This window comes from Pseudochrobactrum kiredjianiae (assembly GCF_030362795.1).
GTDB classification, from domain to species: domain Bacteria; phylum Pseudomonadota; class Alphaproteobacteria; order Rhizobiales; family Rhizobiaceae; genus Pseudochrobactrum; species Pseudochrobactrum kiredjianiae.
The window spans coordinates 230,685-288,038 of sequence record NZ_JAUCBM010000004.1 but is presented as its reverse complement, the minus strand read 5'-3'; the positions used below and the strand labels follow the sequence as shown (position 1 = coordinate 288,038).

Below are 57,354 nucleotides of genomic sequence, written 5' to 3'. Positions count from 1 at the left end.
CGTTGGTGGCGTGTTCCTGTTGGATAATGCAAAAAGCGGGCCGTTGAGCCCGCTTTTTATCGCTTCTTATGCAGCTCTTTAGGGCACGTCGTCATAACCGACTATGCCGCCTTCTGCTTCGAGAGCAGAGATACGCTTGGCTTCCGAACGGGTGAATTTCAACCGGACGCCGATACCGCCGCCATTCTCAGGAATGAAAACTGCTCCGGCATCTTCAAGCGCTTTTTGCAATGCCTCCAGCACAGCATTGTCCGGGGTATCAAGCTTACGCTCAAACAACTCGATCACACCAATTTCAATGCCTGAAAATGAGGATAGTCTTTCACGGCTAAGTTCAATTAAGGTGCGGGCAGCTTTACATTGCGGGCCGGTAATCATCACAAGTCTGTCCTTTTGGCTGGGATATGTCTTGGGTAGGCTCAAAACGTGCCTTAGAGCGCCGTGCGTCCTCTTGAGCGCACAAAGGTCGCTCTAACACTTTATGCTGTAAGGTTTTGAGAAACAAAGCCTTATTTCTTGTATCATAACGTAGTTTCAGTCGGTTGAAACAAGACTTTTTGAAGCGGCACAATAGGAGTAAAGCTGCTCTTTATCCAAAAACTTGCCTTTAATGTCATAATTTGGTCTGAAGACGGATGCTTGGTATTATACAGTGTCTTCGAACTAAAAATTCATAAATTCATGTAATGATTGGTTTTTTATGAATTATATTATTAATTTTATTGTTCTAAATTTATGCGGCTTATGCACGGATCGTAAATTATCTAAAAACACATGATTTCTTGACGGATATATAAGATGTAGTTTTTTTATTTTGAACAGGTGACATATGAAATTCAAAAGAATTTCTGTAGCAAGTAACTTATTATGCTTTATTTCAGCTATTTATATCGCGATTTTTTTTAACAGAACCGTTTTTGCATTTATGTCAGACTATCTGAATGGAGATTATCTGATTGTCGGAATAATCATTTCAGCGATATTTTTGCTGATTTATTGCCTTCTCATATTGTTTTCAGCGCCCTATCTCATCAAGCCTGCACTGATTTTCTTTATAGTCGTCTCGGCATCGTCAGCTTATTTTATCGACCATTTCGGTGTTTTTATTACGCCAAATATGATTGAAAATGCTGCCACCACGACGCGAGCAGAATCCGGACATCTGATTAACGGGCATTTTATTCTCAACATGCTGCTCTATGCCGGCCTGCCGACAGCCCTGATACTCTGGGTTAAGATTAAACACCGGCCTTTTGTGCAGAAATTATGGGTCAATACAGCGTTGATCTCAACGTGTCTGATTGCTGCTTTAGCTTTGATTATGAGCAATTTTGGTACAATTTCATCGATGTTTCGTGACAAAAAAGAAGAGATTGTTGCAAGGATAAATCCTCTGGCACCTGTCAGCAGCAGCATTCGATATCTGGTTAAAGCGAATAATGAGCGCACTTATATTGCAGAGCCGCTGGGAGCAGATGCAGAGCAGCTTAAACCTTATAAAGGTGATGGTGATAAAAAACGTCTGACGGTGATTGTGGTTGGAGAAACAGCGCGTGCGCAGAATTTCAACTTCAACGGCTATGCGCATGATACTAATCCGCAATTACGCGCGCGGGATATTTTGAATTTCAGCAATACGACCAGTTGCGGCACAGAGACGGCCGTGTCCGTGCCTTGCATGTTCTCGCCATTTCCGCGGACAGACTATAGCAGTAAAAAGTTCAGGCAGTCAGAAAACCTGATGGATGTACTGAACCATGCAGGTCTGAAACCTCTATGGATAGAAAACAATACCGGCACCAAACGTGTTGCGGATCGTATTGAAACAATTGATCTCAGTCAGATGCAGGCAGACAATCCCAATTGTGAGGGCGGCGAATGCTACGATCAGGTGCTGGTTGATCAGCTTGCAGCACGGATTGACAGCTTTGAGTCCAATTCGGTGGTTGTTCTGCACATGCTTGGCAGTCATGGCCCTGCTTATTACCGGCGCTATCCCGCGAACGAAGAAGTTTTTAAACCTGCCTGCCACACATCCAATTTCTCTGAATGCACGCAGCAGGAGATCATCAATGCCTATGATAACTCTATCCTTTATACGGATAAAATTCTGGCAGAGATCATTGATCTTCTGAAAGCGAAAGAAGGGGAGTTTGCATCCTCAATGATCTATATGTCCGATCACGGGGAATCTTTGGGCGAGAAGGGGCTTTACCTCCACGGGATGCCTTATTTTATAGCACCGCGCGAGCAGACTTCTATTCCGTTCTTCAGCTGGTTTTCTCCGGAGTTTCTGAAACAGAATAATCTGGATATGGCTTGCCTGAGACAGCAAACGGATAAACCGGCTTCTCATGACGATCTGTTTCATCTGGCACTGGGATTAATGGATGTGAAGACCAGTGTTTATGACGAGAAACTAGATATATTCAATATTTGCCGGAGTGTTGAAACCGCAAACTAGTTCATACAACAAAGCTCCGGAAAATTTCCGGAGCTTTGTTCAACTTGGCAATTTTACCAGCGTGTATCGTTACGGCAGCTGGCAACGAGAAAACCCAGAACAAAACCGGCAATACCAGCCGTGCTAAGAATAGTCGTTGCTGTGCCCGGATTTTCACGGATTGCAGATACCGTTGCCTGCCCCTGTTCCTTGATGGTTGAGGCGGCACGATTGAGACGGGTGCCGGCTTCTTCAGCCGCTTCCTCGCTGCGCTGCTTGAGCGACTTGCTCATTGTATCGATCTGCTGACGTAGTTCTGCGATTTGTTCTTCCATCGCCTGACGGGCATTGTCTGCATTATCAGCCATTTATATTCTCCGTATTCACTATTAAATCTTGTGAGAAAAATCAGAGCATTGGTTCTGTCATATAAGCGCATGCTTCGCTTTAGCGCTATGCGCTTACATGTTCATTGCTACAGGTGTAATCAGAAGAAGAAATACCAGATCAGCACCACAACAAAAAACGGTACGCCCATCATCCATAAAATACCGGCTCTCAGCATCTTTGTTCTCCTTGTTTTTATAAAGGAGTAACGCGATGACCGTTTGTTTAGTTCCCTAAAATCTTTTGCGGAATGACTATACGTGGTGATTGTGAGCGCAATTCTTGCTGATAGCGGTGTTCCAGTCCGGTACACCCCCAGATAATACCAATAAGCAGATAAAAATGCCGCCAATGGTCTATATCAATCACATTGCCGATGAGAATATGAGCGATAAAGGCAACGTAACTACATAGAAGATAGGGCTGCCATGGCCGGTCGCGCAGCATCAGCCTAAAGCCAAAAGCGAGCGTCAGTATTGTCAAAATGATAAAGGCGATGAAGCCCAGCCAGCCATAGTCGAGCAGTGCTTTCAACCAGATGTTATGTGTATCTTCGCCGAACATCGGACCAAATTCCAACGGGCCGATACCAAATGGTTCTTCCATTGATAGCAGAAGTCCCAGCCAATGCCGTGCAAATCGCCCTGTGCGCGCATTGTCGTAATCCTGATCAAGACGGGCACGTTGATAGAAAATATCGCTGATCTGCGGGATTTGTAACGCAATCAGCAGAGCCAGTGCCAGCAGAATAATCACTGTGACGCTGATGAGAATGATTTTGCCGCGCAAGCGTTGGTCGGAGCTGCGTATGAACAATATGGACGGGATGACCAGCAAAGATATGGCAAACATGCCCCATGCCGCACGGGAAAAAGATAGTAGTACGGCCAGTGTTAATATCAGAAACAGCGCCCAATAAAGCAGGCTTTTGCTGAATGGACGGGTCAGAACCTGATAAATGCACCAATTAATCGGCAGAATAAGAAAAGGGCCGAAGACATTCGGATCCTGAAAAGCGCCTTTAGCGCGGCCATAAAGCGTAAACAAATCCGCTGCCGGTATCAGATTGAGATAGCCGCCGATACCCAGCAGACCGGTGATGGTGGCGGCAGTCAGATAGCCGGTGAAAAGCGGCTGCAATCTTCGCCAATTGCTTTCAGTCACGGCTGCAAAGAATACCGCAGTCAGTGCAAGGAAATAAGAAACTGCGATATAAAGCGGGGCTTTTTTCAGATCATCCATCTGAAAAATCGAAAGAACGCCGCCAATATTAAACAGTGTAAACAGCAGTAGCAATGTGAGTGCATGGATGCTGAGCCTGAGGCCGGAAATCAACCACAGCCCCATCAGTGCCAGCATCAGAATTTCATAAGGACCCGGCTCAAACAGAACAAAACCGCTGAAAAACACGCCTGTACCCAGAGACAATCGCGCAAGCCATGGGAGTACGGCTTGCTGATTGTTGTGGGCAGGCGGTTTAAAACCTCCGGAAACCGGATATTGCGCCTTCGCGGTCAATAGGCATTTTCCGTGTTCAACAGACGCACAGGGGTTAGGAACAGAATTTTCAGATCAAACCACAGCGACCAGTTTTCAATATAATTCAGGTCATATTCTGTACGCATGACGATTTTTTCCGGCTTGTCGATCTCACCGCGCCAGCCATTGATTTGCGCCCAGCCGGTTACACCCGGTTTCACCTTGTGACGTGCGAAATAACCGTCAACCACATCATTATAAAGCATGTTGTTTGAATTGGCGCTGACGGCATGAGGGCGTGGCCCTACCAATGAGAGACTGCCGGTGAGGGAGTTGAAAAACTGCGGTAACTCATCAATAGAAGTCTTGCGAATGATGCGGCCGACACGGGTGACGCGGCTGTCATTTTTAGTCACAGCCAATTTTGCGGTCGGGTCACACTGATCCACATACATGGAACGGAATTTCCAGACATTGATCACTTCATTATTAAAGCCGTGACGCTTTTGTTTGAAAATAACCGGCCCTTTGCTGTCGAGTTTAATGGCGATCGCGGTCGCCAGCATAATCGGGGAAAACAGCACAATCCCGAACAGGCTAAACACGATATCGAACATACGCTTGGCGATAGCATCCCAATCGTTGATCGGCTTGTCGAGAATATCCAGCATCGGTACCGAGCCGATATAGGAGTAAGCACGCGGACGCAGGCGCATATTGGCAGCATGTGCGGAAAGACGAATATCAACCGGCAGTACCCAGAGCTTTTGCATCAACGTCAGAACACGCTCTTCTGCCGAAATCGGCAGGGAGACAATCAGCATATCAATGCGGGCAACGCGGGCGAATTCAATCAGTTCGGAAATATTGCCGAGTTTTGGATAGCCCGCCACCACAGGCGGTGAGCGACGGTCGCCGCGATCATCAAAAATACCGCAAATGCGAATATCATTATCCGGCTGCTGGTTGAGCGCCAGAATAAGATCTTCCGCATTCTGACCACCGCCAACAATCACAGCACGGCGTTCCATACGTCCGCTACGCGCCAATATACGCATCAATTTGGCAGCAAGAATACGAGACAGCGCAAGAATGACAAAGCCGGAAACTGCAAATCCGGCAAACCAGACTCGGGAATAAACAGCAGAAATTTTCAGCAAAAAGGCCAGAATAGCCATGGTCGCAAAAACACCTGCCCAGCTGATAATCAAACGGCCAAGATAGCGAAACGGTTTACGCAAAACTGACGGGCGATAGCCTGAACTAAACTGCGCAAAGATAACATAGAGCGAGGCGGCCAGTGTATTTGCCATGAAATATTCAAGGAGATGCGCTTCCTGAATGCCGACATAGGCAAAATACACGCCAATGCCACAGAGAAAAACAATCAGAAATTCCCATATGCGCATCAATCCGGTGAAAAGCGCCGGAGAGATACTCTCATTGCGATATTTAGCAGCAACTTTGATAGCAAGGGGGCTGAGCTCAACCTTTTCAGCGGGCACGAGCGGCTGATCGGAGTTGGACTGCTTCAGCAGCGCCTTCCTGTCAAAATTTCCGTTGGTTTTTTTCTCACGCATAGGATCTACCGGCATATCTGGGATTTCTCTCACAAGAAAATATATGCAATTTATCGGCTATGAGAGTTGTTATTTTCTTATTTTTGCGAGGCAATTCGTATTATCGCGCCATATACAGGCTTTTTCATAGATCGTGGTTGCCGGATAGTAAATGTATCCGCAATGTTAGTTTAATAGCTGAAAGCCGATTATTTTGATTTTTATTTGGATGGAAACGACAGCTTTGCTTGCTGCAACATAATTTTAATTATGAGAGCAGGGGTAATTTAGTAGCTTCTGTAGAATTGTTCAACTGCCGCAGCCATATTTTCACGGCTGAATAAGGAGCGCAGCAGGAGCGGATCAGGCATACTCTCGTAGAAACCGCACGGATCGGTCAATGCTTCATGCATTTTGGCTGCGATGGCGGTTGCATCGGGTTTACTTAATGCATTGCTGTCTTCGCCGAAGATTTCTGCCAAACCACCAACACGGGTCGCAATAACACTGCGTTCTGCTGCCAGAACTTCGAGTGCAATATAGGGCAAGGATTCAGCGCGCGATGGCAATACAAATATCCGGCCAAGCGCCAGCGCTTCACGAACGGGCATCGCCGGATAAAAACGGATATGCTGCGATAAGCCCAATTGTTCAGCCAAGGCTTGGTATTGCTGTTTTTGCGGGCCATCACCGACCATAGTGCCGGTAACCGGCGGGCGGTTGCCGGCTTTTGCTGCGAGATTCAGCTCTGCCAATGCGCGGATGAACAAGTCCGGCCCTTTTAAATCGCGCATCATACCGGTGAATAAAAAATCTGCGGCATCAGCAGCCAAATCCACCGGTTCAAACTCGTCTTTGCTAATACCGTTGCGGATCACCGCATAGGTGCAGCGCGGATTACCGACTTTGGCGCGATAGGTATTTTCTTCATAGGCCGATACGAAAATCAGGCCGTCCGTCATATTTTCCAGCCAACGCTCGGCGGTGAACATGACTTTGCCTGCAAGGGATGTGGCATCAAAATGCAGGCTGCCGCCATGCGGAGAGTAAAACCGTAGCGGGCGGGAAATCTGATTGCGCTTTTCACGCGCTAAGAAACAGCCAAGGCGGGCATATGTGCCGCCTTTAGCGCCGTGACCATGCATAATATCCGGCTCTAGCTGTTTGAGTAATTTATGCGTTGCGAGGATAGCGCCAATATCGCTGAGGCCTATTTTGCGACTGATAGGGATGCGGTGCAGCCCCAGTGCCAGATCAGGCAGCAGTGATGCGAATTGTGCCTGTTCCAGTGCGCCGTCTTCGCATAATTCGCAGATGGCCCCGACTTGATGACCGGCAGCCTTTTGCATTGCTGCCAGATCGCGAATGTGCCGGAACACGCCGCCAACAGGCGAGCGGAAGCAATGGATAATCCGCAAAGATTGCTGCTTCACAACACCCTCAACTTAGCTTGTGGGTATTAGAGCGTCGTGCGTCCTCTTGGATGCACAAAGGTCGCTCTAACTCTTTATATATACAGCATAATTTTTCCTGAAACGGATTCAGGTTTAAAGAATTATGCTGTAATCTCACCCATTTTCTTATCAGAATAGCCGTTCACGGACATAAATGGTATCGCCTGGCAGAATAGGGTCGGTAATACGCACACGTCCGGTAAAGATCTTACCGTTAATCTGGCGGGTAATGTCAACGCTTTCCTGATTGGCACGTGGCGTGAAACCGCCAGAAGCCGCAATTGCGGTCTGAGCCGTCATGCCCGGTACATAGGAATATTGTCCGGCGCCGCCGACTTCACCCATAATGAAGACAGGGCGATAACGGTCGATTTCCACGCTGACATCAGGATTGCGGATATAGCCGCCGCGCAATTTCGCGGCGATTGCCGTTTCAAGCTGCTTTGCAGTTTTGCCACGGGCAGGAATGCTGCCAACCAGCGGAAAAGCAATATAGCCGGACTGGTCAACCGAATAAGTATTGCTGAGACCTGTCTGTTCAAACACTGTAATACGCAGGCGATCACCGGAGCCTAGAATATAAGGCTGGTTGAGAGCTTCATGAAAAGCGGGCGGAGCAGGCTGATAGCTGGAGCAACCTGAAAGGATCAGGCCGGTTATCCCCAAAGCTGCCATAAAAACTTGTGTTTTCATTCTGCTCTTATCCTCATACCGCTTTCAGCATTTTTCGGCTGCATAAAGCTAGTTGTCGCGCATAACTTCAATAATCGGCGCGCCAGTTGGAACGGAGCAGCCTTAGACTGAGTGCGATTATTGAATTATTAGGGTTAATATGGCGTAAAGGCGGTTATAATAATTCAAGCTACGGAACAAAATTGTCATAAAATACAATCTTCTAAAGTAAAGATTTGAATCTACGCGGCAGAAGAGGGTGGCTGATTTTTGGTAATTTAACGCTATAGTTACCTTGACGATTTACCATGTCAGCTCTGTTCAGGAGTATTGGGGTCGGTTCAGTTATGCGCGAGACAGCGGAAAATGCGGATATTGATATCGGAGCGCTCTTTGCAGCTCTGAAACGCAACTGGCTGTTTATAGTGCTGGGGGCGATCTTATTTGCCGTGCTGACATGGGGTGTGGCGCAATTTCTGACGCCTTATTATCGCTCTGAAGCGCGTATTCTGATTGAAACGCGTGAATCGGTTTTCACGCGCCCGAATGCTGTATCAGATAATGATCGCCCGCTGCTGGATTCTGAGGCTGTAAAGTCGCAGGTCGAATTGATTGGCTCCGCGCAGGTGCTGGCGAAAGTTGCAACTGATCTGAAACTAGCTGATTACGCAGAATTCTATCCGAAAACCGCGTCGCCGATAAAGCAGGTGCTGGTGATGCTGGGGCTGCGCCCTGATCCGCGCACTATTCCGGTGTCGGAGCAGGTACTCACCCGCATGCGTGAGAATTTGCAGGTCTATACTGTGACCGGTTCACGGGTGATTGTCGTTGAATTTTCTGCGAAAAATCCGCAGATTGCTGCCGATGTGGCCAATAAAATCGCGGATGAATATATTGCCACACAGGTTGCAGCCAAGCGTCAGCTGACGGGTGATGCAACAGGCTGGCTGGCACCGGAAATCGATCAGCTGACCAAAAAGGTTCGTGAAGCGGAAAGCAAAATTGCGGATTTCCGTGCGGCTACGGACTTGCTCAATACCAGTAATAATACCTCTCTTGCGACACAGCAGATGTCCGATATCTCGTCGGAACTTTCGCGTTTAAAAGCGCAGCGTGCCGCGAGTGAGGCCAAAGCTGAAAGCATTCGCGCTGCACTCAAAAAGGGTGTTTCGGTCAATAGTTTGCCGGAGGTAATGTCCTCAGGCATCATGCAGCAGCTCAATGAGCGCCGCGGTGCTTTGATGGCTGAGATTGCCAATCTGTCGACCACATTGCTCGACGGGCATCCGCGCCTTCAGGGCTTGCGTGCGCAGCTGGCTGATCTCGACCGGCAGATTCGGCAAGAAGGGAATACGATTCTCAAGAGCCTCGATAATGAGGTGAATACTGCCCGCAGTCTTGAGCAGGAGCAGACGCGCGAGTTGAACCGCTTAAAAGCACAAGCGGCAGAAGCTGGCAGTAAGGAAGTTGAACTACGGGCATTGGAGCGTGAAGCCGCTGCCCAGCGTGACCTGTTACAAACGTATCTGGCACGTTTCCGTGAGGCTTCTAGCCGTGCGGATCGTGTTGATCAGCCTGCTGATGCGCGTATTTTCTCTGAAGCAACAGTTGCAGGCGCGCCGTATTTTCCTAAAGTTCTGCCAATGGTCGGCATGAGCTTTGTTGCTGCTCTGTTACTGCTGTCGGTTTTTGTGCTGTTGCGTGAGCTTTTCAGTGGTCGCGCTTTGACGGCAAGTCCTGACAGAACTGTCAGGGGACAAAATATCTGGGGTGATGAAGATAGTCGCACCACACAAAATTTTGCCCCCGCACATAATAGAATCGCACAGATTGATGATAAACTGATTGCGCAGCCGGTATCTGAGCCTGTTGTAGCGAATGATGAGATGATTGAGCGTCCGATGGCCCGTCCTGAAATTGATGTCGAAACAATTCAGCGTATTTATGACAGCTACACAGTATCTGAGAACGTGGCAGCTGAGGTCGTTGCTGAAACCGATGATATTTATGCGCCAAATGGTGTTGCTGCGATTGCCAGCCGTTTAATGCTGCAAGAGCGCCGTCGCATTATCCTGATTTCGCCGGAGGGTGATGCCGGTTCAGCGGGGAGTGTGCATTTGCTGCGTGAGTTGGCAGATCGCAGTCTGCGGGTGCTGCTGATGGATATGACTGGTAGCGGAGCCATTGGTCAGGCCATGCTCGACGGTGGTAAACCTGCAGGCATTACTGACCTGCTGCTCAATGTGAAGCAGTTCACTGATATTATTCACGGCGATCTTTATTCTGACGCGGATGTTATTCCGACGGGTCTTTCTGACCCGAAAGCAGCAATGGCAGAGGCCGAACGGCTGCCCGTGATTTTTGAAGCACTGGAAACAGCCTATGATTTTGTGCTGGTGGAAATCGGTGCATCAACAGCTGAGCAGGCACTTAATCTCGATAGTGACGCATCGCTTTTCGTGATGAATGTGTTTGACAGTGAAGATCAGATTGTAGCGCAAACCGCGCTGGCTTTCCATGAGGCAGGTCAGGAAGATGTGACCATTCTGATGGTTCCGCACGCGTAAGGGCTGACTTATAGCATTTCCAGCAAAAGTGCGAAGCGGTTTTGCGTTGGATAATGCGTAAAAACAAACAGTTACAGCGGTTCCAACGATTCAGTCTTAACTGGAGCCGCTGTAAAGCGTTTAGCGAAGCTTCTGCCGTAGTTTTTTAACCAGTGGCCAGAGATGGCGATTGGTTTTAATACGATAGACAAGACCGGAGCGCAGTTGATTGGCAGTTGCGCTCAAGCGCCCGCCAAATGTCAGCGCAATATGGCTGTCATAAAGTGCTTGCTCAATGTCACACCAGTCGCGCTTGTATTTTTCCTCGCCAATGCCAAAGCTGAAATAATCCAGCCCTTCATTGATAGCCGTAAGAATGGCTTCGTAGAACAGGAAATCACCGGGACTGGCTGTTACCAGTTCATCATCAGCAAAAGCGCCAAACTCAACAGTCAGTCCACGTTTTACCGGTACTGACGTGGTTTCAGGACTTTGCCAGTAAGAACAGCCGATCACCGCGCGCGGTTTGTCTGCCACTTCCAGTACATGCAGACGATATTGTCTTGCTCCGTCATTTTCAGCGGCTGCGAAAAGATTGCGGAAGAAGCCTGTCAGAGCATCACCGGCAAAACTATTGGCAATACCCTGATTGGCAAAGCGCTGGCTTTTCATGGTGAAAAAAGCATCGTAAGCGGCTATGTTTTCCTCTGGCGTATCGGCTGTATATATGCGCCATGCACCTGTTTCATCATAACGACGGCTATGTTGGCGATGTTTTTTGCGTTTGCGCGATGCATTGCTGCGCTCAAGTACGCTATCGAAATTATCCGGCAGAGATGCGGTTAATGCGGGATTCGGATTAAGCTGGTGGCGCAGGCTCAGCAACGGATTGCTGAAACCCAGCCAGTTTTCCATCTGACGTGTCAGTGAGAGCAGGACGATATCAGGCCGAGCCTCTTTAAGGCAGGCAATCAGCGCGGTGATATGCTCGGGGGCGATCTTGTTTGCAAGAGCCGGAAACAGCACCGGAAAATTACAATTGGCATGAGAGCCACCGGCAAAGCGTGCAATGACCTGTTGTTTCTGCTTAATGACCTCAAGCGGCAGCAGCAGAGCAGGGTTGTCATCAATATACAGAGTCAGCACTAAACAGTCAGAATTGACGTGTTGTTGCCAGAGCTTTGTCCAGAGTGCTGATTGAGCAATGCCATGCACAGTCGCATCATTGCTGTTCCAGAGCGGCAAAGCATCAGCAATATTGGTGAAGCAGACCGTTTGAAACATGGTTTAGCGAGTTTTGGGTGGCTGAACCATCCACCATAGCAGATACATCGCAGGCAGAATCCAAAGAAAGCCAGTGAAGAAGAAATAGGCAAGCTGCACCCAGACGGACGATTGGCCAAGATGTGCAACCGCAATAATGGTTGCCAGCAGTGCATAAACTGCAATCAGCACAACAAGCAGAAAAGTTCCGATTAGTTTTTTCAGGCGTACAGGCATATTTCTCACTCCGTCTGTTCTCTCATACACCAGACAGATTTAAATCTGAAATGTTTTAATCCATTGTTGATAACCGGCAGGTCACCGTAAATTGACGTGGTAAATAAAAACAGCGTCTGCGTGTCGCGTGCTGTTGTCTTGTATTCACTGGGTGTATGCGGCATGTAAATGCGGGGCGGAATTCAGGCGGAGCAGAATTGATGATTACAGATTATGCCGCATTACCGGCAAAACAACAGCCGGTTAGTGCCAACCACGATAAAAACCGTAAACTGGTGCGGTGGTGGCTCTATGCGGTGTTTGTGGTGCTGATTGCCATTGTTATGGTGGGCGGCGCAACGCGTATGACCGGTTCCGGCTTGTCGATTACGGAATGGAAGCCGATCCACGGTGTTATTCCGCCGCTTAATCATGCGGAGTGGCTTGAAGAATTCGATAAATACCGTCAGATCCCGCAATATCAGCAGATCAATAAAGGTATGGCGCTGGAAGAGTTCCAGTTCATTTTCTGGTGGGAATGGGCGCATCGTATGCTGGCGCGTTTTGTTGGCTTTCTGGTGGCAATTCCGCTGATTTTCTTCTGGGTGACAGGTCGTTTGCAGGATGGTCTGAAAGCGCGGATGCTCGGCATTCTGGCACTTGGCGGTTTGCAGGGCGCAATCGGCTGGTGGATGGTGGCATCGGGTCTGAGCGTGCTGACATCTGTGAGCCAATATCGGCTGGCTGTGCATCTCACAATGGCCTGTATCATCATTGTTGCAGTGTTTTATGTGGCGCGGGGGCTGGCTGAATATACGGAAAAACCAGCGCAGAAAAATGTGCAACGCTTTGCCGGATGGCTGGTTTTCGCGGTTTTAGTGCAGATTTATCTCGGCGGTCTGGTTGCGGGACTTCATGCCGGCCTGACCTATAATACATGGCCGCTGATGGATGGTGCGATTATCCCGTCTGATCTGTTTACCAACCAGCCTTATTGGCGCAACCTGTTTGAGAACCCGAAGACTGTACAGTTCATTCACCGCATGTTCGCCTATACGGTGCTGGTGCTGACAGTGTTGCATGTTGTGCAGACCCACCGCCATGCCGCAGGCACAACGCATGCACGACGTTCTTTACTGCTGCTTGGTCTGATTTTGATGCAAGCAGCGATCGGCATTATCGCCTTGCTGACCATGGTGCCGATTGAGTGGGGGCTGGCGCATCAAGGCTTTGCGCTGGTGGTGCTGAGCTTTGCAGTTGCGCATTGGCGCGCCTGTAAAGGCGCCTATGCCGTGCGTCATACCTAAAACAAAAGCCCGCAAGATGCGGGCTTTTTTTTATGGGTAAGTTTCAATGCGTAGTTTGCGCAATGCAAATGCTATTTTCAGCTCCCGCGCTTCGTCCGCATCATTGCCGTCCTCGCGGTGCCATGCAGCCGAGAGGCAACCATAGCAAAAGGCATAGTCGAGAATATACGAGGCAGGCTTGCCAATAACCTCTGAAAAAGTCTCAGCCATAGTCAAAGCTCTATGCTCATCAAGGCAAAGATCATCACGGCCAAGCGGGTTGTAAAAAAGATTGGCGCAGTCAAAAGCTGCATCACCGCACAACCCGTGCGGATCAATGGCCAGCCAGCCACGCGAACTCTGAATAATATTCTCATGATGCAGGTCACCATGAAGGGCGATAATCTCATGCGGCTGATCGAGCAAATGCAACGCTAATTTTGCGGCATCGGCATAAATATCCTGTGCGGTCCCGGCCAGATCAAACAGGCTTTTGAAATGCTTGCGCAGAGGCTGCAATTCATTCGGCAGAGCCTGACCGGAAGGACTGTGCAAAGCGCGGATCAAATCCGCAGCGATGCGGATTGTTTCCGCATCATGTCCGGCATCCAGATGCGCTTTAAGATCATAGTCGCCAGCATATTCGAGCAGCATCATGGTTGGATCAAGCTGGAGATCGAGAAGCCGGATAGAACCGTGACCATCGCGCTCACGCATATAATAAGCGCCCCGTAGCTCTTCATGACCAGCGGGTTTCAGTATTTTTACAATCACCGGAGAGTTCTCCTCTCCGGCGATTGCTTTCCAGATATGACTGGAATTGGTGTCAGCCAGCAGTGTTGCAGAGGTAATCTGCCATTGTGCCGGAAAATCCGGTCGCATCACATGCCGTTGCTTCATAATGGCTTAGCTCAGACCCAGCATCAGGTTCATATTCTGCACGGCTGCACCCGATGCACCCTTGCCGAGATTATCCAGCACAGCCACCAGATTGACCTGCTTGCCGCCTTCAGTGCCGAAGACATAGAGGTTCATGCCGTCAGTATCAGCCAGCATTTCCGCATCTACACGCGCCAATGCAGCGCTTTCCTCCAGAGGCACAACACGCACAATCTTCTGGCCGGAATAATGAGCGGTGAGCTCTTTATGTACATCTGCCAGTGTCGGCTTGCCTTTGAGCAGGTCGAGGTAGACCGGAACCTGCACAATCATGCCCTGCGGGAAACGGCCGACGCTTGGTGCAAAAATCGGTGCCTGATCCAGCTTGCCATATACCTGCATTTCCGGCTGATGCTTGTGCTTGAGTGTCAGGCCATAGAGGAAGTTGTTTTCCTTCATATGTTCCGGATGGTTCACCTCTTCCATCTGGGCAATCATTTGCTTGCCGCCGCCGGTATAACCGGACACTGCATTAACAGTTACCGGATAATCACCGCCCATCAGCCCTGCATCACGCAAAGGGCGGATGAGAGAAATTGCGCCCGTCGGATAGCAACCAGGATTGGCCACCAGACGTGCTTCACGGATGCGCTGTGCCTGCAAAGCTTCCAGCTCTGCAAAACCATAGACCCAGTTGGAGTGGGTGCGGTGTGCAGTGGACGTGTCGATAATCCGGGTGGCATGACCTTCAAGCAGAATAACGGCCTCACGCGAAGCATCATCAGGCAGGCAGAGAATTGCAATGTCAGCCGAGCGCAGCAGATCAGCGCGCAGGTCTTTATTACGTCGCTCTTCTTCCGGAATAGACAGGATTTCCAGATCAGTGCGACCGGCAAGACGTGTGCGGATCTGTAGACCCGTTGTGCCATGTTCGCCGTCAATAAAGATTTTCGGTTTCATTTGAATTTTGCCTTATAGGTAGAGAATTCATGCGGTTAGAGATTTTTGATGAATCAACCTGTAAAGCAGTTGATTCATTCTGTCAGGTACTATCTTTTCCAGCCAGACATCCTGCCGGATATATAGGATAATGCATGGCAACTGCTGTCTCCGCAATGCTTGTTATATCGGCATAATAACAAGCCGATTGCTTTATAAGTTCTGCATATTATCGGGCGCAGAGTTGTGATTGTGCAACGTGTTGCTTTGCTCGCAGATAGTGCTTTTTGGATTTGTCTGAGGGGATGACATGAAAAGCACTGCATTGCGAGTTGTCGTATTATCAGGAATGGCCACCGTTGTAGCCGGGTGCGTAACCGATCAGAACGCAGCACAAGTGAAGCTGGAACAGCAAGCGGTTCTCGCAGTAAACTGGGTGCAGCAATCCGGTGAATATCAGGCGCTGGCCTATCAGGCTTTTAATACAGCGCGCCGTGCATTTGATACGGCAAAGGCGCAAGCTGGTCGTAAGAAAGCAGTTATCGTTGATCTGGACGAAACAATGATCGACAATTCTGCCTATGCCGCTTGGCGGATAGAGCACGGCGTGCCTTATACCAAGCCGACATGGGCGCGTTGGATGGAGGCGAAGCAAGCAGTTGCGATTGACGGCGCAGTCTCTTTCGCCCGTTATGTCAATTCACACGGCGGACGGATGTTTTATGTCTCCAATCGCGACGACACATCTTACGTGGCTACAGTTGAAAACCTGCAAAAGCTTGGCTTTCCCGGTGTGTCGCGCGAAACGGTTCTTCTGCGCACAACACAGTCCAACAAGCAGGCGCGCTTTGATCTGGTTAAATCAAAGGGCTATGATGTGGTGGTTTATATCGGCGACAATCTCAATGATTTTGGCACTGAATATTATGGCAAGAATAATCGTGAGCGCCGTTTGCAGGTTGCAGCGCAGCAGAAGCAATTCGGTTCGAAATTCATAATGCTGCCCAATCCCGCTTACGGCGACTGGATCAGCGGTATGGCTGTTGATTATTACAAGCAAACTCCGGCAAGGCAGCTGGAAATCAACCGTGAGAATTTGCGGGTCTGGAAAGACTGAGAGATAACAACTTTCAGAAGCCGGATTTTCGCCATTCAAAAAGAATATCCGGTTCCTTTTCTTCATTGTCACGACCATCAGTCTCGCGGATTGCGATGAAGCCGTGATTTTCGTAGAATTTCTGCGCCTGAATATTGCGCTGGAATGTCCATAATTGCAGATGCGGGAATGTTTGCTGTGCTTGTTTGAGCAGGGCGCTGCCTATGCCATATCCTTGAAACTCCGGCAGAATATAAAGCTGTTCGACCCAATCTGCCTTAAAGGCGATAATGCCAGCCATTTCAGGCGCGCAGACTGCCCAGACCTCACATTGCGGAAAGATGCAGTTTTCATAGAACCAATGATCTTCTTGCGGTGTGTGCAGTCCTTTAAGCCATGGCAGGCGTTCATTGAAGGACGCTCTATGAATACGGGAGGCGAGTTCCATATCTTGCAAGTCTAGGCGCCGTAATGCGTGGTTGTTGATTGTCATTTGCTTTTATGGCTTTCAGTATGAAAACCATAGGCGCGTTCAACACGGGCAATCCTTAAAGCGTAGGTTTCATACCACATCGCACGGCCTTGCTTCTGCGCGGCAAGATGATCGACATTGCGCTTCCAGTTACGAATGCTTTCTTCATCGCGCCAGTAAGAATTGGTAATGCCGAAGCCGCTGCTATCGCGCACGCTTTCGACGCCAAGAAAACCGTCCTGTTTTTCAGCTAGTTCAACCATTTGATCGGCCATCTCACCATAGCCTGCATCATCATTCGCAGTGCGCTGGGATGAAAAGGCGACAACATAATAAGGGGCATCGGGAAGATTGGCGAACGGAGAGCGATTGTGCATGAGACAGAATCCTGAGGCTTGGTGATGTGAAAGCATAAAGACCAAGCGTTGCAGGTGACAGCCGCTACTCTGTCGCATGAAATAAAAAAAAGCGGATCCGAAGACCCGCTTTCTTAATATCGGAAGTGCTAAAGATATTAGCGCTTGGAGAACTGGAAAGAACGACGGGCTTTCGCCTTACCGTATTTCTTACGTTCTACAACACGGCTATCGCGTGTCAGGAAGCCGCCCTTCTTGAGGACTGCGCGCAGAGCTGGTTCGTAGTAGGTCAGGGCTTTTGATATGCCGTGACGAACTGCACCGGCCTGACCGGATAGACCACCGCCAGCAACAGTCGCAACGATGTCAAACTGACCCGCGCGGTTTGCTGCAACGATTGGCTGCTGCAGAACCATCTGCAGAACCGGACGAGCAAAATATGCATTGAACTCTTTGCCGTTGACGACGATTTTGCCTGTGCCTGGCTTTACCCAAACGCGTGCAATCGCATCTTTACGCTTGCCGGTCGCATAAGAACGTCCGAGAGCGTCGACTTTTTTAACGTGAACCGGAGCTTCAGGCGCAGCAGCTGCTGCAACTGTGCCAAGTTCTTCGAGCGAGTTGAGCTGCTCAGCCATTATGCGTTCCTCTTATTTTTGCTGTTCAAAGCGCCGATGTCGAGGACTTCTGGCTGCTGTGCTTCGTGCTGGTGGTCAGCGCCTGCATAAACGCGCAGGTTTTTCATCTGACGACGGCCGAGCGGACCGCGCGGAACCATACGTTCAATCGCCTTCTCAACGACGCGTTCCGGGAAACGGCCTTCGAGGATCTGACGAGCTGTACGTTCTTTAATACCGCCTGGGTGGCCAGTGTGCCAGTAGTAAACCTTATCGGTAAACTTTTTGCCGGTCAGAACAATTTTGTCCGCATTGATGATGATGACATTGTCACCGTCGTCAACATGTGGAGTAAAAGTTGGTTTGTTCTTACCGCGCAGAATGTTGGCGACCTGAGAAGCGAGACGACCAAGAACAACGCCTTCAGCGTCGATCAGGATCCACTTCTTCACCACTTCTGCTGGCTTCTGAGAAAAAGTTGCCATTGAAGTTATCCTTGAATAATCCTTGCGACTGAGACTGATGACCAGAAACGGGTGCAAGGCTTTTTTTGTTGCTTGTGTTCCGGCGGAAATCCGCACGTAACAAATAAAAAACACTCATCTTTGAAGGATGCATGCTTTCTGGCTGTCCAATACAGTGCAGATGATAGACCGTCAAGTGTAGTAAATTGGAGTGTTTTTGAAATTATTAAGCAAAATCAATGATTTGAAAGCGGGGTAATATGTTACCCTATTAATTATCGCTGGTTTTAACACTTATAGAGCGCCGCAGGGCGTGTCTCTTTAATTATCACAGATATGAACCTAGATTAGGATTTATATAAACAAGTATGAAAACGGAGAGCGTCATGAATGATGAACAAGTGAAATCCATCCTGCAAACCAAGCATGTGATTGCACTGGTCGGGGCTTCTCCGAATGAAGATCGCCCGAGCTTTGGCGTGATGAAATATCTGCTGGAGCATGGTTACAAGGTTTTTCCGGTTAATCCGGGGCAGGCGGGGAAACAAATACTCGGCCAGACAGTTTATGCTTCACTGGCAGATATACCTGAGAAGATCGATATTGTTGATGTTTTCCGCGCTTCTAACGCAGTGCCTGCCATTGTTGATGAGGTTCTGGCGCTGAAAACACAACCGGATGTTTTGTGGTTACAGCTCGAAATTAGCCATGAAGAGGCCGAAGCCAAAGCGCGTGCTGCCGGAATAAAGGTGGTGACCAATATGTGCACCAAACAGCAGCATCAGCGCCTGATCGGAGCATAAACACATTTATGAGTAACCGGTGTCTGCGTGAAACGGAAAAAGATAATAGTTTGCGTGAATTATAGGGTTAAGCGGAATCTTTTTCTTTGCTTGTGGGAAAGTAAAATTCTAACCTGTCCCAAATTTTTTATCTTGGGAGTAGAGAATGTCTAAGCGCAGCCCCGGTTTTGATACCCTTGCCATTCATGCAGGCGCAAAGCCGGATCCGACAACCGGTGCCCGCACCACGCCGATTTATCAGACAGCATCTTATGTTTTTGACGATGTTGACCATGCCGCCGCTCTGTTCGGCCTGCAGGCATTCGGTAATATCTATACCCGTCTGACCAACCCGACGACAGCCGTTCTCGAGGAACGCGTTGCAGCGCTTGAAGGTGGTACAGCTGCGGTTGCCACCGCATCCGGCCATGCTGCACAGCTGTTGGTTTTCCATAATCTGCTGCGCACCGGTGACAACTTTGTTGCTGCGAACAAGCTTTATGGCGGTTCGATTAATCAGTTTGGAAATGCCTTCAAGTCTTTCGGCTGGGAAGTGCGCTGGGGTGACGTAGATGATGTTTCCAGCTTTGAGAAACAGATCGACGACAAGACCCGTGCGATTTTCATTGAAAGTCTGGCTAATCCGGGTGGTATCGTTGTTGATATCGCTGCTATTGCAGAAATCGCACATAAGCATGGTCTGCCGCTGATCGTTGATAATACAATGGCATCGCCATATCTGATCCGCCCGATTGAACATGGTGCAGATATCGTTGTGCACTCGCTGACCAAATTTATTGGCGGTCATGGCAATTCCATGGGCGGTATTCTGGTTGATGGCGGTACTTTCGACTGGTCGAAATCCGGCAATTACCCGATGCTGAGCGAGCCACGTCCTGAATATGCCGGTGCGGAACTGCACAAAACTTTCGGCAATATTGCTTTTGCCATTGCAGCACGCACACTTGGTTTGCGCGATTTTGGTCCGGCGATTTCTCCGTTCAACTCGTTCCAGATACTGGCCGGTATTGAAACTCTGCCACTACGTATGCAGCGCCATTGCGACAATGCACTGAAAGTAGCTCAGTGGCTGGAAAAGCACGAGAAAGTTTCATGGGTGCGTTATGCCGGTCTGCCAACCGACAAATATCACACTCTGCAGCAGAAATATTCGCCAAAGGGCGGTGGCGCGGTTTTCACTTTCGGTCTGAAGGGTGGGTATGAAGCCGGTAAGACTTTCGCTAACTCGCTGGAACTGTTCTCGCTGCTGGCCAATATTGGCGATACTCGCTCGCTGGTTATCCATCCGGCTTCGACAACCCATCGTCAGTTGACTGATGAGCAGAAAGTTGCTGCCGGTGCAGGGCCTGAAGTGGTGCGTCTGTCGATCGGTATTGAAGATGCTGACGATATTATCGCTGATCTTGAACAGGCTTTGGCGAAGATCGCCTGATGTCGTTGTTGCTGCCTGTAAACACAGAGTCTGAACCGGAACTTGGTGCGCCCGCTGAAGGGCGCATCATTTCCGGCGATCCGCAGTTCAAAACATGGAATGTGGAAGAGACCTCAGACGGGCTTTATGCCGGTATCTGGGAGTCTACTGTTGGTAAATGGCATGTCGCTTATGATGAGTGGGAGTTCTTCCAGTTGATCAGCGGTGTGTCTGTGGTCACAGAAGAAGGCAAAGAGCCGGTCACTTTGCGGGCAGGCGATAGTTTCATCATCAGACCGGGCTTTAAAGGCACGTGGGAAGTGATTGAAACGACTCGTAAAACCTATGTGATAAAGCTTTAAAGTTATATTGTCTGGAATAGAAAACGCCGCGTCTTGATAGACGCGGCGTTTTTGTTTTTACCATTCCAGTTTCAGGCTTTGCATACCGTGGAAATGATAGGTATCGTCATAAAGTGGCGGCTCGGCAAAGCGGATATTCGGCAGACGCTTGAACAATGTTGCCAGAGACACCTGCATTTCCAGACGTGCCAGCGGTGCGCCGATACAGAAATGAATACCCGCACCGAAGGAAACATTCTTCTGATCCGGACGTTCCGGCCAGAAGCGGTCCGGCTGCTCGAAAGCCTGATAATCGCGGTTGCCGGAACCAAGCAAAAGACCGAGCTGTTCACCGGCTTTGAGTATTACACCTTCGGCAATTTCAGTCTCATTATAGGCATAACGGGTGAACATATGCAGCGGCGCATCAAAGCGCAGGCTTTCCTCAACCGTGGCAGCGGTTGATTCCGGCGTTGCAAACAGATCGCGATGATCCAGACCGCTTTGTAGAATGCTCTTAACCGCATTACCGGTCTGATTGACCGTTGCTTCATGTCCGGCATTGAGCAGCAAGATACAGGTGGTAATCAGCTCATCTTCCGAGAGCTTGGCGCCATTTTCCTCAGCGGCCAGTAACAGGCTCAGCAGGTCATCACCCGGATTTTTGCGGCGCTGTGCAGCGTAGTCACGCAAATAATCGGAAAACTCTTTGGCCGCCTGATTAGCACTGTCTTCCACTTCACGCGTGGCATTGTGCATATACATGTTGACCATGCGATGCGACCAGTCGAGCAGTTGCGGGGCATTGTCGGTGGGTACACCGAGCATTTCCGCAATCACTACCACCGGAATAGGAGTGGCGAAGGCTGGCATCAGGTCGACATGACCTTGGTGTTCAAAACCGTCAATCAGCTCATTAGCGAGCTTTTCAATACGCGGGCGCAGGCGTTCAACCTGACGGGAGACGAAAGCACGGTTGACGAGAGTGCGCAGACGGGTATGCACCGGCGGCTCAATCTCCAGCATGGAGTGACGCTCTACGCCATCAAAATCTTTGAGGTGTTCGCGGTTGATTGCATTAGCACGATAACCGCCCGGTTCTTCACGGCCAAAACGGCGGTCGCGGAACAGCTTGTTGATATCGTCATAACCGGCAAAACACCAGAAACCGTAATCTTCCCAGAAAAACACCCGCGCATTGTGATGCAGCCATGCATAAGCGGCATAAGGATTCTGCACAAATTCCGGCTGGTGCGGATCAATACGCACGCGGCGGGTCGCAGGATCAAAATGGAGATAGTCGGGTTTTACAGGGGCGCTTTGTATGTGATTCATCAGGCTTTCATCGCATTGCTATTCAGATTGATGATGCGACTATAGAAGCAGATGAGGGAGATGTGCAGCGTGACAAAGCGCGGCATGGCTATGAAAATGAAAGAATTATTGTTTGTTTAACGTATTGCTGACAGTGTCTAACGGTTCAGTCAGCATTGGCTCCAGAGCGAGAAGCGAGCCCACTATCATTAAAGCGATAAATGCAGCAATCAGACTATATTCAATAGCCGTTGCACCAGTCTGGGATTGCCAGAACCGAGATTTATTCATGAGCCTCACCAAATAAAAATGTGGGCAACAATATTTAAGAAAACCGTCCGGCCTTGGCCGGACGGTGTAATTTCATTGGCTAGATTTTCAGCCTTTGAAATTTTTAGATTACTCACCAGTACCAATTTTATCTGCAATGGTCTGGAATGTGGACGAGATATTATCTCCGAGTGCTGTTACAGCGCCGATAATCACAACAGCGATAAGCGCTGCAATCAGACCGTATTCGATTGCAGTTGCGCCGGATTCACTTTTAGCGAAACGTTTGAAAATTGCTTTCATTGCCTTAACTCCAGATAGTTCTTTATTTGTTATGGTCTTGCTGACCTGTTTTGATTTATAGCGCACAGATTGTTTTTCAAGACTTAAATTACATAGTAAATGAAAATTAAGTGTTGTTCTTGCTTAATAAAATGCTGCTGTTTAGAAGGCTTTGCTCAATTACATGGATTGAAAACAATGGATATTATATTGATTTCAACGCGTTAAAAAACTCCCTAAAATAAACAAGCCCCAGAGCCGGTTTGTCGGCTCTGGGGCTTGTTTATTTTTTATGTTCGCAAAAGAAGTATTTTCAGATGAATTTTCTTCTTTATTTGAAGAATATATTAAAAATCCCAGTCATCGTCTTCAGTCGCAACCGCTTTACCGATCACATAGCTGGAGCCGGAACCGGAGAAGAAGTCATGATTCTCATCGGCATTCGGTGAGAGCGAAGACAGGATCGCCGGATTAACATTGGTGACCGTGCTCGGGAACAGTGCTTCATAACCGAGATTCATCAGTGCCTTATTTGCATTGTAATGCAGGAATTTTTTGACATCTTCGGTCAGGCCGGTGCCGTCATAGAGCGCAGCTGTATATTTGGTCTCAACATCATAGAGATCGAGCAGCATTGAGAAGGCGAAATCTTTTAGCTCTTCCTTGCGGGCTTCACTCTCTTTTTCCAAAGCGACCTGATATTTATAGCCGATATAATAACCATGCACGGCCTCATCGCGGATAATCAGACGGATAAGGTCAGCAGTATTGGTTAGTTTTGCACGGCTCGACCAGTACATTGGCAGATAGAAGCCTGAATAGAACAGGAAGCTTTCCAGATAAACGCTGGCGATTTTGCGCTTCATCGGATCATCAGATTTATATTCGTTGACGATCAGAGCGGCTTTACGCTGCAAATGCGGGTTTTCTTCACTCCAGCGATAGGCGTCATCCACATCCGGTGTTGAGCAGAGTGTGGAGAAAATCGAGGAATAGGAGCGGGCATGAACCGCTTCCATGAAGCTGATATTCGACAGCACAGCTTCTTCATGCGGTGTCACCGCATCCGGCATCAGGCAGATTGAGCCGATGGTGTTCTGAATAGTATCCAGCAGGGTCAGACCGGTGAAAACACGAATGGTCAGCGTTTTTTCCGCTGGCGTCAGCGTACCCCAGGACGGAATATCGTTAGAAAGCGGAACTTTTTCCGGCAGCCAGAAATTACCGGTCAGACGGTTCCATACTTCGAGATCTTTATCATCCTCGATGCGATTCCAGTTAACGGCTTTCGTAGCGCAGATCAGTTTAGGTTGGGCGTTCATATTAAGCTCTAAATATATGAGGAGAAGACCGTCTGTCTTTGGACAGACGGTACTTTTTCAAACGTGACGATGATTACAGGGAACAGGAAACGCAGCCTTCTACCTGTGTCCCTTCCAGAGCCATCTGGCGCAGGCGGATATAGTAGATTGTTTTGATTCCCTTGCGCCATGCATAGATCTGCGCCTTGTTGATATCGCGTGTTGTGGCGGTATCACGGAAGAACAAGGTGAGGGACAGGCCCTGATCCACATGCTGCGTTGCCGCTGCATAAGTGTCGATGATTTTCTCTGCACCGATTTCATAAGCATCCTGATAATATTCCAGATTATCATTGCTCATAAACGGGGCAGGGTAATAAACGCGGCCGATCTTACCTTCTTTGCGAATCTCAATCTTGGATGCAATCGGGTGGATCGAAGAGGTCGAGTTGTTGATGTAAGAAATCGAACCTGTCGGCGGAACCGCCTGAAGATTACGATTATACATACCATGCGCCATCACTGATTTGCGCAACTCTTCCCAGTCTGCCTGCGTTGGAATCGCAACGCCGGATGTTTCAAACAATTCACGAACGCGCGCTGTTTCCGGCTCCCAGAGCTTGATCGTATATTTGTCGAAGAAAGTACCGTCAGCATATTTTGAATCTTCAAAACCAACGAAGCTCGACTTGCGATCCATAGCAATGCGGTTCGAGGCTTTAATCGCGTGATAGACCACGGTGTAGAAGTAGATATTGGTGAAATCCACGCCTTCTTCTGAACCGTAATAAATGCGCTCACGTGCCAGATAACCATGCAGATTCATTTGACCAAGGCCAATTGCGTGTGATTCGTCATTGCCACGGGCAATGGAAGGCACGGAATTGATCTTGCTCATATCCGACACAGCAGTCAGTGCACGGATCGATGTTTCAACGGTTTTACCGAAATCCGGTGAGTCCATGGTCATCGCAATATTGAGCGAGCCGAGGTTGCAGGAAATATCTTTGCCGATATGCTCGTAGTTCAGATCGTCTTTATAGGTGCTGGCTTCGCTGACCTGAAGGATTTCCGAGCAGAGATTGCTCATATTGATGCGACCGGCAATCGGATTGGCTGCATTCACGGTATCTTCGAACATGATGTACGGATAGCCGGATTCAAACTGAATTTCCGCCAAAGTCTGGAAGAAAGCGCGCGCTTTGATCTTCTGCTTGCGGATACGGCCATCATCAACCATTTCGCGATATTTGTCTGAAACCGAAATTTCAGTGAAAGGCACGCCGTAAACGCGTTCCACATCATATGGCGAGAACAGGTACATATCCTCGTCATTTTTCGCCAGTTCAAAAGTGATATCCGGAATCACTACGCCGAGCGACAGAGTTTTAATGCGGATTTTTTCATCGGCATTTTCGCGCTTGGTATCGAGGAAGCGCATAATGTCCGGATGGTGGGCATTAAGATAAACCGCACCGGCACCCTGACGCGCACCCAACTGATTGGCATAGGAGAAAGCGTCTTCGAGCAGCTTCATGATCGGAATAATACCGGAAGACTGATTCTCGATCATTTTGATCGGCGCGCCATGCTCACGAATATTAGTCAGTGCAAAAGCAACACCACCACCGCGCTTGGAAAGCTGCAGTGCGGAATTGATCGAGCGGCCGATCGATTCCATATTGTCTTCCATACGCAGCAGGAAGCAGGAAACCAGCTCGCCGCGTTGTTTTTTACCGGCGTTGAGGAAGGTTGGTGTCGCAGGCTGGAAACGGCCGGACAGCACTTCTTCCATGATCGAGATCGCCAGAGCTTCATCGCCGTCGGCCAGTGCCAGCGCGACCATGCAGACGCGATCTTCATAGCGTTCCAGATAGCGTAGACCGTCAAATGTTTTCAGCGTATAGCTGGTGTAATATTTGAACGCGCCGAGGAAGGTCGGGAAGCGGAATTTCTTTTTATAAGCGAGATTGAAGAGGTTCTGCACAAACTCGAATGAGTACTGATCCAGAACTTCTTTTTCATAATAATTCTGGGTGACCAGATAATCGAGTTTCTCTTCCAGATTGTGGAAGAAAACCGTGTTCTGGTTCACATGCTGAAGAAAATACTGGCGAACGGCTTTACGATCCATATCAAACTGGATCTCACCATTCGGGCCAAACAGGTTCAGCATGGCATTCAGCGCGTGATAATCCATCGCCGGAGCATCCTTGTTAGAACTCCCGCTGTTTGAACTGTTGGTATTGGTTTTGTCTGATCGTTCAAGCTCAAGAGTCGCCACAGTTTTTCCAATTCATCTTTCGGGTCTGGCAAACAAAGTCCCGGCTTCGTTTACACACCTGTTCAGGATACTGCCCCTGCTTTTCTCGTAAAAGCGGACAGTTATTCAATTTGTATTCGTTAAACCGCCAGAGCATTTTTAATTCGCATTATTAAAAATGCTCTGGTGTTTAAAAGCCCGGCGGTTATGCCGTTAGTTCGTAGACCTATGGCTAGGCCGGTGTTTTTTACTAGACAGCGGCTACGCCGCCTGGGCCTGCTGCCAGAATCTGTGCAGACCATTACGCACATTGATCACGTCGTCATCAGTACCGGCTAATTCATAGCGGTATAGAAACGGCACCTGACACTTCTCAGAAATGACTGTACCTGCGAGGCAATAGGTAGAACCAAAGTTACGGTTTCCACCGGCAATCACACCACGGATCAATGAACGGTTAGAACTGTCATTGAGGAAACGTATGACGGGTTTAGGAACCGCACCGCGTCCGTCTCCTCCGGCATAGGTTGCCACAACTAGAACAAATGGCTGAGTAACCAGCAGAATTTCTTCCTTCATGCTGCACGCTATACGCAGAGCAGGCAGTCCGGTTTTGGTAACAAAGCGATGCGTATTTTGCGTGCCGCTTGAAAAATAGACGAGCATGCTCATAGCCACTTCCTATGTCAAAGCCTCAGTGACGTACTGAAGTCAAACAAAGACCCTCTCTATATAATGCTGCCGGTCAGGCATTTCAGCCCGTGTGATTGCAGGACATATAAGAAAGAGGGCGTAAGGTTTCTGGCATTTGCCTGAAGGTGATTTGTTTGCCGGTCGCGACTGCCCGTCACCATTGAGTGTAGACGGGCAGGTTCGTTCGCGGGAAAACATCCGCACAACAGGCGGACTGCCAGCGCTGTTGATTAAGCCAGAGCGCTGATCATATCCGGACGGAAACCGGCCCAATGGGTGTCACCGGCAACAACAACCGGAACCTGCATGTAACCAAGACGCTTAACTGTATCGAAGCCTTCTGTATCGGCAGAAATATCAATGATATTGAAATCGATTCCCTGACGTTCCAGAGCGCGGTAGGTGGCGGTGCACTGAACACAGGCTGGCTTGCTGTAAACGGTAATGGACATCGGATTCCTCGTTTCTTGACGCCCTGATATTTTTCAGAGCTTTCTCTATGGTGTCTGTCTGTTGCTTGTTCCGCTCGGAACTTGCCGCAGGCAGTGTAGCGGGGGCTACGTTTCCCTTTGCAGGGCTTCAAATGGCTGCACCGGATGGTGCTTGTTTTTTGCACCTTTCGGTGCGGCATTCATTTGCACCTGACGGTACGCTTCGTTTTTGCACCTGACGGTGCGCTTCTTTTTTGCACCTGACGGTGCGGTATCCTCTGTTCTCCGGAGCTTTTTGCCCTCAAAAAACGGTGCGTTTGACGCTTCCCTGTATTCCCCGCTGGCTGCCTCTGCAGAGACTGTTACCAGCGATAAATCCGAGCACTATGGTTCCGTCACCTTGCGATCAGAAGGGCGACGAAATTTATGGCGCGCTTTATTCGCGCCTTTCATGTGCTGCACAAACTGCGGTTAATCCGCAAAACGCATGCTGTACTTTAAAACTGATGATACGGACTGAATGACGGTAGAGGCAGAAAAGGAGATCCGGAAAACTTGCGAGAAGCTCCGGAGCCGGTTTCACGGATGGTCATATAAAGCCATTGGGCGCAGCTGCGCTCTGGCGGCTGGTGTGGCTGACATAGATGCCTGCGGTGAGTTATCTGCTGACGCGGTATGTTGAAACACAGACTCTGAAGCCTGTTTGTAACCCGATACCTGAAAAGCAGCTCTGACCTTGCGCACAACCTGATTCCTGTTGCCTTGTGAAAATGTGATTTGCTGGCTTGTGTATAATGCAGGCCGGCTCAACACATTTCTTCCGTCTTCAACATGACCGGAGCGTATCGCATTTCATTTTTTCGTTGCGCCCGCTCTGGCTTCTTACATTTGCTGCATACACACAGAAAACCGGTTGGCGCCTGTGTATTATGCAATGCTCTGGACCTTAATGACTGGCACCAAGTTCCGTTTCTTCACTGGGCAGGAGAGATTCTCCGTTTTCAGCAAAGAACAGGCGTGACTGATCCAGATTACACTCGGTATTTCCGTATTCAACGCACCTGATAAAGTCGTTTTAAGCGCCGTTTCGAATCTGCGGTCGCAGAATCGTGGGGTCTGCTTAAGACACTATATATGGTATATGTTATGAATTTTTCGTCAATACCTATGGTGTCTCTGATTTATTTTTACCCGCTATACACAGGGCTGTATAAATATCCGGGAGAGAGGCCATGAGGCATAGATCTGGCATGAGGGCAGGGTGCCGCCGGTGCATATGATTCTTATCTGCAATATATAAGAAACAAGCGCTTTTGGGGTTGAATCTTTGCGGTTTGCAGGCAGATTCTTTGCTTTACAAAAGCGCCGGAACGGGCTCACGATTCTTTTTTGAAATTCGGTTGAGCCAGCCAAACAAAATAATTTTATTGCTAATTGATAATGAGCCATACCCGACATCGTGTGGCATGAATCACTTCATGCGATAACGACATGCGCAAAACAGATAGATAGAGCGAGCGCTGTGGGTACGATAAACACGATATGCTCTAATGATTTAGTATCATCAGTCTATATGTAGTATGTGATATTCAAAGGGGAAAGGAATGGTGGGCGATGAGAGACTCGAACTCCCGACATCTTCGGTGTAAACGAAGCGCTCTACCAACTGAGCTAATCGCCCGCTCGCTAAAAGCGGTTTGTGCTGCTTTTTATCATCGAACATAAATATGAGCACTACATATTTATATTCTCATTTATCAATCTGACTTCTCAGAGAAATAAATGGTGGGCGATGAGAGACTCGAACTCCCGACATCTTCGGTGTAAACGAAGCGCTCTACCAACTGAGCTAATCGCCCGCTCGCTTTGCAGCGGCTGTGAGGCTCGTTTACGGAATTCTTTGATTCAGCGCAAGAGCAAAAATCAAAATAAAACAGAAATGTGCATTATTTTTTGTTTGTTCACATTCCTGACATGTGTGCAGTGCGCCGTTTCGGATGATTCTTAGATTTCAGATGCTTATAGGGAGGAGGGGAGGCAGAAATTCATACAGATTTATGTATAAAATTTATTCTCTGAGAGCGTCCTATATATATAAAGACAGCCTTATGCAGCTTCGCGTATTTTATCTCATTTTTGATGAAAAACTTTTAAAAGCTCGCTTGACAGTTCACAGGGAACCCATTAGACAGCGCCCATACCGGACGGAAACGTTACGGTGCCTCAAGCGAATAGCTTAAGGTCTTCAGATTAAATCTGAAATACTGCGCGGGTGTAGCTCAGTTGGTTAGAGTGCCGGCCTGTCACGCCGGAGGTCGCGGGTTCGAGCCCCGTCACTCGCGCCACTTTCTCTTCTTTAAAAATTTGAAATCAGAGAAAGTGGCGCACCCCGCCTGCTTTATAATTTACCTTTCATGTCCATATTTAACCTTTTGTTTTTAAATGAAAAATTTTTCATTTATTTGTGAATTTTATAAGAAAACCCTTTGATTTTAAAAATGAATCAGGGTACATACAAAATCACTTCAGCACATGAAGTACTGCGCGGGTGTAGCTCAGTTGGTTAGAGTGCCGGCCTGTCACGCCGGAGGTCGCGGGTTCGAGCCCCGTCACTCGCGCCACTTTCTCTTCTTTAAAATCGAAATCGGAGAAAGTGGCGCACCCCGCCAATAAATCCTCTTTATCTCTTATTTGTTCCGCAAGTTTAAGTGCGCATTCGCTGTACTGTTTATTGATGTGGAGTGCCGGTGCCATGAAATGCATGTTGTGCACGGTCATCTGATTCATATTTAAACATATGCATTTGCACTGCGTGAATCATTGGTGCTTCAAAGCTTGGATGTATGCACATTATATCGATGCGCGAATCCCCACGCTTGTCTTGTCGGGGTGAGGGTGGTCTGTGCTGGTTTGAGCTGCGCAGATCGTATTCGGGGCAAGCTCTTATCTCTCCTTGTATATAAAGAGTGCTGACTTTCTTTTTTAACGCTCAGATTGTCAGAGTTGGCGGGCTGTTCTGTTTTGTTGCGTTTATTGAGTGCCTACCAATATTGGGTGGCTCAAAAACATGAGAGCGTGCATTGCGGGTTCAATTAAATGTGAGCTGGTCGGGCGCCATATGGCACGCGATTTATGTGCGTTACGATGCCCTGATGTCGTTTTGATTCTTTTCAGATATAATTGACAAGTCACTGTGCCGGAGATTCAGTTCTCGGGCGGATTGTTTTGTAGGACGCGTCGGGTTGCCTTGAGTTGTTAACAGGCTGGCTTTTATTAATCATATCCGTGTGAGCGCATAGGAGACATGCGCTATAAAGGCTTGCGCAATCCGGTCGACTGCGATAACCGTCCCCATACAAAGCACTGTATTCGCACGGCACGCCATTTGAAGCTGTTTGGGCGAGATTGATAGTAAGGTGCAATGTGTCACATGGCTGTAGCCGTCAAATGGCTTATGTAGTGCACAACTTTACATCTTGAAGCCGGAAATAGGGTAATGAACGAGCTTTTAAGTTCCTATCTGCCGATCGTCATTTTTATTGGCGTGGCAATGGTGATCGGAATTGCGTTGCTGGTAGCGCCATTCCTGGTCGCGTACAGACAGCCGGATCCAGAGAAACTCTCTGCATACGAGTGCGGTTTTAACGCATTCGATGATGCACGCATGAAGTTTGACGTGCGTTTCTATCTGGTATCCATTCTTTTCATCATCTTCGACCTTGAAGTCGCATTCTTGTTCCCGTGGGCTGTGTCCTTCGGTGAAATCGGTATGTTCGGATTTTGGTCCATGATGGTCTTCCTCGGCATTCTGACCATCGGCTTCATTTATGAATGGAAGAAGGGAGCCCTCGAATGGGATTGACCTCTGGCCAAAACACCGCAAACGCTATGTCTGCAAATAATCCGGCAGGCGGGACGCTGATTGCTCCCCGCCCTAAGGGCATTATTGATCCGAACACAGGTAAGTTGATCGGTCAGGACGATGCGTTTTTCGGTGAGTTGAACAATGAGCTGTCCGATAAGGGCTTTATTGTTACGTCTGCAGATGCACTCATCACCTGGGCCCGTACCGGCTCATTGATGTGGATGACCTTCGGTCTTGCCTGCTGCGCCGTTGAAATGATGCATATTTCTATGCCGCGCTATGATGCCGAGCGTTTTGGTATTGCGCCGCGTGCATCACCACGTCAGTCCGACGTGATGATCGTTGCGGGTACGCTGACCAATAAAATGGCACCGGCTCTGCGCAAGGTTTACGACCAGATGCCTGAGCCGCGCTATGTGATCTCGATGGGGTCCTGCGCGAATGGTGGTGGTTATTACCATTATTCCTATTCTGTGGTGCGCGGTTGTGATCGTGTTGTTCCGGTTGATATCTATGTTCCGGGCTGTCCTCCGACCGCTGAAGCGCTGCTCTATGGCATTTTGATGCTGCAGAAGAAGATTCGCCGCACCGGTACGATTGAGCGTTGATTGGGGGATATGATGACAGAAGAAGCTCTCAATGAACTCTCAGGCTATCTGGTTGAGCGTCTCGGCAATAAAATCGAAACCACTTCGCTGCGTTACGGTGAGCTGAGCATTACTGTTCCGGGTAATCAGATCATTTCCGTTCTGACATTCCTGCGTGATGATGTGCAGTGCCAGTTCGTAAACTTTACCGATTTGAGCGGCGTGGATTATCCAGGGCGCGCTAACCGTTTCGATGTGGTCTATCAGCTGATGTCGCCACGTCACAATCTGCGTATACGCATTCGTGTCGTTACGGATGAAGATACACCAGTGCCATCAATTACCGGTGTTTATGCCGGTGCATTGTGGTTCGAGCGTGAAGCCTACGATATGTATGGTATTCTGTTCTCCGGTCATCCGGATCTGCGTCGTCTTTTGACTGACTATGGTTTTGAAGGACATCCGCTGCGTAAGGATTTCCCTCTGACAGGCTTCGTTGAAGTCCGTTATGATGATCAGGTCAAGCGCGTGGTTTACGAGCCGGTTGAGTTGCGTCAGGAATTCCGTAATTTTGACTTCTTGTCTCCATGGGAAGCGACTGACTATGTGCTTCCGGGCGATGAGAAAGCCAAAACGAACTAAGCTGATAAAAGCTGGAATTAATTAATCTGCTACGTCAAACGTGAGGATTGAAGAATGTCTGATTGTGCTAAGTTGGAAGGTCGCTGCCTCTGTGGCTCGGTGCGCTTTTCGGCGAAGCCTGTAAATGACGAGATGGGTGCCTGCCACTGCTCGATGTGCCGCCAATGGTCTGGTGGCGTGTTTCTGAGTGTGGATTGCGGCGACAGCCTTGAAATCACCAATGGTGATGATCTTGCATTTTACAGCTCTTCCCAATGGGGCGAGCGTGGTTTTTGCAAGGCCTGCGGTTCTACGCTGATGTGGCGTATGCAGGATGGTTCCCACAGTGTCGTTTCCATTCAGGCGTTTGAAAATCCTGCGCAATTCAGGTTTACGACTGAAATTTTCATCGACAGTAAGCCTGAAAATTACGCTTTTGCCAATGATACAGGCAAAATGACGGAAGCAGAGTTTCTGGCAGCGTATGCCTCTACACAGGATGCCGACAATGGCTGAGACACAAGTAAGAAATTTTAATATCAACTTCGGCCCGCAGCATCCGGCGGCGCACGGCGTTTTGCGTCTGGTGCTGGAGCTGGATGGTGAAGTGGTGGCGCGTGTTGATCCGCATATCGGCCTGCTGCATCGCGGCACCGAAAAGTTGATGGAAACCAAAACCTATCTGCAAGCTGTTCCTTATCTCGATCGTCTTGATTACGTGGCGCCGATGAATCAGGAACATGCCTATGCGCTGGCAGTTGAACGCTTGCTCGGTGTTACTGTGCCGAAGCGCGGTCAGCTGATCCGTGTACTGTTCTCGGAAATTGGTCGTATTCTTAATCATATTCTGAACGTAACCACGCAGGCCATGGACGTTGGTGCGCTGACGCCGCCGCTCTGGGGCTTTGAAGAACGTGAAAAGCTGATGGTATTCTACGAGCGCGCTTGTGGTGCCCGTATGCATGCTGCTTATTTCCGTCCGGGTGGTGTTCATCAGGATCTGCCTGAACAGCTGATCCAGGATATTGCAAACTGGATCGACCCGTTCCTCAAGACCACGCTGAGCAATCTCGATAACCTGATTACCGGCAACCGTATTTTCAAGCAGCGTAACGTCGATATCGGTGTTGTCAGTCTTGATGATGCATGGGCATGGGGCTTCTCCGGCGTTATGGTGCGTGGTTCGGGTGCCGCATGGGATCTGCGCAAGAGCCAGCCTTATGAATGCTATAACGAGATGGAATTCGATATTCCGATCGGCAAGAACGGCGACTGCTATGACCGCTATCTGATCCGTATGGAAGAGATGCGCCAGTCCGCCTCTATTATGCGCCAGTGCTGTGAACTGCTGCTCGGCAAAGAGCGCGTCGGCCCTGTGTCGAATACAGATAATAAAATTGTTCCGCCAAAACGCGGCGAAATGAAACGCTCGATGGAAGCTCTCATCCATCATTTCAAGCTTTACACTGAAGGTTACCATGTGCCGGAAGGCGAGGTATATGCCGCAGTTGAAGCACCGAAGGGTGAATTCGGTGTTTATCTCGTGTCTGACGGCACGAATAAACCGTATCGTTGCAAATTGCGTGCACCGGGTTTTGCTCATCTTCAGGCCATGGATTTCATTTGTCGCGGTCATCTTCTGGCCGACGTCTCCGCGATCCTTGGTTCGCTCGATATTGTGTTTGGTGAGGTAGACCGCTGATGTCCGTCCGTCGTCTCGCAGATGATTCCGTTCAGCCGGCCAGCTTTTCGTTTAATGCGGAAAATCAGGCTTGGGCTGAAAAGACAATTAAGAAATTTCCTGAAGGTCGCCAGCAGTCCGCGGTTATTCCGCTGCTGATGCGTGCGCAGGAACAGGATGGCTGGGTCACTAAGGCTTCCATCGAGCATATTGCTGCGATGTTGGAAATGCCGTTGATCCGCGTTCTGGAAGTGGCAACATTCTATACGCAGTTCCAGCTCAAGCCGGTTGGCACACGCGCTCATATTCAGGTTTGCGGCACAACGCCGTGCGCCTTGCGCGGCGCTGAAGAGCTGATGAAAGTGTGCAAACACAAAATTCATCATGACCCGCAGACGCTCAATGCTGAAGGCACTTTGTCCTGGGAAGAGGTTGAGTGTCAGGGTGCTTGCGTCAATGCGCCGATGGTCATGATCTTCAAAGATGCTTATGAAGATCTGACACCTGAACGTCTTGAAGAAATCATTGATGCTTTTGAGGCAGGCAAAGGCGACACCATCAAGCCGGGCCCGCAGATCGATCGCGATTTCTCGGCACCGATCGGTGGTTTGACATCTTTGACGACAAGCAATCCGAAAGCGGAGGGCTGATTGATGCTGGCTGATAAAGATCGTATCTTTACAAATATTTATGGCCTGAAAGACAAGTCGCTGAAAGGCGCTATGTCCCGTGGTCACTGGGATAATACCCGTGGTCTGGTTGAAAAAGGCCGTGACTGGATCATCAACGAGATGAAGGCCTCTGGTCTTCGCGGCCGTGGCGGCGCGGGCTTCCCGACCGGTATGAAATGGTCTTTCATGCCGAAGGAAAGCGACGGTCGTCCGCATTATCTAGTTGTTAATGCTGATGAATCCGAGCCTGGTACCTGTAAAGACCGTGATATTATGCGTCACGATCCGCACACGCTGATCGAAGGCTGTGTTCTTGCCGGTTGTGCTATGGGCGCTCATGCTGCCTATATCTATATCCGTGGCGAATTCATGCGTGAGCGTGAAGCATTGCAGGCTGCAATTGATGAATGCTACGAAGCCGGTCTTTTGGGCAAGAATAATAAGTGCGGCTGGGATATGGATGTTTACGTCTCCCATGGTGCCGGTGCTTATATCTGCGGTGAAGAAACTGCGCTGCTCGAAAGCCTTGAAGGCAAAAAAGGTCAGCCGCGTCTTAAACCCCCATTCCCTGCGAATATGGGTCTTTATGGCTGCCCGACCACAGTGAACAACGTGGAATCGATTGCAGTTGCTCCGACCATTCTGCGTCGCGGCGGTGCATGGTTCTCGGCTATTGGCCGCCCGAACAATGTCGGCACCAAGCTGTTCCAGATTTCCGGTCATGTAAACACACCATGTACAGTGGAAGAAGCGCTCGGTATTCCGTTCCGCGAACTGATTGAAAAACATGCCGGCGGTATCCGCGGCGGTTGGGACAATCTGCTTGCGGTTATTCCAGGTGGTGCATCCTGTCCTGTGGTGACCGCTGAAAACATGATGGATGCCATCATGGACTTCGACGGTATGCGCGATGTTAAATCGTCTTTCGGTACCGGTGGTCTTATCGTCATGGATAAGTCAACGGATATCATCAAAGCGATTGCCCGGCTGTCAGCCTTCTTCAAGCATGAAAGCTGCGGCCAGTGCACGCCTTGCCGTGAAGGCACAGGCTGGATGTGGCGCGTGATGGAACGCATGGTTACCGGTAATGCGCAAAAGCGCGAAATCGACATGCTGTTCGACGTGACTAAGCAGATCGAAGGCCACACTATTTGTGCGCTGGGTGATGCGGCTGCATGGCCAATTCAGGGTCTGATCCGCAATTTCCGTCCGGAAATCGAAAAGCGTATTGATGATTATACCCGCAATGCTGTTCAGAGCCGTAATATCCGGCTCGAGGCTGCGGAATAAGCTTCAGGGCAGGCCGGAGACGGTCTGCCCGCTGAATAATTATGCGGCTTGGCCGCGGATTTAGTATGATGCGGCAAATGCCGCGGGTTTAAAAGAATGCGGCAGATGCCGCAGGTTTGGACAAGCGATGGCAAAGATCAAAGTTGACGGTAACGAGATCGAAGTACCCGATCACTACACGCTTCTTCAGGCAGCCGAAGAGGCTGGCGCTACCGTGCCGCGTTTCTGTTTCCACGAACGCCTCTCTATTGCTGGCAACTGCCGCATGTGCCTGGTTGAAGTTAAAGGCGGACCGCCAAAACCGGCAGCAAGCTGCGCCATGGGCGTGCGCGATCTGCGTCCGGGTCCGAATGGCGAAACACCTGAAATCTTCACCAACACACCTATGGTCAAAAAGGCCCGTGAAGGTGTGATGGAATTCCTGCTGATCAACCACCCGCTGGATTGCCCGATTTGCGATCAGGCCGGTGAGTGCGATCTTCAGGATCAGGCAATGGCTTTCGGTACAGATGGTTCGCGTTACCGCGAAAACAAACGTGCTGTTGAAAATAAATATATCGGCCCTCTTGTCAAAACGATCATGACACGCTGCATTCACTGCACGCGCTGCGTTCGTTTCACCACGGAAGTTGCCGGTATTTCTGAACTCGGCCTCACAGGTCGCGGTGAAGATGCTGAAATCACCACCTATCTCGAACGCGCAATGACCTCTGAGCTGCAGGGCAATGTGATTGATCTGTGCCCGGTTGGCGCGCTGACATCCAAGCCTTACGAGTTTCAGGCACGTCCTTGGGAGTTGAACAAGACTGAATCTATCGACGTGATGGATGCTCTCGGCTCAAACATCCGCGTTGATACCCGTGGTCGTGAAGTGATGCGTATTATGCCGCGTCTGAACGAACAGGTGAACGAAGAGTGGATTTCCGACAAGACCCGTTTCATCTGGGATGGTCTGCGCACACAGCGTCTGGATCGCCCGTATGTTCGTGTTAATGGCCGTCTGCAGGCTGCAAGCTGGTCTGAAGCATTTGCTGCGGTTAAAGCTGCGGTTGCCAAGACTTCCTCTGCCAAGATCGGTGCGATTGCCGGTGATCTGGCCAATGTGGAAGAACTCTACGCACTGAAGAGCCTGATGACCAAACTCGGTTCCGTCAATATTGACGCCCGTCAGGATGGTGTTGCGCTCGATCCTAAATTCGGCCGCGCTTCTTACATCTTCAATCCGACGATTGAAGGTATTGAACAGGCTGATGCGATCCTGATCATCGGTTCCAACCCGCGTTTTGAAGCTTCTGTCTTGAATGCACGCATTCTGAAGCGTCAGCGTCAGGGTGGTTTGCAGATTGGTCTGATCGGTGAACAGACAGACCTGCGTTATGCTTACAACTATCTCGGCGCCGGTTCTGATACGCTGGCTCAGCTAGCAAGCGGCAAAGACAAATTCTTCGATACATTGAAGAATGCAAAACGTCCGCTGATCCTGATCGGTCAGGGTGCGCTTATCGGTGAAACCGGTGAAGCTGTACTGGCTCAGGCCGCGCAGCTGGCAAATGCTGTTGGCGCGTTGAGCGAAGAGTGGAACGGCTTTGCAGTTCTGCACACCGCTGCTGCACGCGTTGGCGCACTGGATCTCGGCTTTGTGCCGGGTGAGGGCGGCGTTAAGGCGCTCGACATGGTCGGCCAGATGGATGTGCTGTTCCTTGCCGGTGCAGATGAACTTGATCTGTCGAACAAAGGTTCAAGCTTCGTGGTTTATATCGGCACCCACGGTGATGCCGGTGCTCACGCTGCTGATGTGATCCTGCCAGGTTCTACCTATACAGAAAAATCCGGTACTTATGTGAATACGGAAGGCCGCGTTCAGCTGGCAAACCGTGCCGGTTTTGCTCCGGGTGAAGCCAAGGAAGACTGGGCGATCCTGCGTGCATTGTCTGATGTACTGGGTGCGAAACTGCCATTTGATAATCTGACACAGCTGCGCTCGGCACTTTATGCAGACTATCCGCATATGGCGCAGATTGACGCAGTGGCAGCAGGACAGGTTGCAGACCTTACCGCTCTCGGCGCAAAAGCAGCACCGGTAAAAGGCGTTACGTTTGTTTCGCCGGTCACAGATTTTTATCTGACAAACCCGATTGCCCGTGCATCAGCTGTTATGGCTGAATGTTCCGCGCTGGCAAAGGGCGGCTTCCAGCAGGCAGCCGAATAAGCATTGATGCATACAGCTCCTTAAGCTTTCGGGTTTAAGGAGCTGATATTGCAAAGCAATTTCAGGAAAAGTGGGAACCGGTTTTCCGTCCGAAATTGCGTCAACAAAAAACAGAGCATTTTCACATTTTCATTAATTTGGAAATGCTCTGATAAAATAAGGTTTACAGCTTGCCCTTGCGCGGTTTCAAATCCACGCAGTGCTGTAAGAGAGAGACGGGAAAATGGACGGTATTTTTGCAGCTTACGTCTTACCAGCGCTGATTATAGCGCTGAAGTCGGTCGTTCTGCTCGTCGTATTGCTGATTGTTGTAGCCTATCTGCTTTATGCGGATCGTAAGATCTGGGCTGCGGTACAGTTGCGTCGGGGACCAAACGTTGTCGGCCCTTGGGGACTGTTTCAGGCTTTTGCGGATCTTTTGAAATTCGTATTTAAAGAGCCGATCATCCCATCGGGTGCAAACAAGGCAGTGTTCCTGCTGGCGCCGTTTATTTCGGCACTGCTGGCAATGGCCACATGGGCGGTTATTCCGGTCAGTGAAGGCTGGGCAATCGCCAATATCAATGTCGGCATTCTTTATATTCTCGCTATCTCTTCTCTGGAAGTTTACGGCGTGATTATGGGTGGCTGGGCTTCAAACTCGAAATATCCGTTCCTCGGTGCATTGCGCTCCGCAGCACAGATGGTTTCTTATGAAGTGTCTATCGGTCTGGTGATCGTGACTGTTCTGTTGGTTGCCGGTTCGCTGAACCTCACCGATATCGTGCTGTCGCAGTCAACCGGTCTTGGTACAATGCTTGGTCTGCCGAACTCGTTCCTCGACTGGAACTGGCTCGTGCTGTTCCCGATGTTCGTGATCTTCTTCATCTCGGCACTGGCTGAAACCAACCGTCCGCCGTTCGATCTGGTTGAAGCGGAGTCAGAACTTGTTGCCGGTCACATGATCGAATACTCGTCGACACCGTTCCTGCTGTTCTTCCTCGGTGAATATGTTGCCATCACTCTGATGTGCGCCCTGATGACCGTGCTGTTCCTTGGCGGCTGGCTGCCAATCGTGGATGTATGGTTCCTCGCATGGGTGCCGGGCATCATCTGGTTTATGCTGAAGCTCTGCATGTGCTTCTTCATGTTCGCGATGGTGAAGGCATTTGTACCACGCTACCGTTATGACCAGCTGATGCGTCTGGGTTGGAAAGTATTCCTGCCGATCTCATTGTTCATGGTTGTGGCGACCGCTGCATTCCTCAAATTTACCGGCCTCGTAGGTTAAGGAGACATCACATGGCTTCTATCGCTCAAGCCGCTAAATCACTGCTTCTGAAAGAATTCGTCGGAGCATTCTTTCTCTCCATGCGTCAGTTCTTTGCGCCTAAGGCAACATTGAACTACCCGCATGAAAAAGGTCCTGTTTCACCGCGCTTCCGCGGTGAACATGCTCTGCGCCGCTATCCGAATGGTGAAGAACGCTGCATCGCCTGTAAGCTTTGCGAAGCGATCTGTCCGGCACAGGCAATTACAATTGAAGCTGGTCCGCGCCGCAATGACGGAACCCGCCGCACCGTGCGTTATGACATTGATATGGTCAAATGCATTTATTGCGGTTTCTGTCAGGAAGCTTGTCCGGTTGATGCTATTGTTGAAGGGCCGAATTTCGAATTCGCCACGGAAACTCGCGAAGAGCTCTACTATGATAAAGAAAAGCTGCTCGCGAATGGTGACCGTTGGGAACGCGAACTTGCGCGCAACATCGCAATGGATGCACCTTATCGCTAACGTGGGCGTAGCCCACCTGATCGTAAGGTGACTTCCTCTGCCCAAAGAGGGCAGGGCTAATATTTAAGTTGGTGCAATAGCCGGAGCTTTTTACTGCTCATGGCTGTTGTGCTTGAAGTTTTGCCTCATATCGCGGCCTTGGCTGTAGGATGTGAGGTGGTAGGACAGGCAAGTTGCCTTGCCAAGTTAAAGGATATTGGGGAACCCCATGCTGACAGGTATAGCGGCGGCGTTTTTCTATTTATTCGCCTTCATCATGATTGCGAGTGCGCTGATGGTTATCACCGCGCGCAATCCCGTTCACTCGGTTTTGTTTTTGATTTTGGCTTTCTTCAACGCAGCGGCTTTGTTTCTGCTGACGGGTGCTGAATTCCTGGCAATGATCCTGGTGGTTGTTTATGTCGGTGCTGTGGCGGTTCTCTTCCTCTTCGTCGTCATGATGCTGGATGTGGATTTTGCTGAACTCAAGCAGGGCGCACTCAAACATGCGCCGATTGGTGCTTTGGTCGGTGTGGTTCTGCTGGCAGAATTGATTTTGGTGTTTTCCACCTCGATCTTCTCGCCAAAAATCGCGACCAATGCAGCATATCCGATCCCTGATCCAGCCATACGTCATAACACGGCGGCTATTGGTGACATTCTTTATACGGATTTTGTTTTCTATTTCCAGGTTGCCGGTCTGATCCTGCTGGTGGCGATGATCGGTGCGATTGTGCTGACCCTGCGTCATAAAGAAGGCGTCAAACGTCAGTCGATTTCTGCGCAGGTTGCCCGTACACCGGAAACCGCGATCGAGATCAAAAAAGTAGAAACAGGCAAGGGTATTTAACAGGAGCCTCATGATGGTAGTCGGTATCGAACATTATCTGACCGTGTCGGCGATCCTGTTTACGCTTGGCGTTTTCGGGGTTTTCCTCAACCGTAAGAATGTGATCGTCATTTTGATGTCGGTCGAGCTTATTCTTCTCTCGGTCAATCTTAACTTTATTGCGTTTTCCGCAACGCTCGGCGATCTGGTCGGGCAGGTTTTCGCACTCTTCGTCCTGACTGTTGCTGCTGCTGAAGCGGCAATCGGTCTTGCTATTCTTGTCGTGTTCTTCCGTAACCGTGGTTCTATCGCGGTGGAAGATGTCAATGTCATGAAAGGTTGACGGGCAGATGCTCTACTACGCGATCGTCTTCCTTCCGCTGCTGGGCTTTCTTATTGCCGGACTCTTCGGCAATAAGATCGGAGCCAAAGCCAGCGAATATATCACCTCCAGCTTCCTCGTCATTGCAGCTGCTCTGTCATGGGTTGCGTTCTTTACGATTGCGCTGGGTTCTTCCGAGCCTGTGCGTGTACCGGTTTTGCATTGGCTGACCTCCGGTACCCTGTCTTTTGACTGGGCTATCCGTGTGGATACACTGACCGCGATCATGCTTGTTGTTATCAACAGTGTGTCGGCGCTCGTGCATATCTACTCGATCGGCTATATGCATCACGATCCGCATCGTCCGCGTTTCTTTGCCTATCTGTCGCTGTTTACTTTTGCGATGTTGATGCTGGTAACTTCTGACAATCTGGTTCAGATGTTCTTCGGCTGGGAAGGCGTGGGTCTTGCATCCTACCTGCTGATCGGCTTTTGGTATAAGAAACCATCGGCTAATGCGGCTGCGATGAAAGCTTTCGTGGTCAACCGCGTTGGTGACTTCGGCTTCCTGCTTGGTATTTTCGGTATCTTCGTTCTGTTTGGCGCCGTGGATTACACCACGATCTTCTCGTCAGCTCAGAATTATGCTGCCGGTGAAAATGCATCACAGGTCGTTCTCAGCTTCCTCGGCTTTGAGCTCGACAAACAAGGTGCTCTGACTGTTGTTGCATTGCTGCTCTTCATGGGCGCGATGGGTAAATCGGCTCAATTCCTGCTGCACACATGGCTGCCGGATGCGATGGAAGGCCCGACACCTGTGTCGGCTCTGATTCACGCGGCGACAATGGTGACCGCAGGTGTGTTCATGGTTGCGCGCATGTCGCCGATCTTTGAACAGTCTGAAACAGCTCTTCTGGTTGTGACCATTATCGGTGCGATCACTGCATTCTTTGCTGCGACTGTTGGTCTGGTACAGAACGATATCAAGCGCGTGATTGCTTATTCGACCTGTTCGCAGCTCGGTTATATGTTCGTGGCTCTCGGCGTTGGCGCTTACGGCGCTGCCGTATTCCACCTGTTCACACACGCATTCTTTAAAGCTCTGCTGTTCTTGGGCGCCGGTTCGGTGATCCATGCGGTATCAGACGAGCAGGATATGCGTCGTATGGGTGGTCTGCGTAAGCTGATCCCGACCACTTACTGGATGATGATTATCGGTACTGTGGCGCTGACAGGCCTTGGTATTCCGGGCACTGTTATCGGTACTGCCGGCTTCTTCTCCAAAGATGCGATTATTGAATCTGCTTTTGCTTCGCATAGTGCTGCGTCGGGCTTTGCCTTCACTCTGCTGGTGATTGCTGCTGCATTCACATCCTTCTACTCATGGCGTCTGATTTTCATGACTTTCCACGGTAAGCCACGCGCAACCGCTGAAGTTATGCATCACGTCCATGATTCACCTCCGGTGATGCTGGTGCCATTGTTCTTGCTGGCTATCGGTGCACTTTTTGCAGGCTTCTTCTTCGTTGGTTACTTCTTCGGCGATCATTACGATGCCTTCTGGAAGGGCGCTCTGTTTACCGGTGCGGATAACCACATTCTGCATGAGTTCCACGGCGTACCGACATGGGTTAAATTCTCACCGTTCATTGCAATGGTTCTGGGTTTTATCTTTGCTTGGGCTTTCTATATCCGCTCGCCGGAAACGCCGAAGGCAATTGCTGCCCGTCATCCTGGTCTGTACCAGTTCCTGCTCAACAAATGGTATTTCGACGAACTGTATAACTTCCTGTTTGTTCGTCCGAGCATGGCTCTTGGCCGCTTCCTCTGGAAGACTGGTGATACTAAGATCATCGACGGTATGGGGCCAAATGGTGTGGCGGCTCGTGTGGTCGGCATTACCAACCGCGTTGTTAAACTGCAGAGCGGTTACCTTTATCACTACGCATTCGCGATGCTTATCGGTGTCGCCGCGCTCGTCACCTGGATGATGATCGGGAGCTCTTTCTGATGACCGACTGGCCAATTCTCTCAACGGTCACGTTTCTGCCACTCGTAGGTGCGTTCTTGATCCTTTTGATCAAGGACGACAGCGAGGCAGCGCGCCGCAATATTCGTAATGTTGCGTTTCTGACCACGATCTTTGTTTTTGCATTGTCTCTGGTGATCTGGGCAGGCTTTGATAATTCAAATGCCGGTTTCCAGATGGTTGAGAAACATGCATGGTTCGGTGAGGGCATCAGCTATCACATGGGCGTGGATGGTATTTCCATGCTGTTTGTGGTGCTGACTGCATTCCTGATGCCGTTCTGTATTCTGGCGAGCTGGAAGTCTGTGGACTTCCGCGTCAAGGAATATATGGTTGCGTTTCTGATCCTCGAAGCGCTTGTTATCGGTGTGTTCTGCGCACTGGATATGTTCCTGTTCTACGTGTTCTTTGAAGCAAGCCTTATTCCGATGTTCATTATCATCGGTGTATGGGGTGGTCAGCGCCGCGTTTACGCCAGTCTGAAATTCTTCCTTTATACGCTGCTGGGTTCGGTGCTGATGCTCATTGCTATGATGGCAATGTATTTCACTGCCGGTACAATGGATATTCCGACCCTTTTGGCTTACGACTTCCCTGCATCAATGCAGACATGGTTGTGGCTGGCCTTCTTCGCCTCATTCGCGGTGAAGATGCCAATGTGGCCGGTGCATACATGGTTGCCTGATGCGCACGTTGAAGCGCCGACAGCCGGTTCGGTTATTCTGGCGGGTATTCTTCTGAAGCTCGGCGGCTATGGCTTCCTGCGTTTCTCACTGCCAATGTTCCCGCTGGCTTCCGCTGATTTCGCACCATTCGTGTTCTGGCTCTCGGTTATCGCTATTGTTTACACCTCTCTGGTGGCTCTGGTGCAGACCGATATCAAAAAGCTGATCGCCTATTCGTCCGTTGCCCATATGGGTTATGTGACCATGGGTATCTTTGCTGCCAACGTACAGGGTGTGCAGGGCGCACTGTTCCAGATGCTGTCACACGGTATCGTTTCGGGCGCGCTGTTCCTTGGTGTGGGCGTGGTTTATGACCGTATGCACACGAGAGAGATCTCGGCCTATGGTGGTCTGGTCAATAACATGCCGAAATATGCGGTTGTGTTCCTGATCCTCACCATGGCCAATGTTGGTCTGCCAGGGACTTCCGGCTTTATCGGTGAATTCCTGACGCTGTTTGGTGTATTCCAGGCCAATACATGGATTGCTGTGATTGCTACAACCGGTGTTATTCTGTCGGCTGCCTATGCGCTCTACCTCTATCGCCGCGTCGTATTCGGTGCGCTTGATAAGGAAAGCCTGAAAGCACTGCTGGATCTTTCACCGCGTGAAAAAGCGATCCTGTATCCGCTCGTCATTCTGACGATCTTCTTCGGTGTCTATCCGGTTCCGGTCTTTGATGCGACTGCGAGTGCCGTTGACGCTCTGGTCACCAACTACAATGCGGCTGTGGCAAATGTTGCCATGCCGGTTGCAAATTAAGACGAAGGCATCGAGCGATGTACACCGATCTGATTGCCCACCTTACTCTCGCTGCACCGGAGGTGCTGCTCTCAGTTGGCGCCTTGGTGCTGCTGATGGTAGGCGCATATTCCGGCGACCGTGCCAGCACCATTGTGACGGGTCTTTCCGTCGCATTGTTGCTGGGTGCGCTTGCTCTCGTGCTGGTTTTCCCTGCTGACGGCGCTGCTTTCGGCACTGCATTCATCAGCGACAGCTTTACCCGTTTCATGAAAGTGCTGACCCTGATCGGTTCGGTTGTCACACTCATCATGTCGGTTGGTTTTGCCAAAGACCAGAAATTCAACAAGTTTGAGTTCCCGGTTCTGGTCGTGCTTTCGACTGTTGGTATGTTGTTGATGGTATCTGCCAACAATATGCTGGCACTCTATCTCGGCCTCGAAATGTCGTCTCTGGCACTCTATGTGCTGGCCGCTTTCAACCGCGACAGCGTTCGTTCCACAGAAGCCGGTCTGAAATACTTCGTTCTCGGCGCTCTGTCTTCGGGCATGCTGCTGTATGGTATTTCTCTGGTCTATGGTTACACAGGCACAATCAACTTTGCTGATATTGCTGCGGCTGTAACCGGTGGCACTGATGGGACAACAAGACAGCTGGGTCTGGTCTTCGGTCTGGTCTTCATTATGGCCGGTCTTGCATTCAAAATCTCCGCTGTTCCGTTCCATATGTGGACACCGGACGTTTATGAAGGTGCGCCAACCCCTGTAACCGCATTCTTTGCTGCGGCTCCGAAAATGGCTGCGATTGCCTTGCTGGTTCGCGTGACCATGGGTGCCTTTGCGCCGCTGAAAGCCGACTGGCAGCAGATCATCGTCTTCGTGGCTCTGGCCTCGATGATCCTCGGTGCTTTTGCCGCGATCGGTCAGAAAAACATCAAACGTCTGATGGCCTATTCGTCCATCAGCCATGTTGGTTATGCTCTGGTTGGTCTGGCTGCCGGTACTGTAGACGGAGTGCGTGGCGTTGCTATTTACATGCTGATCTATCTGGTGATGACACTGGGTACATTCGCATTCATTCTGGCAATGCGTAACAAAAACGGCACTGTTGAAGAAATCAATGATCTGGCAGGACTGTCGCGCACCAATCCGGTGATGGCAACAATCATGACCATCTTCTTGTTCTCGCTTGCAGGTATTCCTCCGCTGGCCGGTTTCTTCGGTAAGTGGTACACATTCCTTGCAGCTGTTCAGGCTGGTCTGGTGCCGCTGGCGGTTATCGGTATCGTGGCTTCTGTTGTCGGTGCTTTCTACTATCTGCGCATGATCAAGATCATGTGGTTCGATGAGCCTGCAGCTGGTCTTGAAGCGCCTGCCGGTGAGTTGAAGCTGGTAATGGGCGTATCTGCAGCGTTCGTTCTGCTCTATGCATTGATTGCTTCGCCAATCATGATCTGGGCGACAAATGCTTCGAAGGCATTTTTCTGATAAGATCTGAATAAGACATGTTATAAACGCCCGGTTTTGTGCCGGGCGTTTTTGTTTCCGCACGTATCAGCAGTTGCCGGACGGATAGATTATGACTTTTGTATTGAGCGAAAAGACGATTACAGCCGGTTACCGGTTAAAAGAATTTGAGCATATCGGCTCAACCAATGCCGAAGCCTTGGCTAATGCGCAGACAGGTGAGGCGGGCTCGGTCTGGTATGTGACTAAAGATCAGCGCTCTGGGCGCGGTCGTCGTGGTCGTGAATGGTCAACACAGACCGGCAATCTGGCCGCAACTTTGTTGTTGGTACACGATTATCCGTTGGAACTGGCGGCAACACTGAGTTTCGTTGCCGGACTGTCTCTGGTTGAAGCGGTTGAGCAATTGCTACCGGACACACCAACACGATTTCAGCTGAAATGGCCGAATGATGTGCTGGCAGATGGTGCGAAACTATCGGGTATTCTGCTTGAATCCAGCTTGCTGAAAGACGAGCGCAAGGCTCTGGTGATCGGGATTGGTGTGAATGTCCTGCATAGCCCGGAAGGTGTGCCCTATGCGGTGAGCAACCTCAAGGCCAATGGTTATAGTCAAGGTGCAGAGCAACTTCTGGAAGCTCTGGCTGAACGCTTTGCGGTGAACTTTGCCTTGTGGAATGACGGGCAGGGACTGGAAACAATCCGCACCCATTGGCTGCGTCATGCAGCAAGACTGGGTGAGATTATTCGGGTGCAGAGTGGCGGTGAGATGCTGGAAGGTACGTTTTCTTCCATTGACAGCCAAGGCCATCTGGTTTTGTCGCTGCCGCAGGGGCGCAAAAAGACGATCTCAGCGGGAGAGGTTTTCTTTGGGGCTGAAACACGCTAAAGCATCGCACAACGCAATGTTATTTTATGAAATACGGTTTCTGAGATTACATTTGAGTAAAGCTGAAGTGAACGCGATAAACTGGCAGACGTGGCCGGTTTTGTTATAAATGGGAAGTTGAAGTGCAAAACTTCAGTTTTCCTTTTGTAAGTTGGGAATTTTAGAGAACAATTCTTGCTTCCCATCACTTTAGCGGTCATGAAATTAGAGTGTTTCCAGTTATGACTGAATCGTTGGAACCACTCTAATTCTTTGTTTTACGCATTATCCTACGCAAAACCGGTACCCACTTTTGCTGGAAATGCTTTAATATGTTGAATTTGCATTGTCACGACTGTGCGCATCCGGCTCTGTCTTTAAAAGAGCAGGGAAAATGCCAAATGATGATGTACCGAATTAAATAGTTTTTGAGGAGGGGGAATGCCCCAGTCCCGTTTGGATGATTTGCAAAACAAAGGCCAACTGAATGGTAAAGAGGAACTGGTGTTCCTGCCATTGGGTGGTGTAGGCGAAATCGGTATGAATCTCGCAATGTACGGCTACGGGCCGGAACATGCGCGTGAATGGATCATTATCGATATGGGTGTGAGTTTTGCAGGTGCTGAATTGCCGGGGGCAGACCTGATCCTGCCGGATATCCGCTATCTGGAAGCAGAACGTAATAATATCCGCGGGATTATTATTACCCATGCTCACGAAGATCATTATGGTTCGCTTTTGGATCTCTGGCCGCGTCTGCGCCTGCCGGTCTATGCAACGCCATTTACAGCCGGTTTGCTCGAAGCCAAGCGTCAGGCTGAATATAATGCGCCGGAAATTCCGGTAACTGTATTCCGCGCCGGTGAAAGCTTTGAGGTTGGCCCGTTCAAGATCGAAGCGGTTGCTGTTACCCATTCGATTCCCGAACCGGTATCGCTGGCGATTACCACGCCGCTCGGCCGTGTGATCCATACAGGTGACTGGAAGATCGATCCGGAACCGTCGCTTGGCCCTGTACTGGATGCCAGCCGTTTTGAACAGCTTGGTGATGAAGGCGTGCTGGCACTGGTCTGCGACAGCACCAATGCGATGCGCGAAGGTGAATCACCGTCCGAGCGTCAGGTGTCGGAAAGCCTGCGCGAGCTGATTGAGAATGCCAAAGGCCGCGTAGCGATCACCACATTCTCCTCCAATGTCGGACGTATCCGCTCGATTGCGGAAGCTGCGCGTGATGCCGGTCGTCAGGTGCTGGTGGTCGGCCGTTCGATGAAACGCTGTATTTCTGTTGCAACCGAACTTGGCTATATGGAAGGCCTGCCGGAATTTCTCTCAGAAGATGATTACGGCTATGTCCCGCGTGAAAATGTGGTGATGGTGCTGACCGGTAGTCAGGGTGAGCCGCGTGCAGCACTTGCCAAACTGGCACGGGATGAAATGCGCTCCTTGGCTTTGACTGCCGGTGATACAGTGATTTTCTCATCGCGTACTATTCCGGGTAATGAAAAACCAATTATTGAAATCAAAAACCAGCTGATTGAACAAGGCATCAAGATCATCTCTGATGATGATGCGCTTGTGCATGTTTCCGGCCATCCGCGTCGCAATGAGCTGAAGCGCATGTATGCATGGGTGCGCCCGCAAATTCTGGTGCCGGTGCATGGTGAGGCCGCACATCTGGTGGCACAGGGAACGCTTGGTGTTCAGGCCGGTATTCCGGATGTTGCACAGGTTCGCAATGGTGACGTATTGCGTTTGGCACCGGGACCGGCAAAGATTATTGATGAAGCACCCTATGGCCGTATTTATAAAGATGGCCGTCTGATCGGTGATGAAGATGAAATGGGGATCAGTGAGCGCCGCAAACTTGCCTATGTTGGCCATGTGGCAGTCTCCATTCTTCTCGATAATCAATATAAAATCTACGATGAGCCGGAAGTGGTTGCTTTTGGTGTGCCGGAAGAAGATGCGCAAAAAAATCTGATTGAAGATCTTCTCTATGATGCTGTCGTTAGTGCTGTAGACAGCATTCCGCGTGCGCGTCGCAAAGACATTGATCTGGTGCGCGAAGCCGCCCGTCGCGCAGTGCGCGCTGCAGCTAATGATGTATGGGGTAAAAAGCCGGTCACAACGGTTTTTGTGACACGTATTACTGAAGCCTGATACTTGCTTTGTTAAATTTAAAACCGCCGGTTTGTGTGACGCAAACCGGCGGTTTTTGTTTTGTGGTTTACTTCGGAAACAAAAAAGTTGCGGTAAAGCGGGCACCCCAGTCGGGACCATTATCCGCTTTGCGGGCATAATATTGGCCGGTCACACCGAGACTAACATGCTGTTTGGCAAAGGTAAAAACCTTGGAAATGCCCACATCAACGGGGATTGTCCACTGCGCGTTTGTCCAGTCATAGGTCATTTCACTATTGAGAGACAGGCCGACAGTGTTGGGAAATGTATAGCTGAGAAAAGGCTGAACCATCGTCGCACTGACATTTTGCCTGTCGCTTTCACCGGCAAAAGACCAGATATGATTGGCAAGTCCGCCAAATGTCCAGCCATGCATTTGTTTTAGCGCGACCACCGTCGGGCCTGCACCCCATTTTTGACTGCCAAGCATGGCATTGGTTGCTGTTGGCCATAGAAAGGCTGGCCCTGCGCCCCAGATGAGGCCATCATGCTCTTTGACAGGTGACAGAAAAAAGCTCTGCACCGTATCACCTAATCCGAACTTGGCTCCGATATCAGGTGCCGAAGCATCCTGATGAATGATTGGTAAAATCGTGCGCACAATCAAATTCCAGTCACTGTTGAGTGAAAACGGTACGACCGGCTGAATATTGGTTGTAAAGCGGCCGGCATTATTGGTGCCGCTGCAACAAATATAGGTATTTTGAATTGGTACGCTAATCAGACTGGAGACGGGGTTCGCCAGTTTTTTGGCCAATTCCTGCGTATTCGAATCTTCCGCACGGGCATTTAATGTGAAAACGCTAATGATGATGAATATAAATGTTATGCCGCATAAAAATATCTTGCGTATCATTGGTTTATAACCCGAAATCATTCAAATGAGTCATCAGGTTAAGCAGATAGTTTAAAATTGAAAGCTGATGTTTTTATGCGTTGTTACACATTGTGCTAAATATCGCAGCCTGCAAAAGGGACGGGAACACGCACTTGTCGGTACGGAATTGCTGCTCTATGGTAAGGAGATAATACAGCATACCGCTTTTACCGGAGCGGTTCTGCGGGGAGGAAGAATATGTCGGTTATATCCGGAATGGCGATCTTTTTCATTATCTGGTGGACAACACTGTTTGCCATGCTGCCTTTCGGTCTGCGTACACAGGCAGAAGAAAATCACATCGTGCGCGGCACAGTCGCGAGCGCTCCGGCACGCCCGCGGATCTGGCTGGCATTTTTACGGACAACGGTGGTTGCCACGATCATTTTCGGCTTGTTTTGGTTCATCACGCAGAAGCTTGGTTTTGGACTGGATGATATCCCGCATTTCTTTCCGGATTTATGAATCTAAAACTGAAGTTATTTCTGCAAACAATTGTTTTTATAGAATTATATAGAATGAAACTATCTGATTTCCGTGCGTACAGCATCGCCTGATATCAGGATTTCTGGTTTTGCATCCGGTGTGTTCGGCAGCTTGCTGTCGAACATAGAAGCCTTGGCGTTAATGCGGTAACTAATTGCCGTACCTTTCGGAAAATGCAAACTGGTATCGAGCGCACGTCCGGCGATATTAATCTGCTCTGGTCGGGCAGTATCATCAAATTGCAATTTTGTGCGAAAAGCATCGCCACGGATTTTGACTGTTTGGGCTGAGCCTGTCAGGGCGATATCCGCTGCTCTGGTTTCAATATCTAAACCGGAGAATTGCCCTTGAAGGTCAGCTTTGAAAGCAGGCTGCTTTATCTCGACATTGACATTGCGCGGCAGATTAATTTGCAGATAGGTGCTGCATTCCGACAGATCATACCAGTCGCTGTTATGGGCGTTGATCAGTAATGTCTGACCAGACACAACCATATCTCCCTTTGCTTTGCAGTTATTATAGAACCACCCCGAGAGCCAGCCTGACGGTTTGGCGGACATGATTGATTGTCGTTCTTCATTATCTTGTGTGGTCAGACGGATGAGGCTGGCATCACCGCTGATTTTGACAAGATTGATGTCATCCGTCGCGACGGATTTTTGAGCGCTGGCCTGCTCATTGTTGCAGCCGCTGAGCGCAACAACAGCGGAGAGCAGTATAGAAAGAAGCATATAGTCCATGCATATTTATCCTTGTTAAACAGGTATATGCATGGATATTTTACGGTTCTGTCGTTTTCTGCGACCTGAATCCTGATCAAGGTCGACGCAGAACGTGTTTTGCTTCATCGCTGATGAGCTTGTCATTCATTGTTTAAGGTTGTGCCGGTGCTTTTTATTCCTCTGCCTTTTGTGGTGACAATCTTGATGGGGCTGTTGCTTTGGCAATTGCTGCGCAAGCGTGAGGCGGGCAATCGTACGGATCAGTTTTTCATCGTCCTGATCAGTATTTATATGGTGCAATCTATATTGCTCGGATTGCGTTGGGGCTATGAAATCACTGCGGTTTTGCCATTACAGATATTGCTGGCCTCAATCATTGCCGGATTGGCTTATTTAAGTTTTTATAGCCTCACGGTGGCTGACAGCGTGCAGGCATTGCGAATTAAAAAGATATGGCCGCATTTGCTGCCGGTGATTGTTGTTTTCAGCCTGTTACTTTTCCGACGAGATTTGGCCGCTCTGGCTATTATTGTGATTTTTTTGATCTATGGCGTTGCCTTATTGTGGCTTGCCTATAAAGGGCCGGATGTGTTGATCGCAGCAAGACTGGATGGTGTGCTGCGTTCTTATCGGGCAATGCAGATTACCGGTTTGATGCTGATCGGCTCTGTGATCGTTGATCTTCTGATAAATTTTGATTTTTTCTGGAGCGGTGGCCATTATTCACCGTCTATCATCTTGGTGACGAATATTCTGTCACTGCTATTTCTTGGTGCAGCGGCAGGCGTTGCGCTGAACAACCGTACGAGTGATGAAAACGGCGGGGAGGCGGAGCCAGCATCACAAGTGGTAAGCACGGAAACGGCTCTGACGACGGAGCAGCATATTGCTATCGTGGCGGAGCTGGACGCTTTGATGCGGGAAAAGCAGCTCTACGAAGATATGGAATTGAATTTAAAACGGATTGCACATCGATTGCGCAAACCGCCACGCCATGTTTCTGAGGCAGTTAATCGTTGTCGCGGGATAAGTGTTTCGGTTTATGTGAATAATTTTCGCGTGGAAGAGGCGTGCCGTCTGCTGCGCGAGACGGATGAGCCGGTAACACAAATTACCTTTGCCAGTGGCTTTCTGACCAAATCCAATTTTAATCGCGAGTTCCTGCGTGTGACGGGTATGAGCCCCAAAGCATTTCGCAGTCAGATGGTAGCATCTGACGTCCGCGATAATGCGTCCAACTAAAAGCTATTTCGCAGTCAGATGGTAACATCTGACGTCCGCGATAATGCGTCCAACTAAAAGCTATTTCGCAGTCAGATGGTAACATCTGACGCCCGCGATAATGCGTCCAACTAAAGGCTATTTCGCAGTCAGATGGTAGCATCTGACGTCCGCGATAATGCGTCCAACTAAAAGCTATTTCGCAGTCAGATGGTAACATCTGACGTCCGCGATAATGCGTCCAACTAAAAGCTATTTCGCAGTCAGATGGTAACATCTGACTGAAACGACAGAGACCTGAGCGTGTATCTCTGAAACGCGAGCAGCCTGGTCAGGAATAAGGGGCGGAGCACTTTATTATCGCGTTAAAGCAAAAGTGACTTCTATAATCCCACTATATTTGTATTATTAAGATGTAAAAAAAAGCAAGGCGTTAGCCTTGCTGATAAAATACGCGTCCAACTCGTATCCTTGTTACAGGCGGCTGCGATATACCGCGCCTGAGTTGCATCCTCCCAAGACTTTGACCGCGTGAGAGAGTAGTTAAGCCTGCTCTCTGTTGTCGTTGCTTGGAAAATAGAATGAGAAATATCAGTTGTCACGTGTTTTTTTAGCCCAAGACACAAAAATGCCATATGATTTAAAGCGAAAATACAATTTTGATAGTTTTTAATTCGATTTAAATGACCAATTTGATCAAAAATGCAGTTTTTGACGTGTTTTCTGTATCGAAATCAAATTTGTAAAAAATTTGTCACAAAGAAGTAAAATAGAAGAAGTTTGTATTCTTATCATCGAAACTGCGGGCATAAACTTGCGAAGCTCACGTTATTTTGAGTGGGTAAGCTTGTTTTCTATGGAATCAGCACGCCTTGCCATAATTTGGCGAGCTTTATCCGGCAGGTCTGCACTGTTCCGTGTTGGGAATTACAGCGCTCCGCTCTGCGTGAGACGGGTTTTCATTGCTACGATAAGTGGTTAATAAACACGGGAGATTTTATGTGTTTTTTCCTGATTCTTCTGTGTCGGGAGCAATTTCCGGTGGTTCCTCCATGCGTATGTCGCGATTCTTTTTGCCAATCCTGAAAGAAAATCCAAAAGAGGCAGAAATTGTCTCCCATCGTCTGATGTTGCGTGCGGGCATGATCCGTCAGCAATCAGCCGGTATTTACACATGGTTGCCGCTGGGGCTGAAAGTTCTCAACAAGGTCAACACAATCATCCGTGAAGAGCAGAACCGCGCTGGTGGTAATGAAATTCTGATGCCGACCATCCAGTCTGCTGATTTGTGGCGCGAAAGCGGCCGCTATGATGCTTACGGCAAGGAAATGCTGCGCATTAAAGACCGCTCTGAGCGCGAAATGCTGTTCGGCCCGACCAATGAAGAAATGGTCACCGATATTTTCCGTTCTTATGTGCGCTCTTATAAAGATCTGCCGCTGAACCTCTATCACATTCAATGGAAATTCCGCGATGAAGTGCGTCCGCGTTTCGGCGTGATGCGCTCGCGTGAGTTCCTGATGAAAGACGCTTATTCTTTCGACCTGAACTATGAAGGCGCGAAAGCTGCCTATTACCGTATGTTCGTTTCTTATCTGCGCACATTCTCCCGTATTGGCGTGCAAGTTGTGCCAATGCGTGCGGATACCGGCCCGATCGGTGGCGATCTGTCCCACGAATTTATCATTTTGGCAGAAACCGGCGAAAGTCAGGTATTCTGTGATCGCGCATATCTCGATCTGAAAGTACCGGGCGCGGATATCGACTTCTTCGATGATGCAGCAATGGCTTCGATTGTTGACCAGTGGACAACACCTTATGCCGCGACTGAAGAAATGCATGACGAAGCCGCATGGGCGAAAGTCAATGCATCTGCACAGGTTGCAGCACGCGGTATTGAAGTTGGCCATATTTTCCATTTCGGCACCAAATATTCCGAACCTATGGGCGCGAAAGTGCAGGGGCCGGATGGCAAGGAACATCTGGTTTCCATGGGGTCTTATGGTATTGGCCCTTCACGCGTGGTTGCTGCAACGATTGAAGCATCCCATGATGAAAACGGCATTATCTGGCCGAAAGCCATTGCGCCGTTCGGTGCAGGCATCGTTAATATGAAGCCGGGTGATGCAGCTTGTGATGCTGTTTGTGAAAAACTCTATGAAGCGCTGACCAATGCCGGTCTCGATCCTCTGCTGGATGACAGCGATGATCGTCCGGGTTCGAAATTCGCGACGATGGATCTGATCGGTGTACCGGTACAGATCATTGCCGGTCCGCGCAGCGTTGCGAATGGCGAAGTTGAAGTGAAAGATCGCAAAACCGGCGAACGTCAGACCATGACTGTTGAAGCCGCAATCAATCTTCTCACTGCGGGGCAGTAATGTTCAAAAAGCCTGCGACAGGTGGAAAACAAGGCAACGGGGGCGCGCAATTGCTCAATAAATTGCCCAAGAAACCACAGGAAAAGAAACCGGCAGCCCAGACAAAACGTCAGGGCACCGGACCATTCTCCTCATTGGAGCGTATGATCGCCTGGCGCTATCTGCGTTCCCGCCGTCGCGAGGCTTTTATCTCTGTGATTGCCGGTTTTTCATTTACCGGCATCATGCTTGGCGTGGCCACACTCATCATCGTTATGGCGGTGATGAATGGCTTCCGTACGGAATTGCTCAATCGCATTCTTGGTATTAACGGACATCTGATCGTTGCACCAATCGACAGCCCGATGGAAGATTATGACCATCTGGTGAAGCGTATGGATGCGCTGAAAGGCGTGAAATTCGCTATTCCGGTGGTTGAGGGGCAAGCATTGGTGCAGGGCTCTATTGGCGCAGGCACCGGCGCACTCGTGCGTGGCTTGCGTGAGCAGGATGTTAACAAGCTTGAGCTTATTGCTAAGAATGTGAAATCCGGTACTTTCGCAAGCTTCGATACGGCTGATGGCGTGGCCATTGGTACACGAATGGCGCAAAATCTTGGTCTCGGGGTCGGCGATGATCTGAAAATCATTTCGCCGGACGGTGATGTTACGCCTTTCGGGGTAAATGCCCGCACCAAGGCTTATCCGATTAAGGCGATTTTCGAAATCGGTATGTCTGAATATGATGCCTCGATTGTGCTGATGCCATTGGACGAAGCGCAGCTTTTCTTCAATCAGGAAGGTCGCGTGCAGTCGATTGAGGTTTTTGCCGATAATCCGGATAAGATCGATGATCTGCGTGCCGGCGTGGAAGAGGCGGCAGAACGCCCTGTCATGATGACAGACTGGCGGCAACGCAATGCTACCTTCTTCTCGGCCTTGCAGGTCGAGCGCAACGTTATGTTCATGATCCTGACATTGATTGTTTTGGTCGCCGCTCTGAATATTATTTCCGGCCTTATCATGTTGGTTAAGGATAAAGGGCACGATATCGCGATCCTGCGCACGATGGGCGCAACGCGCGGTGCGATCATGCGCATCTTTCTGATGACAGGTGCGGCTATCGGGGTTACCGGTACGATGGCAGGCGTGGTACTTGGCGTTGTGGTCTGTCTTAATGTTGAGAGTATCCGCGCGTTCTTCTCATGGCTGTCTGGTACAACATTGTTTAACCCTGAGCTTTATTTCCTCAGTCAGCTTCCGGCGAAGATGAATGTCGGAGAAACGCTTTCCGTTATCGGTATGGCGCTGTTCTTATCCTTTATTGCTACGATTTTGCCAGCTTGGCGTGCGGCTAAACTCGATCCTGTTGATGCGCTGAGGTACGAATAATGGCTGGTATATCAGGGGAGCCGATCCTTCAGCTGAAAAATGTCTGCCGCAGCTATCATGAAGCAGACCGTGAGCTGACCATTCTCAAGGATGCGAATTTCACATTGATGCGCGGTGAGATGGTGGCACTGGTTGCGCCATCCGGTGCCGGTAAATCCACCTTGCTGCATACCGCAGGTTTGCTTGAAAAGCCGGATTCCGGCGATGTTATTTTAGGCAATACATCCTGCGCGCAGCTGGATGATGATGAGCGCACAGCTATGCGCCGTCATGATCTGGGCTTTGTCTATCAGTTCCATCATTTGCTGCCGGAATTTACCGCGCTAGAAAATGTGATGGTGCCGCAAATGTTGCGCGGGCTGACATCTAAAGTTGCCGCACAGCGGGCGCAAAATCTGCTGGATTATATGCGTATCGGACCGCGCTCATCGCATCGCCCATCTGAGTTGTCGGGTGGTGAGCAGCAGCGTGTGGCGATTGCCCGTGCCGTTGCCAATGCGCCATTGGTGCTGTTTGCAGACGAGCCGACCGGCAATCTTGATCCGTCAACCTCATCTTATGTGTTTCAGGCTCTGGAAGCATTGGTACGCCAATCCGGTCTGTCTGCACTGATTGCAACGCATAATCATGATCTGGCACGTCGTATGGATCGTTGCGTGACTTTAAAAGACGGCAAGGTCGTTGATTTGAATCTGAATAGTTAAATATAAAGTCCGATTATAAAAGAAGTCGCAGATGTTTTCTCTCTGCGACTTTTTATTTGTTTGTAATGTGAATAAAATATTACAATTTTATTGCAGTTTTATTTTCCCGTGCTACGAAGCGAAAGCTTTGCAATATATCGGGGGATAATATGAAAGCGTTAATCAGAAAAGATTTAGCGTTTTATAATATGCAAGTAGTTTTGCTTGCTTTATCTTTTGTATATATATTTAAGAAGTATACTTTATTTTCTGGAAATCAGGTAACTGCATTTTTGTTGTTTGCGGTTGGCGTGTTCTTTTGGCTTAATCGCAATCATTCTCTGCAAAGACCACAAAATATAAAAATTCCATACAGCTTTATTCCTGTATTCTTATTGTTTTTTTGGTTTGCTTATATCGGTATTTTCGGAAAATTTGATGTTTCGTCTATCGTGTTCCATTTGCAAATGGGAGCAGGCGGCGGTTTTCTGTCTGGCTTTTACAAGCCTGTATTCCGCTATCTGGGTAGTTTCTTGCTAT

54 protein-coding genes and 4 tRNA genes (1 of these 58 cut by a window edge) are annotated in these 57,354 nt (G+C 49.5%); 33 read left to right on the top strand and 25 right to left on the bottom strand.

Going from position 1 to position 57,354, the window contains the following annotated elements:
* Positions 1–78: 78 nt before the first annotated feature.
* A complete protein-coding gene (locus QUF18_RS10765; RefSeq protein ID WP_289387190.1) occupies positions 79–378 on the bottom strand; it encodes an XRE family transcriptional regulator in 300 nt (99 codons plus the stop codon).
* A 451-nt stretch (positions 379–829) separates the two neighbouring features.
* Here QUF18_RS10765 and QUF18_RS10760 point away from each other — a divergent pair, with 451 nt between their 5' ends.
* A complete protein-coding gene (locus QUF18_RS10760) occupies positions 830–2,464 on the top strand; it encodes a phosphoethanolamine transferase (RefSeq protein ID WP_289387055.1) in 1,635 nt (544 codons plus the stop codon).
* 53 nt (positions 2,465–2,517) lie between these two features.
* Here QUF18_RS10760 and QUF18_RS10755 read toward each other — a convergent pair whose 3' ends face one another.
* The 5 genes from QUF18_RS10755 to QUF18_RS10735 form a co-directional block, all read right to left on the bottom strand.
* The gene (locus tag QUF18_RS10755) at positions 2,518–2,811 is read right to left on the bottom strand and encodes a hypothetical protein (RefSeq protein WP_289387054.1); all 294 of its coding nucleotides are present in this window, start codon (positions 2,809–2,811) and stop codon (positions 2,518–2,520) included.
* A gap of 244 nt (positions 2,812–3,055) precedes the next feature.
* Positions 3,056–4,348 carry an O-antigen ligase family protein gene (locus QUF18_RS10750; protein WP_289387053.1) on the bottom strand — a complete coding sequence of 431 codons (1,293 nt, stop codon included), beginning with the start codon at positions 4,346–4,348 and terminating at the stop codon, positions 3,056–3,058.
* Positions 4,345–5,889, bottom strand: a complete 1,545-nt coding sequence (locus tag QUF18_RS10745; protein ID WP_289387052.1) for an undecaprenyl-phosphate glucose phosphotransferase — start codon at positions 5,887–5,889, stop codon at positions 4,345–4,347. Before QUF18_RS10745 ends, QUF18_RS10750 begins: the two co-directional genes overlap by 4 nt.
* Positions 5,890–6,155: 266 nt before the next feature.
* Positions 6,156–7,301, bottom strand: coding sequence for a glycosyltransferase family 4 protein (locus QUF18_RS10740; RefSeq protein WP_289387050.1), 1,146 nt, complete (start codon positions 7,299–7,301; stop codon positions 6,156–6,158).
* A gap of 150 nt (positions 7,302–7,451) precedes the next feature.
* On the bottom strand, positions 7,452–8,015 hold the full coding sequence (locus QUF18_RS10735) for a polysaccharide biosynthesis/export family protein (protein WP_289387049.1): 564 nt from the start codon (positions 8,013–8,015) through the stop codon (positions 7,452–7,454).
* 326 nt (positions 8,016–8,341) lie between these two features.
* Between QUF18_RS10735 and QUF18_RS10730 the strand changes: the two genes are divergently transcribed.
* Complete coding sequence (locus QUF18_RS10730) at positions 8,342–10,561, top strand: GumC family protein (RefSeq protein ID WP_289387048.1); 2,220 nt, start codon at positions 8,342–8,344, stop codon at positions 10,559–10,561.
* A 120-nt stretch (positions 10,562–10,681) separates the two neighbouring features.
* On the opposite strand, the gene QUF18_RS10725 is transcribed toward QUF18_RS10730, so the two are convergent.
* Complete coding sequence (locus QUF18_RS10725; RefSeq protein WP_289387047.1) at positions 10,682–11,824, bottom strand: GNAT family N-acetyltransferase; 1,143 nt, start codon at positions 11,822–11,824, stop codon at positions 10,682–10,684.
* A gap of 3 nt (positions 11,825–11,827) precedes the next feature.
* Positions 11,828–12,040: a DUF2842 domain-containing protein gene (locus QUF18_RS10720; RefSeq protein ID WP_113942842.1), complete on the bottom strand. Its 213-nt coding sequence runs from the start codon at positions 12,038–12,040 to the stop codon at positions 11,828–11,830.
* Positions 12,041–12,240: 200 nt separating this feature from the next.
* Here QUF18_RS10720 and QUF18_RS10715 point away from each other — a divergent pair, with 200 nt between their 5' ends.
* Positions 12,241–13,326: a COX15/CtaA family protein gene (locus QUF18_RS10715; protein WP_289387046.1), complete on the top strand. Its 1,086-nt coding sequence runs from the start codon at positions 12,241–12,243 to the stop codon at positions 13,324–13,326.
* A gap of 30 nt (positions 13,327–13,356) precedes the next feature.
* Here the strand turns inward: QUF18_RS10715 and QUF18_RS10710 are convergent, their stop codons facing one another.
* Complete coding sequence (locus QUF18_RS10710; protein WP_289387045.1) at positions 13,357–14,205, bottom strand: aminoglycoside phosphotransferase family protein; 849 nt, start codon at positions 14,203–14,205, stop codon at positions 13,357–13,359.
* 6 nt (positions 14,206–14,211) lie between these two features.
* Entirely contained in the window at positions 14,212–15,144 is a 933-nt protein-coding gene (gene argC, locus QUF18_RS10705) for an N-acetyl-gamma-glutamyl-phosphate reductase (protein WP_289387044.1), read from the bottom strand.
* A 289-nt stretch (positions 15,145–15,433) separates the two neighbouring features.
* Between argC and QUF18_RS10700 the strand changes: the two genes are divergently transcribed.
* Positions 15,434–16,240 (top strand): 5'-nucleotidase, lipoprotein e(P4) family, encoded by an 807-nt coding sequence (locus QUF18_RS10700; protein ID WP_289387043.1) that lies wholly within the window; start codon positions 15,434–15,436, stop codon positions 16,238–16,240.
* Between the two features lie 13 nt (positions 16,241–16,253).
* Here the strand turns inward: QUF18_RS10700 and QUF18_RS10695 are convergent, their stop codons facing one another.
* From QUF18_RS10695 to rplM, 4 genes are all read right to left on the bottom strand, one after another.
* Positions 16,254–16,667: a GNAT family N-acetyltransferase gene (locus tag QUF18_RS10695; RefSeq protein ID WP_289387188.1), complete on the bottom strand. Its 414-nt coding sequence runs from the start codon at positions 16,665–16,667 to the stop codon at positions 16,254–16,256.
* A gap of 41 nt (positions 16,668–16,708) precedes the next feature.
* Positions 16,709–17,068, bottom strand: coding sequence for an antibiotic biosynthesis monooxygenase family protein (locus tag QUF18_RS10690; RefSeq protein ID WP_289387042.1), 360 nt, complete (start codon positions 17,066–17,068; stop codon positions 16,709–16,711).
* 137 nt (positions 17,069–17,205) lie between these two features.
* Positions 17,206–17,685 carry a 30S ribosomal protein S9 gene (gene rpsI, locus QUF18_RS10685; RefSeq protein ID WP_289387041.1) on the bottom strand — a complete coding sequence of 160 codons (480 nt, stop codon included), beginning with the start codon at positions 17,683–17,685 and terminating at the stop codon, positions 17,206–17,208.
* Positions 17,685–18,149: a 50S ribosomal protein L13 gene (rplM, locus tag QUF18_RS10680; protein ID WP_289387040.1), complete on the bottom strand. Its 465-nt coding sequence runs from the start codon at positions 18,147–18,149 to the stop codon at positions 17,685–17,687. The genes rpsI and rplM overlap by 1 nt, the downstream gene beginning before the upstream one ends.
* Before the next feature lie 365 nt (positions 18,150–18,514).
* Here rplM and QUF18_RS10675 point away from each other — a divergent pair, with 365 nt between their 5' ends.
* From QUF18_RS10675 to QUF18_RS10665, 3 genes are all read left to right on the top strand, one after another.
* A complete protein-coding gene (locus QUF18_RS10675) occupies positions 18,515–18,931 on the top strand; it encodes a CoA-binding protein (RefSeq protein ID WP_289387039.1) in 417 nt (138 codons plus the stop codon).
* Between the two features lie 145 nt (positions 18,932–19,076).
* Entirely contained in the window at positions 19,077–20,363 is a 1,287-nt protein-coding gene (locus tag QUF18_RS10670) for an O-acetylhomoserine aminocarboxypropyltransferase (RefSeq protein ID WP_289387038.1), read from the top strand.
* Positions 20,363–20,704, top strand: a complete 342-nt coding sequence (locus QUF18_RS10665) for a cupin domain-containing protein (protein WP_289387037.1) — start codon at positions 20,363–20,365, stop codon at positions 20,702–20,704. Before QUF18_RS10670 ends, QUF18_RS10665 begins: the two co-directional genes overlap by 1 nt.
* A 57-nt stretch (positions 20,705–20,761) precedes the next feature.
* On the opposite strand, the gene QUF18_RS10660 is transcribed toward QUF18_RS10665, so the two are convergent.
* From QUF18_RS10660 to nrdI, 6 genes are all read right to left on the bottom strand, one after another.
* Positions 20,762–22,018 carry a cytochrome P450 gene (locus QUF18_RS10660; protein WP_289387036.1) on the bottom strand — a complete coding sequence of 419 codons (1,257 nt, stop codon included), beginning with the start codon at positions 22,016–22,018 and terminating at the stop codon, positions 20,762–20,764.
* Between the two features lie 105 nt (positions 22,019–22,123).
* A complete protein-coding gene (locus QUF18_RS10655; RefSeq protein ID WP_289387035.1) occupies positions 22,124–22,288 on the bottom strand; it encodes a Flp family type IVb pilin in 165 nt (54 codons plus the stop codon).
* 108 nt (positions 22,289–22,396) lie between these two features.
* Complete coding sequence (locus tag QUF18_RS10650) at positions 22,397–22,570, bottom strand: Flp family type IVb pilin (protein ID WP_289387034.1); 174 nt, start codon at positions 22,568–22,570, stop codon at positions 22,397–22,399.
* 326 nt (positions 22,571–22,896) lie between these two features.
* Positions 22,897–23,871: a class 1b ribonucleoside-diphosphate reductase subunit beta gene (nrdF, locus tag QUF18_RS10645; protein WP_289387033.1), complete on the bottom strand. Its 975-nt coding sequence runs from the start codon at positions 23,869–23,871 to the stop codon at positions 22,897–22,899.
* 73 nt (positions 23,872–23,944) lie between these two features.
* The gene (gene nrdE / locus QUF18_RS10640; RefSeq protein ID WP_289387186.1) at positions 23,945–26,050 is read right to left on the bottom strand and encodes a class 1b ribonucleoside-diphosphate reductase subunit alpha; all 2,106 of its coding nucleotides are present in this window, start codon (positions 26,048–26,050) and stop codon (positions 23,945–23,947) included.
* Positions 26,051–26,374: 324 nt separating this feature from the next.
* Positions 26,375–26,785 (bottom strand): class Ib ribonucleoside-diphosphate reductase assembly flavoprotein NrdI, encoded by a 411-nt coding sequence (nrdI, locus tag QUF18_RS10635; RefSeq protein WP_289387031.1) that lies wholly within the window; start codon positions 26,783–26,785, stop codon positions 26,375–26,377.
* A gap of 136 nt (positions 26,786–26,921) precedes the next feature.
* On the opposite strand from nrdI, the gene QUF18_RS10630 reads away from it, so the two are divergent.
* A complete protein-coding gene (locus QUF18_RS10630) occupies positions 26,922–27,053 on the top strand; it encodes a hypothetical protein (protein ID WP_289387030.1) in 132 nt (43 codons plus the stop codon).
* Here the strand turns inward: QUF18_RS10630 and nrdH are convergent.
* The 3 genes from nrdH to QUF18_RS10615 form a co-directional block, all read right to left on the bottom strand.
* A complete protein-coding gene (gene nrdH, locus QUF18_RS10625) occupies positions 27,037–27,258 on the bottom strand; it encodes a glutaredoxin-like protein NrdH (protein WP_289387029.1) in 222 nt (73 codons plus the stop codon). The two genes, QUF18_RS10630 and nrdH, sit on opposite strands and share 17 nt — an antisense overlap.
* Before the next feature lie 1,584 nt (positions 27,259–28,842).
* Positions 28,843–28,918: transfer RNA gene (locus QUF18_RS10620), tRNA-Val, on the bottom strand.
* Between the two features lie 102 nt (positions 28,919–29,020).
* Positions 29,021–29,096 (bottom strand) — tRNA-Val (locus QUF18_RS10615).
* A 409-nt stretch (positions 29,097–29,505) separates the two neighbouring features.
* On the opposite strand from QUF18_RS10615, the gene QUF18_RS10610 reads away from it, so the two are divergent.
* The 19 genes from QUF18_RS10610 (at position 29,506) to QUF18_RS10520 (ending at position 49,053) form a co-directional block, all read left to right on the top strand.
* A tRNA-Asp gene (locus QUF18_RS10610) sits at positions 29,506–29,582 on the top strand.
* A 199-nt stretch (positions 29,583–29,781) separates the two neighbouring features.
* A tRNA-Asp gene (locus QUF18_RS10605) sits at positions 29,782–29,858 on the top strand.
* A gap of 875 nt (positions 29,859–30,733) precedes the next feature.
* Positions 30,734–31,099, top strand: coding sequence for an NADH-quinone oxidoreductase subunit A (locus QUF18_RS10600; RefSeq protein ID WP_289387027.1), 366 nt, complete (start codon positions 30,734–30,736; stop codon positions 31,097–31,099).
* 26 nt (positions 31,100–31,125) lie between these two features.
* A complete protein-coding gene (locus QUF18_RS10595) occupies positions 31,126–31,710 on the top strand; it encodes a NuoB/complex I 20 kDa subunit family protein (protein WP_122007122.1) in 585 nt (194 codons plus the stop codon).
* A gap of 12 nt (positions 31,711–31,722) precedes the next feature.
* Positions 31,723–32,331, top strand: coding sequence for an NADH-quinone oxidoreductase subunit C (locus tag QUF18_RS10590; protein ID WP_289387182.1), 609 nt, complete (start codon positions 31,723–31,725; stop codon positions 32,329–32,331).
* A 54-nt stretch (positions 32,332–32,385) separates the two neighbouring features.
* Positions 32,386–32,826, top strand: a complete 441-nt coding sequence (locus QUF18_RS10585) for a GFA family protein (protein ID WP_289387026.1) — start codon at positions 32,386–32,388, stop codon at positions 32,824–32,826.
* The gene (locus QUF18_RS10580; protein ID WP_289387025.1) at positions 32,819–34,012 is read left to right on the top strand and encodes an NADH-quinone oxidoreductase subunit D; all 1,194 of its coding nucleotides are present in this window, start codon (positions 32,819–32,821) and stop codon (positions 34,010–34,012) included. The genes QUF18_RS10585 and QUF18_RS10580 overlap by 8 nt, the downstream gene beginning before the upstream one ends.
* On the top strand, positions 34,012–34,641 hold the full coding sequence (nuoE, locus tag QUF18_RS10575) for an NADH-quinone oxidoreductase subunit NuoE (RefSeq protein WP_353074508.1): 630 nt from the start codon (positions 34,012–34,014) through the stop codon (positions 34,639–34,641). The genes QUF18_RS10580 and nuoE overlap by 1 nt, the downstream gene beginning before the upstream one ends.
* A gap of 3 nt (positions 34,642–34,644) precedes the next feature.
* Entirely contained in the window at positions 34,645–35,952 is a 1,308-nt protein-coding gene (gene nuoF, locus QUF18_RS10570) for an NADH-quinone oxidoreductase subunit NuoF (RefSeq protein ID WP_113942862.1), read from the top strand.
* 127 nt (positions 35,953–36,079) lie between these two features.
* Positions 36,080–38,161: an NADH-quinone oxidoreductase subunit NuoG gene (gene nuoG, locus QUF18_RS10565; protein WP_289387024.1), complete on the top strand. Its 2,082-nt coding sequence runs from the start codon at positions 36,080–36,082 to the stop codon at positions 38,159–38,161.
* Between the two features lie 223 nt (positions 38,162–38,384).
* Complete coding sequence (nuoH, locus tag QUF18_RS10560; protein ID WP_289387023.1) at positions 38,385–39,431, top strand: NADH-quinone oxidoreductase subunit NuoH; 1,047 nt, start codon at positions 38,385–38,387, stop codon at positions 39,429–39,431.
* A gap of 11 nt (positions 39,432–39,442) precedes the next feature.
* A complete protein-coding gene (nuoI, locus tag QUF18_RS10555; protein WP_113942865.1) occupies positions 39,443–39,934 on the top strand; it encodes an NADH-quinone oxidoreductase subunit NuoI in 492 nt (163 codons plus the stop codon).
* Positions 39,935–40,142: 208 nt separating this feature from the next.
* Positions 40,143–40,763: an NADH-quinone oxidoreductase subunit J gene (locus QUF18_RS10550; protein ID WP_289387022.1), complete on the top strand. Its 621-nt coding sequence runs from the start codon at positions 40,143–40,145 to the stop codon at positions 40,761–40,763.
* A gap of 13 nt (positions 40,764–40,776) precedes the next feature.
* Positions 40,777–41,085, top strand: coding sequence for an NADH-quinone oxidoreductase subunit NuoK (gene nuoK / locus QUF18_RS10545; protein ID WP_022711734.1), 309 nt, complete (start codon positions 40,777–40,779; stop codon positions 41,083–41,085).
* Positions 41,086–41,092: 7 nt separating this feature from the next.
* Entirely contained in the window at positions 41,093–43,075 is a 1,983-nt protein-coding gene (nuoL, locus tag QUF18_RS10540) for an NADH-quinone oxidoreductase subunit L (protein WP_289387021.1), read from the top strand.
* Entirely contained in the window at positions 43,075–44,580 is a 1,506-nt protein-coding gene (locus tag QUF18_RS10535) for an NADH-quinone oxidoreductase subunit M (protein WP_289387020.1), read from the top strand. The genes nuoL and QUF18_RS10535 overlap by 1 nt, the downstream gene beginning before the upstream one ends.
* Before the next feature lie 17 nt (positions 44,581–44,597).
* The gene (gene nuoN, locus QUF18_RS10530; RefSeq protein ID WP_289387019.1) at positions 44,598–46,046 is read left to right on the top strand and encodes an NADH-quinone oxidoreductase subunit NuoN; all 1,449 of its coding nucleotides are present in this window, start codon (positions 44,598–44,600) and stop codon (positions 46,044–46,046) included.
* Positions 46,047–46,137: 91 nt separating this feature from the next.
* Positions 46,138–46,914 carry a biotin--[acetyl-CoA-carboxylase] ligase gene (locus tag QUF18_RS10525; RefSeq protein WP_289387018.1) on the top strand — a complete coding sequence of 259 codons (777 nt, stop codon included), beginning with the start codon at positions 46,138–46,140 and terminating at the stop codon, positions 46,912–46,914.
* A gap of 420 nt (positions 46,915–47,334) precedes the next feature.
* Positions 47,335–49,053, top strand: coding sequence for a ribonuclease J (locus QUF18_RS10520; RefSeq protein ID WP_374806836.1), 1,719 nt, complete (start codon positions 47,335–47,337; stop codon positions 49,051–49,053).
* A 67-nt stretch (positions 49,054–49,120) separates the two neighbouring features.
* Here the strand turns inward: QUF18_RS10520 and QUF18_RS10515 are convergent, their stop codons facing one another.
* A complete protein-coding gene (locus tag QUF18_RS10515; protein WP_289387017.1) occupies positions 49,121–49,831 on the bottom strand; it encodes a hypothetical protein in 711 nt (236 codons plus the stop codon).
* Between the two features lie 318 nt (positions 49,832–50,149).
* Here QUF18_RS10515 and QUF18_RS10510 point away from each other — a divergent pair, with 318 nt between their 5' ends.
* Positions 50,150–50,416: a DUF1467 family protein gene (locus QUF18_RS10510; protein WP_289387016.1), complete on the top strand. Its 267-nt coding sequence runs from the start codon at positions 50,150–50,152 to the stop codon at positions 50,414–50,416.
* A gap of 59 nt (positions 50,417–50,475) precedes the next feature.
* Here QUF18_RS10510 and QUF18_RS10505 read toward each other — a convergent pair whose 3' ends face one another.
* On the bottom strand, positions 50,476–51,177 hold the full coding sequence (locus tag QUF18_RS10505; RefSeq protein ID WP_289387015.1) for a hypothetical protein: 702 nt from the start codon (positions 51,175–51,177) through the stop codon (positions 50,476–50,478).
* A 147-nt stretch (positions 51,178–51,324) separates the two neighbouring features.
* On the opposite strand from QUF18_RS10505, the gene QUF18_RS10500 reads away from it, so the two are divergent.
* The 5 genes from QUF18_RS10500 to QUF18_RS10480 all read left to right on the top strand — a co-directional run.
* Positions 51,325–52,401, top strand: a complete 1,077-nt coding sequence (locus tag QUF18_RS10500; RefSeq protein WP_289387014.1) for a helix-turn-helix domain-containing protein — start codon at positions 51,325–51,327, stop codon at positions 52,399–52,401.
* A 1,031-nt stretch (positions 52,402–53,432) separates the two neighbouring features.
* Positions 53,433–54,761 (top strand): proline--tRNA ligase, encoded by a 1,329-nt coding sequence (gene proS, locus QUF18_RS10495; RefSeq protein ID WP_289387174.1) that lies wholly within the window; start codon positions 53,433–53,435, stop codon positions 54,759–54,761.
* Between the two features lie 143 nt (positions 54,762–54,904).
* On the top strand, positions 54,905–56,131 hold the full coding sequence (locus QUF18_RS10490) for a lipoprotein-releasing ABC transporter permease subunit (RefSeq protein ID WP_289387173.1): 1,227 nt from the start codon (positions 54,905–54,907) through the stop codon (positions 56,129–56,131).
* Between the two features lie 8 nt (positions 56,132–56,139).
* Positions 56,140–56,835 (top strand): ABC transporter ATP-binding protein, encoded by a 696-nt coding sequence (locus tag QUF18_RS10485; protein ID WP_289387171.1) that lies wholly within the window; start codon positions 56,140–56,142, stop codon positions 56,833–56,835.
* Positions 56,836–56,984: 149 nt separating this feature from the next.
* On the top strand, positions 56,985–57,354 hold the beginning of the coding sequence (locus tag QUF18_RS10480) for a sulfatase-like hydrolase/transferase (protein WP_289387013.1). 1,220 nt of this gene lie beyond the right edge of the window; 370 of the gene's 1,590 nt are visible here — the first part of the coding sequence; it begins with the start codon at positions 56,985–56,987; its stop codon lies beyond the right edge, outside the window.

Coding starts and splice junctions, on each gene's coding strand:
- QUF18_RS10765 (WP_289387190.1), bottom strand. CDS start 378: ATGATTACCGGCCCGCAATGTAAAGCTGCCCGCACCTTAATTGAACTT.
- QUF18_RS10760 (WP_289387055.1), top strand. CDS start 830: ATGAAATTCAAAAGAATTTCTGTAGCAAGTAACTTATTATGCTTTATT.
- QUF18_RS10755 (WP_289387054.1), bottom strand. CDS start 2,811: ATGGCTGATAATGCAGACAATGCCCGTCAGGCGATGGAAGAACAAATC.
- QUF18_RS10745 (WP_289387052.1), bottom strand. CDS start 5,889: ATGCGTGAGAAAAAAACCAACGGAAATTTTGACAGGAAGGCGCTGCTG.
- QUF18_RS10735 (WP_289387049.1), bottom strand. CDS start 8,015: ATGAAAACACAAGTTTTTATGGCAGCTTTGGGGATAACCGGCCTGATC.
- QUF18_RS10730 (WP_289387048.1), top strand. CDS start 8,342: ATGCGCGAGACAGCGGAAAATGCGGATATTGATATCGGAGCGCTCTTT.
- QUF18_RS10725 (WP_289387047.1), bottom strand. CDS start 11,824: ATGTTTCAAACGGTCTGCTTCACCAATATTGCTGATGCTTTGCCGCTC.
- QUF18_RS10720 (WP_113942842.1), bottom strand. CDS start 12,040: ATGCCTGTACGCCTGAAAAAACTAATCGGAACTTTTCTGCTTGTTGTG.
- QUF18_RS10715 (WP_289387046.1), top strand. CDS start 12,241: ATGATTACAGATTATGCCGCATTACCGGCAAAACAACAGCCGGTTAGT.
- QUF18_RS10710 (WP_289387045.1), bottom strand. CDS start 14,205: ATGAAGCAACGGCATGTGATGCGACCGGATTTTCCGGCACAATGGCAG.
- argC (WP_289387044.1), bottom strand. CDS start 15,144: ATGAAACCGAAAATCTTTATTGACGGCGAACATGGCACAACGGGTCTA.
- QUF18_RS10700 (WP_289387043.1), top strand. CDS start 15,434: ATGAAAAGCACTGCATTGCGAGTTGTCGTATTATCAGGAATGGCCACC.
- QUF18_RS10695 (WP_289387188.1), bottom strand. CDS start 16,667: ATGGAACTCGCCTCCCGTATTCATAGAGCGTCCTTCAATGAACGCCTG.
- QUF18_RS10690 (WP_289387042.1), bottom strand. CDS start 17,068: ATGCACAATCGCTCTCCGTTCGCCAATCTTCCCGATGCCCCTTATTAT.
- rpsI (WP_289387041.1), bottom strand. CDS start 17,685: ATGGCTGAGCAGCTCAACTCGCTCGAAGAACTTGGCACAGTTGCAGCA.
- rplM (WP_289387040.1), bottom strand. CDS start 18,149: ATGGCAACTTTTTCTCAGAAGCCAGCAGAAGTGGTGAAGAAGTGGATC.
- QUF18_RS10675 (WP_289387039.1), top strand. CDS start 18,515: ATGAATGATGAACAAGTGAAATCCATCCTGCAAACCAAGCATGTGATT.
- QUF18_RS10670 (WP_289387038.1), top strand. CDS start 19,077: ATGTCTAAGCGCAGCCCCGGTTTTGATACCCTTGCCATTCATGCAGGC.
- QUF18_RS10665 (WP_289387037.1), top strand. CDS start 20,363: ATGTCGTTGTTGCTGCCTGTAAACACAGAGTCTGAACCGGAACTTGGT.
- QUF18_RS10660 (WP_289387036.1), bottom strand. CDS start 22,018: ATGAATCACATACAAAGCGCCCCTGTAAAACCCGACTATCTCCATTTT.
- QUF18_RS10655 (WP_289387035.1), bottom strand. CDS start 22,288: ATGAATAAATCTCGGTTCTGGCAATCCCAGACTGGTGCAACGGCTATT.
- QUF18_RS10650 (WP_289387034.1), bottom strand. CDS start 22,570: ATGAAAGCAATTTTCAAACGTTTCGCTAAAAGTGAATCCGGCGCAACT.
- nrdF (WP_289387033.1), bottom strand. CDS start 23,871: ATGAACGCCCAACCTAAACTGATCTGCGCTACGAAAGCCGTTAACTGG.
- nrdE (WP_289387186.1), bottom strand. CDS start 26,050: ATGGATTATCACGCGCTGAATGCCATGCTGAACCTGTTTGGCCCGAAT.
- nrdI (WP_289387031.1), bottom strand. CDS start 26,785: ATGAGCATGCTCGTCTATTTTTCAAGCGGCACGCAAAATACGCATCGC.
- nrdH (WP_289387029.1), bottom strand. CDS start 27,258: ATGTCCATTACCGTTTACAGCAAGCCAGCCTGTGTTCAGTGCACCGCC.
- QUF18_RS10600 (WP_289387027.1), top strand. CDS start 30,734: ATGAACGAGCTTTTAAGTTCCTATCTGCCGATCGTCATTTTTATTGGC.
- QUF18_RS10595 (WP_122007122.1), top strand. CDS start 31,126: ATGTCTGCAAATAATCCGGCAGGCGGGACGCTGATTGCTCCCCGCCCT.
- QUF18_RS10590 (WP_289387182.1), top strand. CDS start 31,723: ATGACAGAAGAAGCTCTCAATGAACTCTCAGGCTATCTGGTTGAGCGT.
- QUF18_RS10585 (WP_289387026.1), top strand. CDS start 32,386: ATGTCTGATTGTGCTAAGTTGGAAGGTCGCTGCCTCTGTGGCTCGGTG.
- QUF18_RS10580 (WP_289387025.1), top strand. CDS start 32,819: ATGGCTGAGACACAAGTAAGAAATTTTAATATCAACTTCGGCCCGCAG.
- nuoE (WP_353074508.1), top strand. CDS start 34,012: ATGTCCGTCCGTCGTCTCGCAGATGATTCCGTTCAGCCGGCCAGCTTT.
- nuoF (WP_113942862.1), top strand. CDS start 34,645: ATGCTGGCTGATAAAGATCGTATCTTTACAAATATTTATGGCCTGAAA.
- nuoG (WP_289387024.1), top strand. CDS start 36,080: ATGGCAAAGATCAAAGTTGACGGTAACGAGATCGAAGTACCCGATCAC.
- nuoH (WP_289387023.1), top strand. CDS start 38,385: ATGGACGGTATTTTTGCAGCTTACGTCTTACCAGCGCTGATTATAGCG.
- nuoI (WP_113942865.1), top strand. CDS start 39,443: ATGGCTTCTATCGCTCAAGCCGCTAAATCACTGCTTCTGAAAGAATTC.
- QUF18_RS10550 (WP_289387022.1), top strand. CDS start 40,143: ATGCTGACAGGTATAGCGGCGGCGTTTTTCTATTTATTCGCCTTCATC.
- nuoK (WP_022711734.1), top strand. CDS start 40,777: ATGGTAGTCGGTATCGAACATTATCTGACCGTGTCGGCGATCCTGTTT.
- nuoL (WP_289387021.1), top strand. CDS start 41,093: ATGCTCTACTACGCGATCGTCTTCCTTCCGCTGCTGGGCTTTCTTATT.
- QUF18_RS10535 (WP_289387020.1), top strand. CDS start 43,075: ATGACCGACTGGCCAATTCTCTCAACGGTCACGTTTCTGCCACTCGTA.
- nuoN (WP_289387019.1), top strand. CDS start 44,598: ATGTACACCGATCTGATTGCCCACCTTACTCTCGCTGCACCGGAGGTG.
- QUF18_RS10525 (WP_289387018.1), top strand. CDS start 46,138: ATGACTTTTGTATTGAGCGAAAAGACGATTACAGCCGGTTACCGGTTA.
- QUF18_RS10520 (WP_374806836.1), top strand. CDS start 47,335: ATGCCCCAGTCCCGTTTGGATGATTTGCAAAACAAAGGCCAACTGAAT.
- QUF18_RS10510 (WP_289387016.1), top strand. CDS start 50,150: ATGTCGGTTATATCCGGAATGGCGATCTTTTTCATTATCTGGTGGACA.
- QUF18_RS10505 (WP_289387015.1), bottom strand. CDS start 51,177: ATGGACTATATGCTTCTTTCTATACTGCTCTCCGCTGTTGTTGCGCTC.
- proS (WP_289387174.1), top strand. CDS start 53,433: ATGCGTATGTCGCGATTCTTTTTGCCAATCCTGAAAGAAAATCCAAAA.
- QUF18_RS10490 (WP_289387173.1), top strand. CDS start 54,905: ATGATCGCCTGGCGCTATCTGCGTTCCCGCCGTCGCGAGGCTTTTATC.